This window comes from Parasaccharibacter sp. TMW 2.1888, assembly GCF_023167265.1.
Classification (GTDB): domain Bacteria; phylum Pseudomonadota; class Alphaproteobacteria; order Acetobacterales; family Acetobacteraceae; genus Bombella; species Bombella apis.
This window is the reverse complement of record NZ_CP030979.1, coordinates 471,376-527,409: the sequence shown is the minus strand read 5'-3', so window position 1 is coordinate 527,409 and position 56,034 is coordinate 471,376. Positions and strand designations below refer to the sequence as shown.

Annotated in this window: 52 protein-coding genes and 1 tRNA gene (2 of these 53 cut by a window edge); 34 read left to right on the top strand and 19 right to left on the bottom strand. The window is 60.1% G+C overall.

All coding sequences use genetic code 11. From position 1 onward, the window contains the following. A protein-coding gene (locus DTQ13_RS02430) for a MotE family protein (protein ID WP_081562775.1) crosses the window boundary here: on the top strand, positions 1 to 225 show its end. 573 nt of this gene lie to the left of the window's left edge; the window shows 225 of its 798 coding nt (coding positions 574-798); its start codon lies beyond the left edge, outside the window; it ends in the stop codon at positions 223 to 225. 44 nt (positions 226 to 269) lie between these two features. Here the strand turns inward: DTQ13_RS02430 and DTQ13_RS02425 are convergent, their stop codons facing one another. Further along, the gene (locus tag DTQ13_RS02425) at positions 270 to 923 is read right to left on the bottom strand and encodes a hypothetical protein (RefSeq protein WP_248461028.1); all 654 of its coding nucleotides are present in this window, start codon (positions 921 to 923) and stop codon (positions 270 to 272) included. A 439-nt stretch (positions 924 to 1,362) separates the two neighbouring features. Here DTQ13_RS02425 and DTQ13_RS02420 point away from each other — a divergent pair, with 439 nt between their 5' ends. From DTQ13_RS02420 to DTQ13_RS02360, 13 genes are all read left to right on the top strand, one after another. Continuing rightward, entirely contained in the window at positions 1,363 to 2,889 is a 1,527-nt protein-coding gene (locus DTQ13_RS02420; protein WP_043558218.1) for a methyl-accepting chemotaxis protein, read from the top strand. After that, positions 2,889 to 3,191: a hypothetical protein gene (locus DTQ13_RS02415; protein ID WP_086431288.1), complete on the top strand. Its 303-nt coding sequence runs from the start codon at positions 2,889 to 2,891 to the stop codon at positions 3,189 to 3,191. The genes DTQ13_RS02420 and DTQ13_RS02415 overlap by 1 nt, the downstream gene beginning before the upstream one ends. Then, positions 3,181 to 3,564, top strand: coding sequence for a response regulator (locus DTQ13_RS02410; RefSeq protein ID WP_043558224.1), 384 nt, complete (start codon positions 3,181 to 3,183; stop codon positions 3,562 to 3,564). The genes DTQ13_RS02415 and DTQ13_RS02410 overlap by 11 nt, the downstream gene beginning before the upstream one ends. Before the next feature lie 12 nt (positions 3,565 to 3,576). Continuing rightward, on the top strand, positions 3,577 to 4,032 hold the full coding sequence (locus DTQ13_RS02405) for an Hpt domain-containing protein (protein ID WP_248461027.1): 456 nt from the start codon (positions 3,577 to 3,579) through the stop codon (positions 4,030 to 4,032). Beyond that, positions 4,029 to 5,792: a chemotaxis protein CheA gene (locus DTQ13_RS02400; protein ID WP_248461026.1), complete on the top strand. Its 1,764-nt coding sequence runs from the start codon at positions 4,029 to 4,031 to the stop codon at positions 5,790 to 5,792. Before DTQ13_RS02405 ends, DTQ13_RS02400 begins: the two co-directional genes overlap by 4 nt. A gap of 23 nt (positions 5,793 to 5,815) precedes the next feature. Continuing rightward, a complete protein-coding gene (locus DTQ13_RS02395; RefSeq protein ID WP_227431512.1) occupies positions 5,816 to 6,343 on the top strand; it encodes a chemotaxis protein CheW in 528 nt (175 codons plus the stop codon). Positions 6,344 to 6,353: 10 nt separating this feature from the next. Next, positions 6,354 to 7,196 carry a protein-glutamate O-methyltransferase CheR gene (locus tag DTQ13_RS02390; RefSeq protein WP_103765237.1) on the top strand — a complete coding sequence of 281 codons (843 nt, stop codon included), beginning with the start codon at positions 6,354 to 6,356 and terminating at the stop codon, positions 7,194 to 7,196. A gap of 4 nt (positions 7,197 to 7,200) precedes the next feature. Then, complete coding sequence (locus DTQ13_RS02385) at positions 7,201 to 8,244, top strand: chemotaxis response regulator protein-glutamate methylesterase (protein ID WP_043558228.1); 1,044 nt, start codon at positions 7,201 to 7,203, stop codon at positions 8,242 to 8,244. Positions 8,245 to 8,327: 83 nt separating this feature from the next. After that, positions 8,328 to 8,717 (top strand): response regulator, encoded by a 390-nt coding sequence (locus DTQ13_RS02380; protein ID WP_043558231.1) that lies wholly within the window; start codon positions 8,328 to 8,330, stop codon positions 8,715 to 8,717. After that, on the top strand, positions 8,714 to 9,175 hold the full coding sequence (locus tag DTQ13_RS02375) for a chemotaxis protein CheD (protein ID WP_043558235.1): 462 nt from the start codon (positions 8,714 to 8,716) through the stop codon (positions 9,173 to 9,175). The genes DTQ13_RS02380 and DTQ13_RS02375 overlap by 4 nt, the downstream gene beginning before the upstream one ends. A 48-nt stretch (positions 9,176 to 9,223) precedes the next feature. Further along, a complete protein-coding gene (locus DTQ13_RS02370) occupies positions 9,224 to 9,613 on the top strand; it encodes a hypothetical protein (RefSeq protein WP_043558238.1) in 390 nt (129 codons plus the stop codon). A gap of 95 nt (positions 9,614 to 9,708) precedes the next feature. Then, on the top strand, positions 9,709 to 10,554 hold the full coding sequence (locus DTQ13_RS02365) for a hypothetical protein (RefSeq protein WP_043558241.1): 846 nt from the start codon (positions 9,709 to 9,711) through the stop codon (positions 10,552 to 10,554). A 99-nt stretch (positions 10,555 to 10,653) separates the two neighbouring features. Then, positions 10,654 to 12,498: a carbohydrate porin gene (locus DTQ13_RS02360; RefSeq protein WP_248461025.1), complete on the top strand. Its 1,845-nt coding sequence runs from the start codon at positions 10,654 to 10,656 to the stop codon at positions 12,496 to 12,498. Positions 12,499 to 12,586: 88 nt separating this feature from the next. On the opposite strand, the gene DTQ13_RS02355 is transcribed toward DTQ13_RS02360, so the two are convergent. The 4 genes from DTQ13_RS02355 to DTQ13_RS02340 form a co-directional block, all read right to left on the bottom strand. After that, positions 12,587 to 13,069, bottom strand: coding sequence for a phosphate-starvation-inducible PsiE family protein (locus DTQ13_RS02355; protein WP_248461024.1), 483 nt, complete (start codon positions 13,067 to 13,069; stop codon positions 12,587 to 12,589). A 251-nt stretch (positions 13,070 to 13,320) separates the two neighbouring features. Continuing rightward, positions 13,321 to 13,395, bottom strand: a tRNA-Thr gene (locus DTQ13_RS02350). Positions 13,396 to 13,488: 93 nt separating this feature from the next. Beyond that, entirely contained in the window at positions 13,489 to 13,695 is a 207-nt protein-coding gene (locus DTQ13_RS02345) for a hypothetical protein (RefSeq protein ID WP_248461023.1), read from the bottom strand. Positions 13,696 to 13,737: 42 nt separating this feature from the next. Next, complete coding sequence (locus DTQ13_RS02340) at positions 13,738 to 14,856, bottom strand: Mrp/NBP35 family ATP-binding protein (RefSeq protein ID WP_086431284.1); 1,119 nt, start codon at positions 14,854 to 14,856, stop codon at positions 13,738 to 13,740. A gap of 113 nt (positions 14,857 to 14,969) precedes the next feature. Here DTQ13_RS02340 and DTQ13_RS02335 point away from each other — a divergent pair, with 113 nt between their 5' ends. After that, complete coding sequence (locus DTQ13_RS02335) at positions 14,970 to 16,592, top strand: Do family serine endopeptidase (protein ID WP_248461022.1); 1,623 nt, start codon at positions 14,970 to 14,972, stop codon at positions 16,590 to 16,592. A 15-nt stretch (positions 16,593 to 16,607) separates the two neighbouring features. Here DTQ13_RS02335 and DTQ13_RS02330 read toward each other — a convergent pair whose 3' ends face one another. Beyond that, positions 16,608 to 17,441: a TerB family tellurite resistance protein gene (locus DTQ13_RS02330; RefSeq protein WP_043558249.1), complete on the bottom strand. Its 834-nt coding sequence runs from the start codon at positions 17,439 to 17,441 to the stop codon at positions 16,608 to 16,610. A gap of 87 nt (positions 17,442 to 17,528) precedes the next feature. Further along, entirely contained in the window at positions 17,529 to 17,783 is a 255-nt protein-coding gene (locus DTQ13_RS02325; protein ID WP_043558252.1) for a ribbon-helix-helix domain-containing protein, read from the bottom strand. Between the two features lie 78 nt (positions 17,784 to 17,861). Here DTQ13_RS02325 and DTQ13_RS02320 point away from each other — a divergent pair, with 78 nt between their 5' ends. Both DTQ13_RS02320 and DTQ13_RS02315 read left to right on the top strand, forming a co-directional pair. Beyond that, positions 17,862 to 19,436, top strand: a complete 1,575-nt coding sequence (locus DTQ13_RS02320) for an adenosine deaminase (RefSeq protein WP_248461021.1) — start codon at positions 17,862 to 17,864, stop codon at positions 19,434 to 19,436. A 38-nt stretch (positions 19,437 to 19,474) separates the two neighbouring features. Beyond that, a complete protein-coding gene (locus DTQ13_RS02315) occupies positions 19,475 to 20,566 on the top strand; it encodes a purine nucleoside permease (protein ID WP_248461020.1) in 1,092 nt (363 codons plus the stop codon). A 9-nt stretch (positions 20,567 to 20,575) separates the two neighbouring features. Here DTQ13_RS02315 and tgt read toward each other — a convergent pair whose 3' ends face one another. From tgt to DTQ13_RS02295, 4 genes are all read right to left on the bottom strand, one after another. Continuing rightward, positions 20,576 to 21,724, bottom strand: coding sequence for a tRNA guanosine(34) transglycosylase Tgt (gene tgt / locus DTQ13_RS02310; RefSeq protein WP_248461213.1), 1,149 nt, complete (start codon positions 21,722 to 21,724; stop codon positions 20,576 to 20,578). Between the two features lie 41 nt (positions 21,725 to 21,765). Beyond that, entirely contained in the window at positions 21,766 to 22,830 is a 1,065-nt protein-coding gene (gene queA / locus DTQ13_RS02305; RefSeq protein WP_192848428.1) for a tRNA preQ1(34) S-adenosylmethionine ribosyltransferase-isomerase QueA, read from the bottom strand. An 89-nt stretch (positions 22,831 to 22,919) separates the two neighbouring features. After that, entirely contained in the window at positions 22,920 to 23,525 is a 606-nt protein-coding gene (locus DTQ13_RS02300) for a phospholipid-binding protein MlaC (protein WP_232086371.1), read from the bottom strand. Between the two features lie 47 nt (positions 23,526 to 23,572). Beyond that, positions 23,573 to 24,370 carry a VacJ family lipoprotein gene (locus DTQ13_RS02295; protein ID WP_248461019.1) on the bottom strand — a complete coding sequence of 266 codons (798 nt, stop codon included), beginning with the start codon at positions 24,368 to 24,370 and terminating at the stop codon, positions 23,573 to 23,575. Between the two features lie 350 nt (positions 24,371 to 24,720). On the opposite strand from DTQ13_RS02295, the gene DTQ13_RS02290 reads away from it, so the two are divergent. Next, the gene (locus tag DTQ13_RS02290) at positions 24,721 to 25,884 is read left to right on the top strand and encodes an aldose epimerase family protein (RefSeq protein WP_086431281.1); all 1,164 of its coding nucleotides are present in this window, start codon (positions 24,721 to 24,723) and stop codon (positions 25,882 to 25,884) included. Between the two features lie 253 nt (positions 25,885 to 26,137). Here the strand turns inward: DTQ13_RS02290 and cysE are convergent, their stop codons facing one another. After that, on the bottom strand, positions 26,138 to 26,872 hold the full coding sequence (cysE, locus tag DTQ13_RS02285) for a serine O-acetyltransferase (RefSeq protein ID WP_227449693.1): 735 nt from the start codon (positions 26,870 to 26,872) through the stop codon (positions 26,138 to 26,140). 82 nt (positions 26,873 to 26,954) lie between these two features. Further along, positions 26,955 to 28,175 carry an FAD-dependent monooxygenase gene (locus DTQ13_RS02280; protein WP_248461018.1) on the bottom strand — a complete coding sequence of 407 codons (1,221 nt, stop codon included), beginning with the start codon at positions 28,173 to 28,175 and terminating at the stop codon, positions 26,955 to 26,957. Between the two features lie 188 nt (positions 28,176 to 28,363). On the opposite strand from DTQ13_RS02280, the gene DTQ13_RS02275 reads away from it, so the two are divergent. The 3 genes from DTQ13_RS02275 (at position 28,364) to DTQ13_RS02265 (ending at position 30,624) form a co-directional block, all read left to right on the top strand. After that, a complete protein-coding gene (locus DTQ13_RS02275) occupies positions 28,364 to 28,702 on the top strand; it encodes a P-II family nitrogen regulator (RefSeq protein ID WP_043558265.1) in 339 nt (112 codons plus the stop codon). Then, entirely contained in the window at positions 28,702 to 29,973 is a 1,272-nt protein-coding gene (locus DTQ13_RS02270) for an ammonium transporter (RefSeq protein ID WP_248461017.1), read from the top strand. Before DTQ13_RS02275 ends, DTQ13_RS02270 begins: the two co-directional genes overlap by 1 nt. Before the next feature lie 153 nt (positions 29,974 to 30,126). After that, positions 30,127 to 30,624, top strand: a complete 498-nt coding sequence (locus tag DTQ13_RS02265; RefSeq protein ID WP_081562712.1) for a hypothetical protein — start codon at positions 30,127 to 30,129, stop codon at positions 30,622 to 30,624. 89 nt (positions 30,625 to 30,713) lie between these two features. Here the strand turns inward: DTQ13_RS02265 and DTQ13_RS02260 are convergent, their stop codons facing one another. Continuing rightward, positions 30,714 to 31,610 (bottom strand): 4-(cytidine 5'-diphospho)-2-C-methyl-D-erythritol kinase, encoded by an 897-nt coding sequence (locus DTQ13_RS02260; RefSeq protein WP_043558269.1) that lies wholly within the window; start codon positions 31,608 to 31,610, stop codon positions 30,714 to 30,716. Between the two features lie 182 nt (positions 31,611 to 31,792). Here DTQ13_RS02260 and DTQ13_RS02255 point away from each other — a divergent pair, with 182 nt between their 5' ends. From DTQ13_RS02255 to DTQ13_RS02205, 11 genes are all read left to right on the top strand, one after another. Then, positions 31,793 to 32,617, top strand: coding sequence for a uracil-DNA glycosylase (locus tag DTQ13_RS02255; RefSeq protein ID WP_181005177.1), 825 nt, complete (start codon positions 31,793 to 31,795; stop codon positions 32,615 to 32,617). A 402-nt stretch (positions 32,618 to 33,019) separates the two neighbouring features. Beyond that, entirely contained in the window at positions 33,020 to 34,786 is a 1,767-nt protein-coding gene (locus tag DTQ13_RS02250; RefSeq protein WP_248461016.1) for a transglycosylase SLT domain-containing protein, read from the top strand. 328 nt (positions 34,787 to 35,114) lie between these two features. Next, on the top strand, positions 35,115 to 36,983 hold the full coding sequence (edd, locus tag DTQ13_RS02245; protein WP_248461015.1) for a phosphogluconate dehydratase: 1,869 nt from the start codon (positions 35,115 to 35,117) through the stop codon (positions 36,981 to 36,983). Further along, positions 36,980 to 37,600 (top strand): bifunctional 4-hydroxy-2-oxoglutarate aldolase/2-dehydro-3-deoxy-phosphogluconate aldolase, encoded by a 621-nt coding sequence (eda, locus tag DTQ13_RS02240; protein ID WP_043558277.1) that lies wholly within the window; start codon positions 36,980 to 36,982, stop codon positions 37,598 to 37,600. The genes edd and eda overlap by 4 nt, the downstream gene beginning before the upstream one ends. Positions 37,601 to 37,848: 248 nt before the next feature. After that, positions 37,849 to 39,447, top strand: coding sequence for an MFS transporter (locus tag DTQ13_RS02235; protein ID WP_081562705.1), 1,599 nt, complete (start codon positions 37,849 to 37,851; stop codon positions 39,445 to 39,447). 52 nt (positions 39,448 to 39,499) lie between these two features. Next, a complete protein-coding gene (locus tag DTQ13_RS02230; RefSeq protein WP_248461014.1) occupies positions 39,500 to 40,666 on the top strand; it encodes an HlyD family secretion protein in 1,167 nt (388 codons plus the stop codon). Between the two features lie 2 nt (positions 40,667 to 40,668). Continuing rightward, positions 40,669 to 42,204, top strand: coding sequence for an efflux transporter outer membrane subunit (locus DTQ13_RS02225; RefSeq protein ID WP_248461013.1), 1,536 nt, complete (start codon positions 40,669 to 40,671; stop codon positions 42,202 to 42,204). Between the two features lie 88 nt (positions 42,205 to 42,292). Beyond that, positions 42,293 to 43,882, top strand: coding sequence for a bifunctional phosphoribosylaminoimidazolecarboxamide formyltransferase/IMP cyclohydrolase (gene purH / locus DTQ13_RS02220; protein ID WP_248461012.1), 1,590 nt, complete (start codon positions 42,293 to 42,295; stop codon positions 43,880 to 43,882). Positions 43,883 to 43,888: 6 nt separating this feature from the next. Continuing rightward, positions 43,889 to 44,278, top strand: a complete 390-nt coding sequence (locus DTQ13_RS02215; protein WP_081562697.1) for a hypothetical protein — start codon at positions 43,889 to 43,891, stop codon at positions 44,276 to 44,278. An 8-nt stretch (positions 44,279 to 44,286) separates the two neighbouring features. Next, a complete protein-coding gene (locus DTQ13_RS02210; protein ID WP_086431276.1) occupies positions 44,287 to 45,045 on the top strand; it encodes an NAD kinase in 759 nt (252 codons plus the stop codon). 127 nt (positions 45,046 to 45,172) lie between these two features. After that, entirely contained in the window at positions 45,173 to 45,646 is a 474-nt protein-coding gene (locus DTQ13_RS02205) for a TM2 domain-containing protein (protein ID WP_043558287.1), read from the top strand. A 79-nt stretch (positions 45,647 to 45,725) separates the two neighbouring features. On the opposite strand, the gene DTQ13_RS02200 is transcribed toward DTQ13_RS02205, so the two are convergent. The 5 genes from DTQ13_RS02200 to DTQ13_RS02180 form a co-directional block, all read right to left on the bottom strand. Next, positions 45,726 to 46,673, bottom strand: coding sequence for a 2-hydroxyacid dehydrogenase (locus DTQ13_RS02200; protein WP_248461005.1), 948 nt, complete (start codon positions 46,671 to 46,673; stop codon positions 45,726 to 45,728). A gap of 58 nt (positions 46,674 to 46,731) precedes the next feature. Further along, the gene (locus DTQ13_RS02195; protein ID WP_156878812.1) at positions 46,732 to 47,223 is read right to left on the bottom strand and encodes a low molecular weight protein-tyrosine-phosphatase; all 492 of its coding nucleotides are present in this window, start codon (positions 47,221 to 47,223) and stop codon (positions 46,732 to 46,734) included. Next, positions 47,220 to 48,206: an AEC family transporter gene (locus tag DTQ13_RS02190; RefSeq protein WP_248461003.1), complete on the bottom strand. Its 987-nt coding sequence runs from the start codon at positions 48,204 to 48,206 to the stop codon at positions 47,220 to 47,222. Before DTQ13_RS02190 ends, DTQ13_RS02195 begins: the two co-directional genes overlap by 4 nt. Before the next feature lie 90 nt (positions 48,207 to 48,296). After that, positions 48,297 to 52,127, bottom strand: coding sequence for a Hint domain-containing protein (locus tag DTQ13_RS02185; RefSeq protein WP_248461002.1), 3,831 nt, complete (start codon positions 52,125 to 52,127; stop codon positions 48,297 to 48,299). A 64-nt stretch (positions 52,128 to 52,191) separates the two neighbouring features. After that, the gene (locus DTQ13_RS02180; RefSeq protein ID WP_248461000.1) at positions 52,192 to 52,755 is read right to left on the bottom strand and encodes a hypothetical protein; all 564 of its coding nucleotides are present in this window, start codon (positions 52,753 to 52,755) and stop codon (positions 52,192 to 52,194) included. Between the two features lie 542 nt (positions 52,756 to 53,297). Here DTQ13_RS02180 and DTQ13_RS02175 point away from each other — a divergent pair. Together DTQ13_RS02175 and leuS are read left to right on the top strand one after the other, a co-directional pair. After that, entirely contained in the window at positions 53,298 to 53,837 is a 540-nt protein-coding gene (locus DTQ13_RS02175) for a DUF3576 domain-containing protein (protein WP_043558583.1), read from the top strand. A gap of 9 nt (positions 53,838 to 53,846) precedes the next feature. Then, on the top strand, positions 53,847 to 56,034 hold the 5' portion of the coding sequence (leuS, locus tag DTQ13_RS02170) for a leucine--tRNA ligase (RefSeq protein ID WP_248460997.1). It continues 428 nt past the right edge of the window; only the first 2,188 of its 2,616 coding nucleotides appear in the window; its start codon is at positions 53,847 to 53,849; the stop codon falls past the right edge of the window.

Sequence of the window (56,034 nt, the reverse complement as noted above, 5' to 3'; positions counted from 1 at the left end):
CAGATGCCTCCACGTGATGCGGCGGCCATGTTCAATATTCTGGATATGCGGGTGCTGGTCCCTGTGGCCCAGCACATGATTCCCCGCCGGATTTCGGATGTTATTGGCAACATGCAGCCCGACCGTGCCAACATTCTTTCCCAGTATCTGGCGGGCATCCGCAAGCTCAGTCCCGATACGATCAACCGTATGAACAGTCCGATCGATTCCAACATCGCACCGTGAGGTTCGCTCCCTCCGTGATCATTGGGAGGGAGCTGTGATGTGTCTTACTGGCCCTGCATGCAGCCATCGGGTGCTGTGCCGGGGGGGAGAGGCTGTTTGAGGAAGGAGGCCAGAGCTACCGTGCTGTTGCAGTATCCGCCCATGGGCAGGGTAGCGATTTCCTCGAAGTAGTTATTTCCCGGCGTGGCCCCGTCTGTGTCATGGGGAGCCAGCCTGAAGAGGCTGACATGGGCTGTTGTTTCCGTTTTTGCGTAGGTTGAATCCCCCAGAGGCCGTTCCATACGGATCATGAACAGGTTCCATCGTCCCTGGGCGCTCTGCACTGTGTAGAAACCAACGGTGGTCAGGGCATCTTCACCGTCATGTGGTGCATCTCTCAGGCTGTACTCCTTTCCCTGCGTGTCCCGGAAAGGCACGGCACAGAGAAGGGCTGCTTCGCGGGGACAGGGTTCAAAGGCGAGATATTCGTTCCATGACCACGCATTGGCATTGTCGTGATAGAGCTTGAGAAGTTTCAGGACTTCCCCTTTCTGGATGGGAACCTGCGCTTCCGTGTCCAGCTTGATGGGAATGACCCGGACCGTATCACGGACATCCTGAATTGTGGACCCTGCACGGCCTGCGCCGGGCTGGAGCAGCAGCGCAAGGGCCAGAATGGTGCAGAGGGGTTTGGGGAGGCACTTTTTCTGTTTTTTCATGCTGGTCTCAAAAGATGGATTGGTGAAAGGCTGATCCCATATCGTAAAATTCTGGACAACATCAGGTCATAAAGCAGTTGTGATGGTGTTCTGCAGAAAATACGTCCGCACGATTTTACAGTTCCTCGGGGAGGTGTGCCAATTCAGCAATCTGAAGCTGTGGGATCATGACCGGAGTCATGTGATCTTACAGCTGTCGATAGTAAATAAAATACATATTTATCCTTAAAACAGGTTAAGTTTTGATAGTTTATTCATTGTTTTCAAAAAAATGTCTTTTATTCCGTTAAAAATTTCATCATGTTTTGGGCATAATCAAGTCTAAACCATGCATTTGTATGGTCTTTTTTAGAATTCATGTCTTGAGTCTCTGTCATCAGCCAAGCCTTTGGTCATGTTGACGGAAGGAATGAAATTTCTAGAGGGATGGGACGTTTTCATGTTCAACTGGTTGTATAAGTCAGCCCCGTTCCGCGTGCAGGTACGGGTGGCAATGCTGGCCATCGAGCTCTATCTCGCCGTGCAGCTTCTCGTGGAGGGTGTCGGTTATGTTCAGAGTGGCATCTTCAGCCGTGTTTCCATCATCAATATGGCAACACTTCTCTTTGGGATGGTGCTTGTCTGGACCGTATGGTTTTTCCTTACCAAGGCCCTGACCGAACCCATTGAAAAGCTGACGGCAATGGGTATGGGCCTGAGCCGTGGTGAAAGTCCTGATCTCAGCCTGTATGAGAACAGGACAAACTGTGTTGGACGCGTTGGCCGGATGCTGGCCTCTTTCGCCCTGAGCCTCCAGGAGCAGAAGGCAGCAGAAAAGGCGCACAGCGAGGCTGTGAACAAGGCGCTGGAAACGACGGAAAAGCTCAAGGAGCGTGAGGCCCGCACACATGCCGTCGTGGAAGAGCTGAACCGTGTCATGCAGCTTCTGGCACAGGGCAATCTGTCCATCCGCATTACCAGTGCCCTGTTTGATGGTGAATTCGGTCCCGTGCGGGAGGCTTTCAATGAATCCCTGACAGGCCTTGGCGGCGCTTTGTCCGTCGTGGCGGAAAGCTCCAACATGATCGCCAACGGGGCCAGTGAAATCTCCACGGCATCAGATGATCTGGCAAAGCGTACGGAGCGTCAGGCCGCAAGCCTTGGCCAGGTAACGGCTTCTGTCAAATCGATCGCTTCCGGCTTCAAGGTCACGGCCAGCAACTGTTCCCATGCCAGCAGCGAGACCAAGGCAACGCTGGAAAAGGTCAAGACGGCCTCTAACGGGATGGAACAGACCAGCGTGGCGATGAACTCCATCAAGACCTCGTCTGATGATATCGTGCAGATCACACGCTCTGTCAGTGACATTGCGTTCAAGACCAACGTGCTGGCACTCAATGCCAGTGTGGAGGCGGCCCGTGCCGGTGAAGCCGGACGTGGTTTTGCCGTGGTCGCCAAGGAGGTCCAGTCCCTGGCAGAGCAGTCCGCCAAGGCGGCTGACATGATCCGTGACGTGCTGGAAACCGCCACAGCCCATGTGCAGGAGGGTGTCCGCCTTGTGGCCCGGACCAGCGGTCTGCTCAAGGATGTGGAAGAAGGGACGGAAGCCCTGGCGGATCGGGTGGAGGTTGTCTCCAAGGCGACTGAGGAACAGGCCCGCAGCCTGGCAGAAGTCTCCGATGCTGTGAGCAGCATGGATGGCATGACCCAGCAGAATGCGGCGATGGTCGAAGAATCCACGGCAGCCAGCCATAACCTGACCACTCAGACCGTCAAGCTGCGTCAGACACTGGCAACTTTCACCATTGGTTCCAGCCAGAGCCTGAAGCTTTCTCATGAGCGTCCGGCCCTTCCCAATGAGACAGCTGCCCAGACACAGCCGAAGAGCAGCACGCCAATGCTGAGCAGCCAGCGTGGTGAGATCCAGCAGGATGGCAAGATATTGCCGACCCACTCTGATGATGAAGCAGGCTGGGATCATTTCTGATGGCGGCGGCAGTACAGGAGGGAATCCCCCTCATTTCTCTGCCGCAGCGTCTGGATACCGGTGCGGCGGCAGGGCTGAAGGCTCTTCTGCTGGAGGAGATCGGAGCGGCAGACGGGACGACGCCACTGCTGGATGCTTCCGGGGTCGATTATGTCGGGGGGCTGTGCCTTCAGCTCCTTCTGGCCAGCGGGCTGAAAGTTGGCCCGTGTTCTGACAAGGCAGCGGAAGCCTTCACGCTGTTTGGTGTCCAGCAGCAGCTTCTGGAATCGATGGATGAGAAGGAGAGCCGCCATGACGGATGAACCGAAGGTGAGAGTCCTGACGGTTGATGACTCCCGCACCATGCAGGGTGTCCTGCGCAAGGCCCTCAGTGAGGCCGGTTATGATGTCATCCAGGGGGGTGATGGTGTTGAAGGGCTGGAGGTGCTGCAGCAGGCGGACCCCATGCCGCAGGCCATCATCACGGACATCAACATGCCCCGGATGGACGGTTTCCAGTTCATCGAGGCGGTGCGGAAACTGGAGGCTTTCTCCAGTATTCCCATCATCTGCCTGACGACCGAAACGGATGAGGAGAAGAAGAACCGGGCCAGATCCCTCGGGGCTACGGGGTGGATAGCCAAGCCCTTCAATGCCGAGAAGCTCGTATGGGCCATCCGGCGAGTTACAGCGTAAGGGAGCGTGGATATGGGCGACGTCATGGATGATATTCTCAAGATATTCTTTGAGGAATGTGATGAGCTGCTCCCCGAGCTGGAAAGCGGGCTGGGTGAACTTTCTGCGGAGGAGTCCAGTCAGGAAACCATCAATGCCATTTTCCGGGCGGTACATTCCATCAAGGGTGGAGCGGCGTCCTTCGGTCTGGACCGTCTCGTCCGCTTTGCCCATGTCTATGAAAGTGCGTTGGATGGTCTGCGGTCCGGTCAGGTGGAGCCGGACCCGGCCATCATCAAGACGTTCTTTCTGGCGATGGACCTTCTCAGTGATCTGGTGGCCGAGGCGAAACAGGCCGGGGATGAGGTTGATGGCGGGCGGATAGACGAGACTGTCCGCAAGCTGGAGGCGATCATCGGTCAAGGGGGGATGCCCCCGCTGCTTCTGACGTGGGGGAAACCCCTGTTCCGGAAGATTTTACCCCCGTGACGGTAGATCTGGGTGGCTTCGATTTTGATGAGCCAGCCGAAGAGGGCGGTGAATCTTCCCGGCCGAAGCTGGTCGTGACCTTCCGGCCACAGGCTGAACTGTACAGCCGTGGCGATGACGCCCGGAATCTTCTGCTGGGCCTGAAGGAGCTGCTGCCGGCCGAAGATGCCGGGGCCATGGATGTAACCTGCAACACGCAGGACCTGCCCGTGCTGTCAGAGCTGGTGCCTGAGGAGGCTTGCCTGGGCTGGACGGTCCGTCTGCCGGAACCCCCGGGCGGCACGGCCGAGGATGATATCCAGGCCGTCTTCGACTGGGTTGGTGATGTCTGCGATTTTCAGATTGCCCGTGAGGAGCAGACTGACGATACGGTCGAGGCGGATGCTGTGGAAAGTCCGGCTGTCCAGGAGATGGCTCCGGCGGTTCCCGTGCCTGCCGAGACCGTGGAAAGTGAGGCACAGGCCGCCGCTCCTGCTGCTCCGGCAAAATCGGGGCGCAAGCGGGAGCAGAACGCTTCCATCCGTGTTGATATCGGGCGGATCGGCATGTTGATGGACATGGTCGGGGAGATGGTCATTGGCCAGGCCTCTCTTGAATCAGCCCTGACACGGGAGGGAGCCTTGTATGACCCGGAACTGCTCAAGCGGCTGGCTGTCATCAAGACACTGACACGGGATATTCAGGAAGCCGTCATGGCGATCCGTGCACAGCCTGTCCGCAACGTGTTCCAGCGGATGCAGCGTGTAGTGCGGGAGGCCAGCAGCCTGGCGGACAAGGATGTGGCGCTCGTGCTGGAAGGGGAGGAGACAGAGGTTGACCGGACCCTTATCGAAAACCTGACGGATCCGCTGACCCATATGCTGCGCAATGCGGTGGACCACGGGATTGAGACCCCGCAGGCCCGTCTTGCGGCAGGGAAACCGGCTCAGGGTACGATATGGCTCTCCGCCCGTCACCGTTCCGGGCGCATTCTCATCGAGATCAGGGATGATGGCGGTGGGATCAATACCCAGCGTGTCCTTCAGACAGCCATCAAACGGGGGATTGTCCCCTCCGGGGCATCGCTCGGGGAAAATGAGATCAACGAGCTGATCTTCGCTCCGGGCTTTTCCACCGCTGAAACCGTATCCGACCTTTCGGGGCGGGGTGTCGGGATGGATGTGGTCAAGCAGGCCATCCAGAATCTTGGTGGGCGTGTGAACATCAAGAGCACGCAGGGCAAGGGGACACTCTTCACCCTCAGCCTGCCGCTGACCCTCGCCGTGCTGGATGGGATGCTCATCGAGTGCCGTGGGTCCACCATGGTTGTGCCGGTATCATCCGTTGTGGAACTTGTCACGGTGCAGCTGAAGGATGATGTGTACACCATTCCGGATGGCAGTCATGTCGTTTCCGTGCGGGGGCGCTGCATCCCGCTGATCTATCTGGGAGACGAGCTGACCCTCCCGGAGGTTGAGAGTGTGCAGGAAGAGACCCATCACATGGGTCGCGCCGGGGAAGAGGGGCAGCTGATTGTCCTTGTCGTGGAGAACGAGGCTGGTGCCCGGGCAGCGCTGGTGGTGGATGGTGTCCGCGACCAGGCTCAGGTTGTCATCAAAAGCATCGAGAAGAATTACCGCCAGATCAAGGGTGTTTCGGCTGCAACCATTCTTGGGGATGGCAGCGTGTCTCTCATTCTTGATGTTTCAACACTGATTGTTTCCGCAACGAAACGTGTTGATACCCGCGCGCTGGAAGCCATCGCAGAGCGGGCAGCATAACAGGCAGGTCAGGAAAGAAAGTCATGGATCTTATGTCTCTGGAAGAAAAGAAACAGACAGACGGACAGGTGAACGGGGCTTCGGCCCTTCCCTCCGGGGGACGGGAGCAGATGATCATCTTCACCGTGGGGGACCAGCGATACTGCATTCCCATCCTGAGCATCAAGGAAATCAGGGAGTTCGAAGACCCGACCTACCTGCCGCATTGCCCTGCCTATGTGGAAGGGGCCATCAATATCCGCGGCAATATCGTAACGGTCGTCAATCTTGCCAACTATCTGGGGGCCGTGCCGGAGGCCGACAATGAGCGGCGTGTGGTCATCATCATTGAGGATGGCCAGAACCGTGCTACATGCGGGCTGCTTGTGGACAGTGTGATCGGCATTACGGAGATTGCCCTGGATGAGATACAGCCCATTTCCGTTGATGGTGGTGCAGCTGAGCTGAGTGGTCTTGTCAGCATTGGGGAGCGTGTCATCCGCATCCTGCGGCTGGATACTGTTCTGACCCGCCTGCTGGGAGATGGGGCCGTCGGTACGGCCGCAGGATGAGGGCAGGCCGATGATAAACATGGAGCCACAGGGCGGTTTCTCCTACTCGGAGGCTGATTTCCGGCGTGTGCAGGAGATCGCCCGGCAGGAAGCAGGAATCAGTCTGCCCATCTCCAAGCGCAGTCTCGTGTTTTCCCGTGTGTCCCGGCGCATCCGTGCTACCGGGCGGGCGTCCTTCCGTGATTATCTGGATTACGTCAGCATGAGGGAGGGGCAGGAGGAGCTGAAGGAGCTCATCTGTGTTCTGACAACCAATGTGACGCAGTTCTTCCGGGAGAAAAGTCATTTTGAACATCTGGAGACGCATGTCCTGCCCCAGCTGGGGCAGAAACTGCGTGCCGGAGGGCGGGGGCGTTTCTGGTCGGCAGCCTGTTCGACAGGGCAGGAGCCATGGAGCATGGCCATGTCCATCATGGCGGAGCTGCCGGATGCCTTGCGGATGGATCTCAAGATTCTGGCAACGGACATCAACCACGCAGTGGTGGAGACAGGGCGCATTGGTCAGTACCCCGGTGAGGAGGTGCAGAGTGTGCCGCAGCGCTGGCGGGATGCTTACATGGAACCCGTGGAGATGGCGCAGTTCAGCATGGCACGGGAGATACGGCGCCTTGTCACGTTCCGGCAGCTCAACCTGAATCGGGACTGGCCTTTCAAAGGTCAGTTTGATGTCATTTTCTGCCGGAATGTCGTGATCTATTTCGATGACGAAACCCGCAATGCCTTGTGGAAGCGGCTTGCCGAACGGCTGGTGCCGGGCGGATTTCTCTATGTGGGTCATTCCGAGCGGGTGGACTGCATCAGGGAGTGCCATCTCGAGGCTGTGGCGCCGACAATCTACATGAAAAAGGGTTGAGGCCATGAAAGAACGGGTCAAGGTTCTTGTAGTGGATGATTCAAGAACCGCCAGAGAGCTGATAAGGCGCTCTTTTCTCAAATATCCCGAGATTGATGTCATTGGCATGGCATCGAACCCCATCGAGGCACGGGACCTCATCATCGCCGACCAGCCTGATGTCATCACGCTGGATATCGAGATGCCGGGCATGAACGGGCTCCAGTTTCTGGAAAAGATCATGCGGCTGCGGCCGATCCCGGTGGTGATGGTGTCCAGCATGACCACACGGGGGGCCAATACGGCCATCACGGCTCTCCAGATGGGAGCTTTTGAATGTTTTCCCAAGCAGGGCGGGGCCGGGGAAGCCTTTGCCGGGTTGGGGCAGATCGTGCTGGAAGCCGCCCGCTATCAGCCCGGCCACCGGCAGGCGACCCCGGGCCCCCGGCCTGTACGGACAGAGCCTGTCGCAGGCAGCGGTACGGCGTCGTGGCGGACACCGTTCGATGTGGTGGGGATTGGCTCTTCCACCGGTGGGGTGGAAGCTGTTGAAGAGGTGATAAAAGACTTCCCGGCCAAGAGTCCGCCCATCGTCATATGCCAGCATATGCCTTCGCTTTATACGTCCAGTTTTGCTGCCCGTCTGGATAGCCTGATCCCGCAGCTTTCCGTTGCCGAGGCGCAGGATGGGGAGATGCTGGCTCCCGGCATGGTCCGTATTGCTCCCGGTGGGGAGGCCCATCTCGTGCTGGAGGGACATGCCCCACGGCTTTTCACAAGGTTGCGGTCTGGGGAGCCTGTTGGTGGTCATCGGCCATCGGTGGACAGGCTCTTCCATTCCATTGCCCAGACGGCAGGCAGGACCTCACTGGGGATCATCCTGACAGGCATGGGGCAGGATGGTGCAGAAGGGTTGCTGGCCATGCGGCGGGCCGGGGCACGGACCATAGGGCAGGACAGGGCCTCCTCGGTCGTCTATGGTATGCCTCGTGTCGCTGCCGAGCTGGGAGCTGTGGAAAAGGTTGGCTCCCTGATGGACATTCCCGGCCTGGCCATGGGCCTGCACTAGGAAAGATGAACGCCTGGCGTGGCGTTCCTGATGTCAGGCCATCCTGACAAAGAGTGATTATCAGAAGGCAGAAAGGTTCATAAATGCCGTCCGCATCTCAGATTCGCGCTTTAATTGTAGATGATCAGGCCTCCATCCGGCAGGTTCTGGCCAGCCACATGGCGGCGCTCGGCTTCAAAGGGGTCGTGCAGCGTAAGGATGGGAAGGAGGCTCTGGAATATCTGGAGGCCAACCCCATCCATCTCGTGATTTCAGATTTCAACATGCCGGGCATGGATGGGCTGGCCCTGCTGGAGGCCGTGCGCTCCAACCCGAAGACAGCCAAACTGGCGTTCATCATTCTGACAGGTGAGGCAAATGCCGGGCTGGTGCAGAAGGCCGTTGCGGCGGGGGTCAACAATTTTCTGGCCAAGCCCTATACGGTCGCCAAGCTGAAGGAAACCCTGGAGAAAGTTTTCGGGCCTATCAGGTGACGGACCTGCTGAAGATCACGACTGTTATCCAGGGCGAAATCGCCATTTCGGATGACCCCGGCGTGGTGTTCGGCACGTTGCTGGGGTCGTGCATTTCAGTCTGCATGTATGATCTTCAGGCAGGGGTAGGGGGTATGAACCATTTCCTTCTGCCCGGAGAGGACTGCATGGGGAGCATGGATGCAGCTGCCTATCTGTACGGGGTAAACGCCATGAAAGGGCTGGAAACCGGGCTCATGAAGGCAGGGGGCGTGCGGGAGCGTTTCCAGTGCAAGGCGTTTGGTGGAGCGGCCGTGCTGTCCATTGCCAGTGACATTGGTCAGGAGAATGTCGGTTTTCTTCTGGATTATTTCCGGCGGGAGGAGATCCGCTGTGTGTCTTACAGTTTTGGTGGCAACCAGGTGCGGCGTATCCGTTTCTGGCCAACGACAGGAAAAGTTCTTCAGAACCTGTGCTGACCGGCGACCGGTCGTGATGATGGGAGAGGCCGGTATGGAGAGAGAAAGATGATGCCCAAAGATACAGGAACCCAGCCTGTCGGGGAGGCAGACAGCATAAGGGCCTCGGTGCTGATGAAGAGGCTGGGGGCCATTCTGGATGATGTCTGTGGTCGGCTCTCGGATGTTCAGGATGTCGTTTCAGATTATGTCGGCACGGGAGAGCTGGATGCCGGGCAGATGGAACGGCTCCAGAGTCTTGATGCCCTGACACAGGAGGTTGAAGCCGTCCGTACCGTGCTGGAGCAGGTGGAACAGGCGGCTCCGGAGATCGGCAATCCCCGTTATGGGATGGGTACCGTTCTGGCGGGTGTAAAGCTTTCGCAGATAAGGGATATGCTGCGGTATGGCCAGACGGCGGACCTGAAAGAAGACAGGGGCAATTTTACCTTGTTCTGACCCTGACCTATGTTCTATGTGCCAAGTAGGGCAAGGTTATCCGGTGTGGTACCGCAAGCTGTGGCTGGCCGCATCGGAGCATCTGGAGAGAGCTGATGGCAGGGAGGGAACAGGGGGCGAATCTTATTGGCGTCATTGCCGAAACCGCCCGGGGTGCCGTTTTTCAGCCGCATGGCCACGTTGCGGGGCCGGCCAGACGTTTTCTGGCCGGGTATCATGAATCCGCAGGGCTTGTAGGGATGGGTGTACAGATGCTCCCTGTCCTTCTCGAGGGGCAATGGCCATTTCCCGGCACGGGCGGACTGGGGCAGGAGAAACGGTGTCTTGTCGGCCAGGGAGATGGCAGCGGCAATGACAGTGTCTATGATTCGATCCTGCGTCATCACCCTCCCTTGGTGCGGGAGGTGGATGAGATTGTCATTTCTTTCATCCCTGCCAGCATGTTCCAGCGTTGTTCCATAGGAGAAGCGTTGAACATCGGGCGGCTGGCAGCCTGTTTTGACCTTGCTTCATGGTTTGTGGATACCTTGCCCGGTCAGACCAGCAGCGGCTTTTATGAGCTGACGAAGCTGGATGTCAAAGCGCTTTCCCTGGGTGTCTGGGTCAATGTTCTGGTGACGTGGCTGTACGGAATGGACGTCCTGTCAGCCCGGGCGTTGCAGAAGATGCGTCTGGCCATCTGTGGCATCGTCATGGAAAATCTGGCACTGCTGAAGCTTGGCCCTTCAGCCCCGGCCTGTAGCAGTACGGCGGTTCTGCCAAAGAAATGTCTGGTGGAGGCCTATATGGGGCTGTACCCTGGCATGATGGGCAGGGTGGCGCGCATGCTTGCCTTCTGTCCGGAGGAACATATCCTCAAGACAGCCGGCTGTCCCGAGCGGGTGTGCCGTGATGTGCTCAGCAGGTCACTTGATTTCTTTCAGAGCAAGCAGGCTGTATGAGCTACTTTTTTTCGTCAGATTTTCCCTATAAGAAGTGACGGGGCCACTTTTGCGGTGTGTTTTGTGCAATCGGGCCAGTTGTTGGGGAGAAGTGGGAATATGGCAGCGTTTTCCATGCTGACTATTCTGCGTATTTTTTTAAACAGGTCCCGTGTGGGGGCCTGCTCTGTTCTGCTGCCATCCGTGGCGGCAATGTCTTTTGGGGCTTCGCCTTCGATGGCCGCTGATGGCAGCCGGGTAGGTCAGCCTCTGCTCTATTCGGCCCAGGGTGCCCTGTCTCATGCCATGCAGACGCCTGCCGTCGTAAAGCAGACAGAGAAAGCACCAGAGCGACAGGTCATCCTTACACGGGACGGAAAACCTGTCCAGCAGGTATCCGTGGTGCAGAAACCGAAGGTAGTGGATGCCGAGAAGACGGCGGCCCATTATATCCATGACATGGGGTTGCGGCGTCGGCCATATTCCAATTATCCGACGGAAGAATTCGGTGTGTTCGGTGAGAACGGGCGTGAGCTGCTCGAGCGCGTGAACATTCCTTTGCATGAAGGGGATCCGACCAATAATGATGGGCCGCCGCTGCCCCGGCCAGAAGCACTCTTCCAGAAAATGCGTTGGAATGAGTGGCTGCGGGACCGTGGTGTGGTCGTCCTGCTGGACAACACCAACGAATTTTCTGGTGCCATCACCTCTCCGAGGAAAGGGCTGGGGTTGAGGCAGGGGTCCTCCAATACGGGGCAGTATGGTTTCGAGAATGACATTGACTGGTACAAGCTGGCCGGGATCCCCGGGTTCCAGACCCATGTCATTGGCGTAGGCCGTTACGGTATTCCAGCCAGCAGGATGTTTGGCGACAATGTGAACCCCAGCCAGGAAATCTATGGTGGTGGTGGTAACGTGGCGTTCCATCTCGTCTATTTCTACGGGGAAGAGACTCTCTGGGGTGGACGGCTGAACATCGCAGCAGGCCGCATGTCCATGGATTCGGACTTCGCCATCAGCCCGATCTACTGTAACTTCATGAACAACGCTTTCTGCGGAAACCCCAAGGCCGTTACGGATACGTACACACGGTCATCCTATCCGGGGTCAAGCTGGGGGGCCCGTATTCGTGGCCGTCCTACAGACAGTACCTACATCCAGGTCGGTGTCTATTTCCCCGAGCGCGGTATTTATGGCGTGCAGCAGAATCGCAGCGGGTTCAAGTTCAATGGCGGGACCATCAGCGGGGTCGTGACCCCGATCGAGGTTGGCTGGGAGCCTGAGTTTGGTAAACAGCAGCTGCCGGGTCACTACAAATTTGGGTTCTCCCCGGATACGTCCGACCATTATCTTGGTGTGTATAGTCCTCCCAATCGGCGCAATGCATGGCGGACCCGGATGACCATTCCCAACTGCCCGACCTGTCAGGGGGTGGGCGATGAGGTTCCCGGTACGGGTATCCGTCGCAATTTCAACTGGAGCATGTGGTTCCTCGCGGACCAGATGATCATGAAGAACAAGACACAGGACACGCCAGAAGGGGGACTGGTGGCCTTCTTTGATGCATACTGGAACAAGCCAGCCACAGCCATGCGTGGCAAGATGTATGCATTCGGTCTTGTGGATACGGGCTTCTGGCCAGCCCGCCCGCTGGATACGGTGGGTGTTTCCTTCTCCTATACCGGTTCCAGCAGCTATACCCGTGCTGCGCAGCGGTTCCAGGTGGATCATGGGATGGCTCCGGAGGGGGCGACCGCCTATTATGCGAGTGGCGGGGCGCCGCTCCTGTGGGGGTCTTATGGTGTGCAGCGCTGGGGCAGCACGCTGGAGGCCACCTACCGCATCCATGTCATGCGGGGTGTGACCTTTGCGCCGGATTTCCAGTATTACTTCCATCCGGGGATGCAGCGTGTCCTGAAGGATGCCGCCATGCTGGGCTTCAAGTCCCACATCCAGCTCTTCTGATGACGCTTCCTGCTTCCCGATGCAAAGGGGAAGCAGGAGGCTCGGGCCCCTTTCCAGCCACAGGCCGGAAAGGGGTTTTTTTATGGGCTTACTGGTTGGATGGAGAAGGCTGAGGCGTAGGGTCCGTGCGGGTCATGGCTTTGCCACGGACGAGCCAGTAAGCGGCGGAGAGTGACAGAACAGCGGCTGAAAGCGCCAGAAGTTCACGGACATTCACGCCATTCAGGTCCAGCACGATGAACTTGCGTACGGCTGCCATCATGCCGATGAGCAGGACGGACCTCATGCGGATCATTCCCTGTGATTCCGAACCGGGAAGAACGAGGATGGAGTGACGGAATTCCAAGGCGATCAGGACGGTGAAGAACAGCCCGAAGACTTCCTGCAATATGGCAGGCTCCGTGGGGCTGAGGCCGGCATGGATGATGAGCTTTGCCACTGCCACCACGACATGCAGCAGCCCCAGGCAGGCCACCAGCGTGATGCAGATGGACAGGACCAGCATGGCCGCTCCTTCAAACATGTCGAACAGGCGGGACAGTGTGACGAAGCCGGGCAGGGTGCTTTTCATGGAGTAGGGGATGCCTTTGATGTGGGGATGGATAATGTTGTGCTGCTTTTACTTCATTCTGATGGGAGGGAGAAAGGTAGGTGCAGCAGGACGCTTCCGCCTCCTCTGGCATGATTATGCCGACGGGGCGTCTGCCTGTGCGTCGCGGGGGGCCCGGTTTCGTGTCGGGTAGGGGACGGAAAGCAGCGTCTTACATACTACATGCGTCAGGCATGAAGCACTGGGGAACGGCCTATTTTCAGGGAAAATCGTGGTGCCGGATGAGAGATTCGAACTCCCGGCCTTCGGTTTACAAAACCGCTGCACTACCACTGTGCTAATCCGGCAACGGGGCCGTACATCTCATTTTTCCCTCCAGAAATCAAGTGGAAAATCAGGGGAGTGGGGAAAAAATCCCGGCCAGGAAACAGCCGGGCAGGTCAGCGGCCCGTGGTGGCGGGCTTCTGGTGCTGCATGAGATGGGTTGGGGGCGCAAGGACAGGGCCATCCTGTACAAAGCCATAGCCATCAGAAGAAAGGCCACGATGGCCGATGGCCTGGTTGGGTCTGTTACAGCCCCCCATGCTGAGCAGGGAGAGCACAAGGCCTGTCAGGAGGAAGAAACGGGGATGGCAGAAAGTCGGCATGGGCTTCCGTGGGTTGGTCAAAGAGGTGGGCAGGATCGCCGGTCAGCACGAAGAGGGAAACAGTCTATCCTTCAGGGTGCGGGCAATGGCTCTGTAAGCCTGTGATGCAGGATGATCCGGGTCACGCAGGACAAGAGGGGTCCCTTCATCAGCACTGCATCTTATATCCCGCAGCAGGGGAATTTCCCCAAGGAAAGGAATGTTGAGGGCCTCTGCTTCCTTGCGGGCCCCACCATGGCCGAAGAGGTCAGTCCGTTCCTGACAGTGCGGGCAGCAGAAATAGGACATGTTCTCGATCAGCCCCAGCACGGGCGTTTCGGTCTTCTCAAACAGCGTGACACCCCGGCGGGCATCAAGCAGGGCAATGTCCTGCGGGGTGGAGACGATGACGGCCCCACCGGCCTTCAGCTTGTCCGAAAGCTTGCGGGTCAGGGTCAGCTGGGCATCTCCGGTGCCGGGTGGCAGATCGACCACCAGTACATCCAGCGCCCCCCAGGACACATCACTCATGAGCTGGGTCAGGGCGCCCATGACCATGGGACCACGCCAGATCATGGCCTGTTCCTTGTCAACCAGATAGCCGATGGACATCGTCTCCATGCCCCAGCGTTCCAGTGGGCGCAGCCTGCCATTCTCGACAACAGGTTTCTGGGTTTCACCCAGCATGTGGGGAAGAGAGGGGCCGTAAATGTCAGCATCCAGCAGGCCGGTCCGAAGGTCCAGCCGGGCCAGGCTGCATGCCAGATTGACGGCTGTGGTGGACTTCCCCACGCCTCCCTTGCCGGACGCCACGGCAATGACGGCCCGCACATCGGGCAAGCAGGCTTCCGGGGGGGCGGAGCGGCCTGTGGGTCGCTTTCCGAGGGCCAGAGGCCGGTGCCCGCTTTCTGCACCGGCCTTGCGGGGGGCGGGGCCTGCCGGGCGATGAGCTGTGAGGGACAGGGTCAGACTGCTGACAGCGGGGTGCTGCCTGAGCCTGTCCTCCAGTGTCGTCTGAGCGTCCTGGAGGAACGCCGCCCCTTTAGCTGTTGTCCGCAGAATGAGGTGGAGATGGCCATCTTCCAGTGTCAGGGCTTCTATGCTGGTCTGATGTGCAGGCTCTTCTGCTGTGAGAAAGTCGGAGATGAGGTCTTTCAGGGAAGAGATGTCGGTGGCTGTCATGGGGCAGGACCTCTCATGCAACGCCCCTCATGAGGCAAAAAAACACAAACTTGCAGGCTGGAAGGATGACGTCCGGTCCGCCGTGGAGTAGATTCTACAGCATGAGCCGATTCATGTCTTCTTCTCTTCTGTCTTCCTCCCGCATGAGGGTGGCCCGCTGGCTGTCCTGTTTCGTGCTTTCTGGTATTCTTGGCCAGTCCGGTGGAGCCTGGGCGCAGGATGATGTGCCGATGCCGACCCTGCCGGGGGAAGAGCTGCCGCAGGGGGGGAGCGTGACAACCCGTGCTGCGCATGAGGCGGCCATGATGCCCGGTTTTGCGGCACTGGTGGAGCGGCTCCTGCCTGCTGTGGTGAATATTTCCGTCTCCAGCGTGATCCACCCTGATGAACAGCAGCCGGATGGGCCGGATGGCAGTACACCGTCCGGGCCGCAATCATCACCTTTCCCGCCAGGGTCACCGCTCGAGAAGTTTTTCCATGATTATCTCCACCGCCGTCATGCCGATGGGCACCCTGCCCGTCAGGTACAGGCGCTGGGGTCCGGCTTCATCATCGATCCTTCTGGCGTGGTGGTGACGAACAATCACGTCATTGACAATGCCCAGCAGGTGAGCGTGACCCTGTCGGATGGGACGGAATATCCGGCACGGATTGTCGGGCGGGACAGCAAGGAGGACCTTGCCGTCCTTCAGGTGAAGGCAGACCGGCCCCTGCCGTCCGTCCCGCTGGGGCATAGTGACGATGCCCGCATCGGAGACTGGGTGCTGGCCATCGGTAATCCGTTCGGTCTGAGTGGCACGGTGACAGCTGGCATCATTTCGTCCCGCAAGCGGAATGTCGATCACGGTTTGTATGACGACTTCATCCAGACGGACGCAGCCATCAATCACGGTAATTCAGGTGGCCCGCTCTTCAATCTGAAGGGTGAGGTCATCGGGATCAATACGTTGATTTATGGCGGGTCTGGTGGGGATTCCATCGGCATCGGCTTTGCCATTCCTTCGGATGATGCCCGAGGCATCATCAACCAGTTGCGGCAGACAGGCCATGTCCGGCGTGGCTGGTTGGGTGTGCGCTATCAGGATGTCACCCGCAACATGGCAGAAGACCTTGATTTCTGGAAAGCGGATGTGCCCGGAAAAGAACGGGGAACGGGGGCCATCGTTGCCGAGGTCAGCAAGGATGGGCCGGCCCGGAAGGCAGGTTTGCAGGTTGGGGACATTCTGACAGCCCTGAATGGTCAGCCGGTGACAGGCCAGACCCTGCCCCGGCTCGTGGCGGGGTATCAACCGGGAGAGACGGTGCATTTCACCTTTTGGCGGCGTGGCAGCTATCAGACGCTGGATCTGACCCTGGGGCGCAACCCCGATGAGAAGGATCCCCTTCCTTCCGACACGCACCCGCCGGAACATCCGGTAAAGACCCTGAAAGAACTGGGGGTGAAGCTGGGCGTGGTCGATGAAGCGGCCCGGACGCAGTATGGCCTGACTGACAGCCAGAGGGGTGTGCTGGTGATGCGTGTCTATGAGGGTAGCCCCGCTGCCAGCCGTGGGTTGACGGAAGGGAATCTGGTGCTTCAGGTCGGGCAGCAGGAGGTCAATACACCGGAGGCCCTGCAGGCTGCGCTGGACCGTGCCCGTGAGCTGAAGCGGACGGATATTCTTCTGTTGGTGCAGGATGGTGAGGGGCTGCGCTGGGTGGCTGTGCCATTGGGGGGACAGCAACTACAGCCGTGATGGGGCAGACCCGCCTTACAGGCCGCGGTCCCGCTTTATTTGGTCCCATGCGGCATTGATGCGGGCCACACGCTCCTGTGCTGCTTTCCGTTGAGCATCGCTCATGGGGCGCTGGGCAAGACGGTCCGGGTGATGTTCACGGATCAGCACACGCCAGCGTGTCCGGACTTCGCCATCCGTTGCCGTTGCACTGATGCCCAGCACACGATAGCACTCTGCCGTTGATGATGTGGAGGCAGCCCGGGGCTGGCCGTCCTCGGCCCGCTCCCAGGCCCGTTCTGAAAGGCGGAAGGCTTTGTGCGTCCGGCGGAGATAGTCCATTTCTGCCGGATGCAGCGGGGCCCCGGCAGGCAGGTCTGCCCTGGCAATGCGGAAGAGGACGCTGAGCAGTGTTTCCAGCGGCTCCGGCTTGTCGGCAAAGGCACGCCCCAGCTCACGGGCATAAAGTTCGAAATCGTCCGTCCGGTTCCGGGCCCGATCAAAAAGCAGGCCAACCTCTTTCTGGTTGTCTTCAGGGAACCGGAAGGCCGTCTTGAAGGCTTCAATCTCGGCCCGGTTCACGGGGCCATCGATTTTGGCCAGCTTGGCGGAGAGCGTGACGACACCAAGGCCGTAGAGCTGATCCGTCTTTCCCAGCAGGGCAGAGAGTTTTGCGGCGGTGAAGAAGGCAGCATTATGCGGGTCGGGCTGCCCCCGTGCGGGGAAACGGTCGCCCCATGTGCCGGAGAGCGGGGTCAACAGTCTGTCCGTATCGCTCATATGGCCCAGAATGGCCCCGAGAAGACCGCCGACCGGCCCCCCGGCGGCAAAACCGGCAATACCACCAAACATTTTCCCCCAGAAAGCCATCGATGCCCTCCCTGTTCACATGGTTGTAAACTCTATCACGGGGACAGGGGAGGGCGGAACAGGAATATGCGGTCTTTCCAAGACGGGTCACACGGGGGCTGACGGGGCCTGGTTCAGGGCAAAGCGTAGTGCCGTGAGGCGAAGCAGGGAGGCCAGCGTCTGTTCCGGGGGGCGATGCCTGTCCAGCCGGGCGATGAAGGCTGCCAGGGCAAGCTGTTCGGCACGGGCCATGGTCTCCAGAACCTGCCAGAATTCGGCTTCCAGAGCGATGGAGGTTCTGTGCCCGTACAGGCTGAGGCTGCGCTTCTGCAACTGTGGTGGGGGTGGAGGAGGAGCGTGCATGGGGGAAGTGTGGCAGCTGGCATTGTGTGTGGAAAGGGATTTTCTTGTCAGCTCCGGCGCAGGCCGCCATCATGAGGCATGAGATTCTTTTGTCCTGCTGTTTTTGCCCTTTTTGTCTTTCTTGCTGGCCAGACAGGTCGGGTGTCTGCTGACCCGGTGGCGGCCCCGCCTTCCGTGGCGACCCTGTTCGAAAGGGTGAAGACCGACCCTGTCCGGCTGGAGCTGTTCCTTAGGGCCTTCCCCAAGGGAGCGGACCTGCATAACCATCTTTCCGGGGCGGTCTATGCCGAGAGTTTCCTCAAATGGGCAGCGGGGGATGGCCTCTGCGTTTCGCTGAAGGAGCGGACCATTCTGGCCAGTCATTGCCCAAAGCCGGGGGAGGGGCAGGTTCCGGCAGATGGTCTGCTAGGGAATGAAACCGGCTGGAATGAGATGGTCAATGCGTTGTCCATGCGCAATTTCATTCCTACGGAACATGACCGCTCCGGCCATGATCATTTCTTTGCGACCTTTCTGCGGTTCATGGTGGTGGAGCCAAGGCATCAGGGGGACATGCTGGCCGAGGCTGCCGAGCGGGCTGCCCGTGACAATGTGCAGTATCTGGAATTGCAGATCGCTCCCATTACCTTTGATGCATTGGGGGAGATGATGAAGGCTGCTGCCCTGCCTCCCTTGAGGACGGAAGCTGATTTCAGTCGGGCTTATGAGGCTCTGAAGCCCGCCCTGGGGCGGATGGCAGCCCTGTCCCATGTGGCCATTGATGAGATGGAGGCCCGTGCCCGAACCATCATGAAGTGCGGCACAGCGCAGGCTTCCGCAGGGTGTGGGGTGACGGTGCGCTATCAGTATTCCGCCCTGCGGACATTTCCGGCACCGTTTGTCTGGGTACAGCTCGTGGCGGCGTATGAGAGTGCCCGCCAGGATACCCGGCTGGTCGGCGTCAACATCGTGGCGCCGGAAGATGATCCGGTGGCCCTGCGGGACTATGACCTGCACATGCAGATGTTCCGTACTCTGAACCGGCTGTATCCGGGGACGAATCTGAGCCTTCATGCGGGGGAGGTGACACCGTCTCTCGTGCCGCTGGGCGATCTGGACCATCATATCCGGGCGGCGATTGACGTGGCGGGGGCCAAGCGGATCGGCCATGGTGTGGATGTTCTGTGGGAGCATGACCCGGCTTCTCTGCTGGAAGAGATGGCACGGCGCTCCATTCTGGTGGAGATCAATCTGACCAGCAATGATGAGATTCTGGGTATCCGGGATGGGCGGCATCCTTTTTCGCTTTACAGGCAGGCCGGTGTGCCCGTGGCGCTCTCGACAGATGATGAAGGTGTGTCCCGTAGCGATCTGACGCAGGAATACATGCGGGCCGTATTGGCCTACCATTTGGATTATCCGACACTTGTCCAGCTGTCCCGTACGGGGCTGGAATATGGGTTCATGCCGGGGCAGAGCCTCTGGGCCGGGCATCATCTGGGGCAGGCTGTGTCGGCCTGTTCGGGCATGGTGCCGGGTGGAAGCGCCGCTCCAGCCTGTGAACGGTTTCTGAAGGACAATATGAAGGCACGGCTGCAATGGCAGCTGGAGGCCCGTTTTCAGGCTTTCGGGCAGGATGTGATGAAGAATCCCCTGCTGCGGTCCGTGCCCTGAGACAGGCCGGAGAGAACGATGGGAAGGAAAGGCATGTGATGAGACAGGCAGTGAAGGCGGGCTGGATGTATGGTCTTGGTCTTCTGGTCGGGCTGGTGGCAGCGGGGGCGGGGTCTGCCCGTCCGGCACAGGCTGTCCCGCTGGAGGTACACGTCGTGGTGGTGACAACCTTCGAGCTGGGGCAGGATAGTGGCGACATGCCGGGAGAGTTCCAGCACTGGGTAGAACAGTACCCGCTGGAACAAACACTGCCTGCACCGGGGACGGAGCACGGTGTCCTTCGCTATAATGCGAAAGACCATGTGCTTGGGCTGGTCAGTGGTGAGGGACCGGGCCATATGGCAGCGGCCATTACCGCTCTGGCGCTGGACCCCCGGTTTGACCTCCGCCATGCCTATTTCGTTCTGGCAGGGATTGCCGGTGTGAATCCCAATAAGGGCAGCATCGGGTCTGCCGCCTGGGCGCTGCATGTCGTGAATGGCGGGGCAGCCCATCTGATTGATTCACGTGAAATTCCGTCCGATTGGCCGGATGGTTTTACGCCGTTGCAGGGCCATGTACCGGATGAGCAGCCACGGCCACCGCTCCATTCCATCGCTGGGGACATGGCCTATACGTTGCGACCTTCCCTTGTGCGCTGGGCTTATGAAAGGACACGCCATATCGCTCTGCCGGACAATGAAAAACTTCAGGCCCATCGCCGGGCCTATCAGGGTTTCCCCGAGGCACTGAAGCCGCCGCATGTGATGATGGGTGATACGATCTCCGGTGAGACATACTGGCTTGGAGCACTCATGAACCGGTGGGCGGAACGCTGGGTCGCTTACTGGACGGACCATCAGGGCGAGATGGTCACGACGGCAGAGGAGGACATTGGCCTCTGTCAGGCACTGGCGTTGCAGGCCAGAGCAGGACGTGTGGATGACCGGCGCCTCCTCATCCTGCGGACGACCAGCAATTTCGACATGCCGCCCAACGGCGTGGCACCGGCCACCATGCTGGCCAATGCAGCGCATGAGGAAAGCCTGCCGGGCCTTTATGCCTCCACCAGTGCGGCCTATCAGGTGGCCAGCCCAATCGTGCGGGAGCTGGCCACCCATTGGGGGAGCTATGAAGGACAGGTGCCCTGAAGGAACGACCTAGCCCTGCTGGTAGCGGGGCATGGGCCATTCATCCTCGCTCCAGTCGCCCCTGGCCCAGTTCTGGCGGAGCTGGGTGGCGGTCTGTTCCAGCGTTCCTGCCACGATGGCGGCCCGTATCTGGCGCATGAGCCGCTGATAATAGGCGAGATTGTGGAGGGTCAGGAGCATCGGCCCGAGCATCTCGTTGGCCCGGAAGAGGTGGTGCAGATAGGCCCGGCTGTACCGGCCTGCCATCGGGCTGTCATCTTCGGGGGAGATGGGGCGGGTGTCCTCGGCGAAGCGGGCATTGCGGAGATTCAGCGTGCCCCGCTCCGTATAGGCCCGGGCAGTACGGCCTGCACGGGACGGCATGACGCAGTCGAACATGTCGCAGCCCCGCATGACGGCACCCAGCAGGTCATCTGGCGTGCCGACGCCCATCAGATAGCGGGGCTGGTCCTCGGGCAGCATGGGAGTCGTGTAATCCAGCGTGGAGAACATCAGCTCCTGCCCTTCGCCTACGGCAAGCCCCCCGATGGCGTAGCCCTCGAAGCCGATCTCCCGCAGGGCAAGGGCGGAGCGTTCCCGCAGGTCCTGTTCCGTGCCGCCCTGCACGATGCCGAACTGCCCATAGCCGGGGCGGGCGATGAAGGCTTCACGGGAGCGGGCGGCCCATCGCATGGACCGCTCCATGGAGGCTTCCAGCACGTCCTTCGTGGCGGGCAGGGCCGGACATTCATCAAAGGCCATGGTGATGGTGGCATCCAGTTTGTACTGGATGTCCGTCGAGTTTTCAGGCGTCAGACGGTGGGAGCTGCCATCAATGTGGGAACGGAAGGTGACGCCATCCTCATCCATCTTCCGCAGCGGCCCCAGAGACATGACCTGGAATCCGCCGGAATCTGTCAGGATGGGGCCGGGCCAGTCCATCATGCGGTGCAGCCCGCCGAGACGCTGGACCCGCTCTGCCGTGGGGCGCAGCATGAGGTGATAGGTGTTGCCCAGCACGATGCCCGCCCCGGTGGCCCGCACATTGTCCATCGTGATGCCCTTGACGGTCCCGACGGTTCCGACCGGCATGAAGGTCGGTGTCGGTACGCTGCCATGACGGGTATGCAGCCAGCCTGCCCGGGCCCGCCCACACTGGGCGTCTTTCTGCCAGTGCATGCGGTCGGATGGGGTAAGGTTGGGGCGGGTGGAGTCGGTCGTCATGGGGCACGTTCCAGAAGGCAGGCATCACCGTAGGAATAGAAGCGCAGCCCTTCGGCAATGGCGTGATGATAGGCATGGCGCATGGTCTCCGTACCGGCAAAGGCACAGACCAGCATGAAAAGGGTGGAGCGGGGCAGGTGGAAGTTGGTCAGCAGGGCGTCCACCGCCCGGAAGCGGTAACCCGGCCGGATGAAGATGGAGGTTTCGCCTGTCCATGGATGAACGATACCCTGTTCATCCGCCGCACTTTCCAGCAGGCGCAGGCTGGTGGTGCCTACGGCGACGACACGGCCGCCATTGGCACGGGTCCCGTTGATGAGACGGGCCGTTTCCTCATCAATATGGCCCCATTCCGCATGCATTTTATGTTCGGCAATGGTGCTGCGGACGGGCAGGAACGTCCCGGCTCCGACATGCAGGGTGAGGGTCTGTTTTTGTATGCCTTTGGCCGCAAGGGCCTCCAGCAGTTCTTTCGTGAAATGCAGTCCCGCTGTCGGTGCTGCCACGGCCCCACGAAAGCGGGAGAAAATGGTGCGGTAGTCGCTGTTGTCGGCTTCAGTCGGACCATTGGGGCGGGCAATGTAAGGCGGCAGGGCCAGGGCGGCCCGGCGTTCCAGAAAGTCATCGAACTCATCGCCTTCGACCGAGAAGCGGAGGGTCACGGCCCCATCGCCCTCATTGGTCAGGACGTCCGCCGTGACGGGATCATCCTCGAAGTGGAGCCGGTCACCGGGGCGGAGCTTGCGGGCATTGCGGGCGAGGGCATGCCACTGCCCTTCCGGCAGGATGCGGTCCAGCGTGATGCCGATTTTTGCGTCACCCCGTCGGGCCTCCATTTTTGCCCGGATGACTTCCGTATCATTGGCGACGAGCAGGTCGCCTTCCTTCAGCAGTTCGGGAAGATTGCGGATGCGATGGAGGGAGAGGGTTGCATCATCAGTTCCTGCAAGGGCCGGTGGGACGACATGCAGGAGCTGTGCCATGTCACGGGGGCGGGCAGGTTCCGTGGCGATATGGTCACGAGGGAGCGTGAAATCGAAGAGGGAGAGGTCGTCAGTCATTCCGGGGACATGGTTGGAGAAACAGGCCAGTCAGCGAAAAGGGGGCTTATGGCCCCCTCCACGTTGCTGATCCGTTGTGAATGGAGAGATCAGTGACGACCCAGCTGATGCTTGAGGGCGTCGATCAATGTCTGCACCTGCCCGCCATGGCGGGTGAGGTAGGTCGTGTAGTCGCTGCGCTGTGTCAGGCGCATGCTGGCACCCTCACCATACAGGTCCACCACCTTGGGCGGTTCGCCATCAATGACGGCCGTCATCAGGATGGGGGGCTGATGCGGACGGGAAATCTGAAGGGTCACCTTCTGGCCTGCCGGGGAGGGCACACTGTCCACCAGGCGGACGGAAATGTTCTGATATTCCCCCACGCGGGCCGTGACAGCATTCAGCAGTACGTCCTGAAACAGCTCAAGATAAAGCTTCTGCTGTTCCGGCGTGGCGATCCGCCAGTAGCGGCCCAGGCAGTAGCGGCCGATTCCTGGTACGTCCACATTGGCCCGCAGGAGGGGCAGAAGGGTTTCGCGCTTTTTGTCCAGCGAAGTGTCGCTGTTCAGGACGGCCACCAGTTTCCCGCCAAAATCATTGACAAACGCCTTTGCTTCATCACTGGAGGGAGTGGCGAAGGCCAGCGTGGGAATGAGAGCGAACAGGCTGGCAGCTCCCAGAATGGTGCGGCGTGTAAGCTGACGGAGCATCATGTTTAGGGATCCTTCCAATAAAGGCTGTCCTCATGGGGACGGAATGGTCAGTACCAGTCGGGGGTGGTGGCGCGGTGATCAGCCTTGAGGGCATCGATCTGGCTCTGACGCTGCTGCTGCCATGCACTTCGCATGAAAGCATAAGGGTCGAGACTTTGGTGTTCCAGCTGGTCCAGCTGGTCTGTACTGTCTGCAAAGGTATTGAAGGTGCCGAGAATGTTGTAGCCCCAGTTGAAGCTGATGAGGCCATACCCTCTGGGCACGTAGTTGATGGGTGTCAGCCCCTGGCCGATGGCATAGCCTGCGGCATCACGGAAATTGGTAGGACCAAGCCCGGGCAGGAAAATGTAAGGCCCGGATTTGACCCCCCACAGCGCCATGACCATGCCAGGGTCTGTCTCATGCTGCTTGTAGCCAAGATGCTGGGCAACGTCATAGAAGCCAGCCGTCGTCATGTTTAGCAGGAAACGCATGAAGGAATCCCCCGCACGCCGCGGACGCCCTGCCCCCACATCGGAGAAGAAGACGGCGGGTTGGCGCCATGTCTCGTTCAGCGTGGCGACAGAGGTGCGGATGGGCTGGGGAATGTTGTTCTTCCAGAACCGCCCTACCGGCCGCAGGGCCTTGTGATAGACCCACATGTTGAGGCTGAACATCTTGCGGTTGAAAGGCTCGTAAGGGTCGTTGACCGCCTTGTAATCCGCCAGATCGTCCGGGTCGGTCGGCGTTTTAGCGTGGAAGGAACCACACCCGCCGAGCGACAGCAGGGCCAGGCAGCCGACCAGTGCGGAAAGTGCAGTGAGTCTGCCTCGATGATGCTGTTCTGTGCTGCCTGTGCACGCCATGCTGCTGCCGCTCCTGTTTTTTCTTTCTTCAAGGCCCGGCTATGCGGCTTGCCACGTCATCCACCAGGAGATGGCAGCGGCGTACCTGTAACGGGAACGGGCCGTAACATACGTCTGATTCCACATGCGCAAGTCATGAAGACCAGTGAACTCAAGCATATGGTACTTGCTCCATGCTGCCTACCCCTTTCGAATATCAGGCATGTTAAGAAAAAGAAGTATTGCATTTTTGCATCGTTAGGTTTTCTGATGGACACCAGCCCTGAAGGGGACGTGTTCCGGCCCCTCCCGGGAGGAGCGCAGCCCGTCGTCTTGGCGGGTCCTGTATTTCGTGGAGTGCGAGAGATTTTATGTCTTTTCTGAAGAGTCGCAGCTGGCTTCTGTCTGCCAGCGCTTTGGTTGCCAGTGTGGCCCTGTCTGGCATGGCTGCCGCAGCGCCAACGGTCCAGACAAAGGACTGGGGTCGTCTTTCCACTGGCAAGAAGGTGCAGGCAATCACCCTGACCAATGATCATGGGGTGAAGGTTGTCGTGCTGACCTATGGCGCCATCATCCATGAGATGGACGTGCCGGACCGCAATGGCCGCCTGGGGAACGTTGTTCTGGGCTTTCCGAACATTGCCGGATACGAAAACCATAACTCCGACCCGCACTTCGGTGCCGTGCTGGGGCGTGTGGCCAACCGTATTTCCGGTGGTGTCTTCACTCTGGAAGGTGAGAAGTATCATACGAGCGTCAATGAGGGGCCGAACACCCTCCATGGCGGTGCTGAGAGCTTTGACCGCAAACTCTGGAAGATCGTTCGCAAGGGCGTGGACTCCCAGGGGGCCTATGTTGTGCTGAAGATGGTCAGCCCCGATGGTGATCAGGGCTTCCCGGGTGAGCTGAAGACGCAGGTTACCTATCGTCTGAGCGGCAACGACACGCTGAGCCTGAAGTTCAATGCGACGACCAAGGCCCCGACGGTCGTGAACCTGTCCACGCACAACTACTGGAACCTCAATGGCGAGGGTTCCGGGAGCATTGCTCCGGAAGTGGTGCAGATTTATGCCGACCGTTTCCTGAGGACAGACGAGCACTCCATTCCGACGGGTGAGCTGGCCTCTGTTGAGGGGACACCGTTCGATTTCCGTCAGCCCCGCACGGTGGGTGAAGGTCTGGGCAGTGCAGACCCGCAGATGGCTCCGCAGGGTGGCTATGACAAGTGCATGGTTCTCATCGGCCCATCCCAGCCGGGCAATACGGAGCGTGTCGTGGCCCGTGTGACGGATCCCCGTTCCGGCCGTGTGATGGAAGTTGCCACCAACATGCCGGGGATGCAGTTCTATTCCGGCAACCATCTGTATGGCAATTATCAGGGGCCGTCTGGCCGCCCCTATGGCAAATGGGAAGCTCTGGCTTTCGAGCCTGAATTCTTCCCGAACAGCCCGAACATGCCGAACTTCCCGAGCATCGAGCTGAAGCCGGGTCAGACCTATGATTACGGGATGAGCTTCCATTTTTCCCGCCAGTAAGGGCTGAGGCTTTCAGGAGCTGAATCCTGGGAAAGGAGCCGGGCCGGTGCAGTCATGCATCGGTCCGGCTTTTTCATTGGTGGGTATTCCGGCTTTGTGGTGAGCTGAAAAGAGGGCCGGAACAGATCATCAACAGTAGAGGAGGGCGGTTTTCTCAGGAGTCGCCTGATTCCATCCACATTCTTCCCGTCCCGGCACACAGGATGATGCCCCAACCTGTCCCCTGAACTGGGGATAAGTCGGGGCGTGCCGGTCATATCTGATAATTCGTGAAGTCCTGGTCCATGTCGCCAAAACGGACGATACGGGCGGGGTTGCCCACGGCGGTGGAACGGGGCGGGACATTGCCCAGCACGACAGAAGCGGCTCCGACACGGGCATGGGCACCGATTTCCAGATGGCCCAGTATTTTGGCACCAGCGCCAATCATGCAGCCCTGCCGGATGACAGGATGGCGCTGCCCGCTGTTTTTGCCGGTTCCCCCGAGCGTGACCCCCTGAAAGAGGGAGACGTCATCCTCAATGATGGTGGTTTCCCCGATGACGATACCTGTGCCGTGATCGATTGTGATGCGCTGGCCGATGCGGGCGGCAGGGTGGATGTCGATACCGAATTTCTCGTTCACACGGCTCTGGAAGTGATAGGCCAGTGGTCTGCGGCCAGCCAGCCAGAGATGATGGGCAATACGGTAGGATTGCAGGGCATGAAACCCCTTGAAGAACAGGAACGGCGTAGCAAGGTCCGGGCAGGCGGGGTCCCGCTGGAAGGTCGCCACGATATCTGATGCTGCAGCCCGGACGATGTCGGGACTGGCCTCCAGCGTGGAGGCGACAAGGTGCATCAGGGCGGCTTCCGACATGGCCCGGTCTGTCAGCTTGGCGCTGATCAGTGATGTCAGGGCAGAGGCAAAATCCGCATGGTTGCAGATATTCACTGCAAAAAGCCCCTGGATCAGAGCATCGGAACAGCCGCAGGCCTGTGCCCGCATGGTGGTCCAGAATTCTTCCAGAAATCCGGGCTCTGATGAGGAGTGTGGAAACCTGTCGAGAAAAGTGGCCATAGCTGTTTTCTTATAGCCCCATGGCACGTTGGACAAAACCATGACGCAGGGATGGCAGGCGCTTCAGGGCCATGAGTCCCGCATGGCGAGCATGACGGATGAGGGGCATGTCGGTGCTGAAGAGCCGCTCCATCATGTCGCAGCCTGCCAGCATGGCGAGATTGCCCGGACGGCTGAGATGCTGATAGCGTCGCAGCAGTGCAGGGTCTCCTAGATCCTGTCCCTGCGCATGGGCGTCTCCCAGAAGGTCATTCAGGGTGCGGACATCACGGAAGCCGAGATTCATGCCCTGACCCGCCACGGGGTGCAGCCCGTGCGCTGCATCCCCGGCCAGAAGCAGCCGTGTGGCGCAATAGCGATGGGCATATTGCGATGCCAGAGGGTACGTCCAGTGGGTGCCCGCCTGCTCCAGCGCACCAAGGTCTTCCCCACAGAGACGGTCCTGAACCAGCCGGGCAAAGCTGCGGGCATCAAGCCGGGTGAAATGGTCGATGCGCTCGGGCCGGTCTGTCCAGACGATGGCGGAGCGGTGAGGGTGGGCTTCGGTGGCAGGAAGAGGGAGCCGGGCGAAAGGCCCCTGCGGCAGGAAGTTTTCCAGAGCACTGCCGTGATGGGGTTTCTCATGGGCCAGAACGCTGACCAGGGCAACCTTGTGATAGGGAATGCGGGTCAGCCCGATGCCGGCCTGCTCGCGGAGGAGGGAGCGTCGCCCGTCTGCGGCAATGACAAGGGAGGCCGTAACGGTGTCCCCCGTATCCAGGGTGATCCGGGCGCTGTCGGGCGAGAAGGTGAAGCGGCCCGTTGCTGGTGCCCGGACATCCAGCCCCGGCTGGGCCATCAGGGTACGGGCGATGGCTGCCAGAAGGTTGTGGGCTTCCACCATCCAGCCGAAGGGGCGGCCTTCTGGGGCATCATCACCGGTAAAGCTCAGCCCGTCTGCAATGCTGCTGCGGGATGCCGAGGGAATGCGCCCCTGACTATCGGTGACATGGATGGTGGTGATGGGTTGGGGAGACAGGGGCAGGGCCTGCCAGATTCCCGCTTCTTCCAGCAGGGGGCGGACGCCTTCAGCAAGGGCATACGCCCGGCCATCGGGATTCTGCGCTGGGGTGGGAGAGAGGGGAGCCCGCTCCAGAAGGAGGATGCGCAGCCCTTTCTGCGCAAGCAGGCAGGCCAGTGTCGCCCCGATGGGGCCACCACCATTTATGCAGAGGTCGTAATCCGTGCCCATGGCAGATGTTCCTTCCGGCCCGGTGAATGGCAGGATGCTCCCGTCATGGCGGTACTTTCCGTCAAAGGAGCAGGTCTATCGTGTCTAGCCCTATCCTTGCGGAAAAGAAAGTCTTGCAGAAATCGTTATGAAGGTGGCACGATTTTGTCTTCATGCAGCAGAAGAGCCATGGGAGAGGGCCGCAAGGGATGAAACTTGTAACGGCGATCATCAAACCGTTCAAACTGGACGATGTGCGGGAAGCTCTTGCCGAGCTTGGCGTGCATGGCCTGACAGTGACGGAGGTGCGGGGCTTTGGGCGCCAGAAAGGCCAGACGGAAATTTACCGTGGGGCGGAATATACGGTCAGCTTCATTGCCAAGATCAGGGTGGAGACAGTCGTGGCGGATGAGCGCGTGCCAGACATCATCCAGGCCATCACGGAGACGGCCCGGACAGGCCGCATCGGCGATGGGAAGATCATGGTTACCAATGTGGAACAGATGGTGCGCATCCGTACTGGGGAAACCGGCGAGGGAGCTCTGTGATGCGTGCGATTGATACGGGTGATACCGCCTGGATGCTGGTCAGCACGGTGCTGGTCCTGTTGATGACCATTCCTGGTCTGGCTCTTTTCTATGCCGGGATGGTGCGGCGCAAAAACGTGTTGTCCACCATGATCCAGTCTTTTGGCATATGCTGTATTGTCAGCATTGTCTGGATGGTGCTGGGCTACAGTCTGGCCTTCACGACGGGCACACCCTGGATTGGTGATCTGTCCCGTTTCTTCTTGGGGGGTGTGGCAGAGCATATCCATCAGGGTGCGGACGGAGCCTTCACGCTGGGCGCCGGGACTTCGGCTGAAACCCCCATGACCATCCCGGAAAGTGTCTATCTGATGTATCAGATGACCTTCGCCATCATCACGCCAGCCCTGCTGACAGGCGCTTTTGCCGGGCGAATCCGCTTTGCGGCACTTTGCGTGTTCACGATCCTCTGGTCCCTGCTGGTCTATTCTCCCATTGCCCATTGGGTCTGGAGTCCGCTGGGCTGGGTGGCTGGTCTTGGTGCCGTGGATTTTGCGGGTGGAACGGTCGTGCATATCAATTCCGGGGTGGCTGGTCTTGTCTGTGCCATCATGATCGGCCGTCGGTATGGGCTGAAGCGGGATGATATGTCCCCGCACAATCTGGCCTATGCCATCATCGGGGCTTCCCTGCTCTGGGTGGGCTGGTTCGGCTTCAATGCCGGGTCGGCACTCGGTGCGAATGGCCGTGCCGGCATGGCCATGCTGACAACGCAGATCGCCGCTGCTGGTGGTGGTGTTGGCTGGATGGTGGTGGAATGGTGGCGGCATGGCAAGCCGACGGCGCTGGGCATCATCTCCGGTGCGGTGGCGGGCCTTGTGGCTGTGACCCCGGCTGCTGGCTATGTGCTGCCCGGTGGGGCTCTGGCCATCGGGCTGATAGCCGGTGGCGTCTGCTTCTACAGCGCTGCCGTGCTGAAGAACAGGCTAGGCTATGATGACAGTCTGGATGCCTTTGGTGTGCATGGTGTTGGTGGCATTGTCGGAGCCCTTTTGACAGGTGTGTTTGCTTATGGGCCGCTTTCAGCGACGGCAGCCAGTCCTGCCGGTGTGAGCGGCGGATGGAGCCAGCTTCTCCGGCAGGCTGAGGCTGTCGGTGTCACGATTGTCTGGTCTGTCGTGCTGACGGCCCTCATTTTCTGGGTTGTGGACAGGCTGATCGGTATGCGTGTCTCTGCCGAGGAAGAGCAGATGGGTCTGGACCTGACCCAGCATGGCGAGCGACTGAACTGAGGCACTGGCAGGGCTGTTTTGTCTCTTGCCGGAGGCAGGGCAGCCCTATAAGGCTGGTAGGCAGTACGGTGAGGCCGGGCTATCCGCCCGGCTGACTGTGGCGTTCTGCCCCTGTGGCTGCGCTATCACGAACGATGAAAAAGGGGTGAGACTATGAAACTGTTGCGTCTGTGCCTGCCCATGGTGGCCTGTTCCGTACTGGGTGTTCAGGGCGCTCTGGCTGCTCCGTCTCCAGCGGGCAAGATGTCTGCGGCGGCCTGTCGTCAGGCTTTCAGCGATGCGAAGAAGGCCGGTACGCTGAATGGTCAGAAGTATGCCGATTTCAAGCTGGACCATTGCACGGGCAGCGCTGCGGCAGCTCAGTCCCAGTCTCCTGCTGCCTCCACGCCGGTCGCTTCTGCCCCGGCTGAGACAGGCAAGCCGGCTGCGCCAGCCGCAGCTGCTCCGGTTGCCAGTGGGAATGTCCTGTTCCCGGCTCGTGTTTCGCCGGAGTTTGCGTCTCTCTCACCGGGCAAGGCGCGTATGAAGACCTGCCTGGCACAGTATAATGCCAATAAAAGCAGCGGGCGTAATGGCAGCCTGAAATGGATCCAGAAGGGTGGCGGTTATTACTCCGAATGCAACACCCGGCTGAAGAGTGCAGCACAGTAAGCTGGTTCTGGTTGTTCCTGATATGGAAAAAGGCCCGCTCTTCCGCAGCGGGCCTTTTCTGTTGCAGGGCATTCTGAATGCCGGTGGGTTCAGGGCAGGACCGGTCCTGCCCAGTGCCACCATGCCTGGGCTATGTCCCTGTCCATCAGATGGTCTGCGGCCCTGATGGCTTGGTCAGCTGTCTCGAACAGGGCGAAACAGGTCGCTCCTGACCCACTCATGCGATGGAACCGCACCTGCGGTAGGGTTGCTAGAGTTTCCAGTACGGTCGCAATGACGGGCGCCTGAGCGATGGCATGGGGTTGGAGGTCGTTTTCCGTCTGCGCCAGAAAGGCGATGAGAGCGTCCAGCGTGGGCCAGCCTGCTTCCGGGAAGGCAAGTGGCGGGCGGGGGGTGATGCCGCCTGTTTCTGCCAGACGTCGGAAAATGCTCGGGGTGGAGACACCGACCCCCGGATTGACCAGAAGCATCCCCATCTCTGGCAGGGGTGGGGCTGCTGTCAGGATGTCACCAATCCCTTCCATGCGTGTGGCTTTTTGTGCCAGACAGACTGGGACATCCGCCCCCAGTGTTGGGGCGACATGGGCGGCCGCTTCCATTGGGAGGCTCCAGTAACGGGTCAGCAGGCGCAGGGCGCAGGCGGCATCGGCAGAGCCCCCGCCAATGCCGGATGCCACCGGTAGCCGTTTTTCCAGCGTGAGGGCAGCGGCGGGCTGTCTGGCTGCTTCCTCCCCCCGGGTCTGGCGCAGGGCCCGGGCGGCCTTCAGGACAAGGTTGTTTTCATCCGCTTCCAGCCCTTTTGCGAAAGGACCCTGTAGCGTGAGGCTGTCTGCCTGACCCTGTGGTCCGGTGGAGAGGTGGAGATGGTCACCCGCTCCAGCAAAGACAGCCAGACTGTCCAGCAGGTGGTATCCGTCTTCACGGCGCCCGGTGACGTGGAGGAACAGATTGATCTTGGCGTGAGCCATATCCTGATGCAGCGCCATGGCAGGGCATCCTTGCAGAAGAGGCCGGGCAAGGCGGGAGACTGATCTGCTCTGGCACCATGTCCGGGGGAGGGGTGTTCATTTCCGATGAGGCTATGTAACAAATTGAAAGCTCAAAGACCATGAGGGGGTGCAGCCGCCCCTTCATCCCGTGGAACTGTAGAGAAGAGATCTCGCTCATCATGGCATCTTTCCCGGCCTGCTCTGCTCAGGATGCTCTTGCTGCCCTCCGTCTGCATCAGGAATGGGGTGTGGATGCTGTCATGGAGGACATGCCGTGGGATGTCTGGGGTGAGAGCCCTGTTCTGCCGGATCGTGTGCGGGCCCGCCAGAAGGCTGCTGCTCCAGTGGAGAAACCTTCCGCGTCCCGTCGTGTTGTCAGGGGGCGGGACGAGGTGTTGGCTGATATCGCTGCGGCCCGGGATGTTGCCGCCCTGCTGAAGGCCAGCCAGCAGCTGCCGGGCGTTGGCCTGATGCGGACGGCCAAGCATCATCTGGCACCTGTCATCGTGGAGGGAGCCCCATTTCTGCTGGTGGGGGATGTGCCAAATGAGGATGAGGACCGGCATGGAACTCTTTTCGCTGGTCCCATGGGGGCCCTGTTGGACAGGATATTGGCCTCCATAGGGTTGAAGCGGTCCCAGCTTTCCATGGCGCCGGCCATCCCCTGGCGCCCGCCGGGAGGGCAGCGTGCCTCACAGCGTGATGTGGAAGCCTGCCTGCCCATTCTGCACAGGGCAGTGGCACTGGCACGACCTCGCCGGATTGTGACGATGGGCAGTACGCCCGCTGCCATGCTCTTACAGAATACCTCCCGGCTGAGTCAGTTGCGGGGGCGCTGGCATGAGGCTCATGTGCCGGGGCTGGAGGGGGGTGTGCCTCTGTTACCTCTCTGGCACCCGGCCCAGCTGGGGGAAACGGCGGGACGACGGAAGGCGCTGTGGGCTGACATGCTCCTGCTGGATGCGACTCTCTCACAGGAAGCAGCGCAGGCTGCCGATTCGTAGTCGGGAACAGGTGTTGATGCAGGAGGCTGAGGGCCGCAATGGGAGTGAATTTCATAATTTCTTAATTCTATCGCTGACCAGATACAGAAAAAAAGCTAACAGCGTGTAAAATCAGAAGAATATTCTGGATTCCTGGCTAGGGAGCCGTTACTATGAAAGGCACACTGGAATTGTCTGGCTTGACGTCAAGGGTTGCCAGAAAAATAAAAGCGGGTTACGTCCCTCGGCATTATGCGATGGATATTGCCATGTGGGTCTCCCGCAGTGTGGCGTGGTGCCGTTCTCGGTGCTGCCATTCTGGCGGGAAACACTGTTTTTCCGGCGCAGGGGCAGGCTCTTTCTTTTCCGTCCCACGTGCCGGAGTATTCAGACGGTGAGGGCCACGATGCACCACCTTCTTCCATGGTGGGGGTTTCCCTGCCTCATCCTTTGCCGGCCACGGTGGCCGGACACTACAGGGCGCTTTTTGCGGCAGTCCGCTCAGGTGATGCGGCCCGTCTCGGGGAATTGACCCATGGCCCGGGGACGGATGGCACGGCGGGACAGCTCCTGCTGCCGGATTATCTGGCCGAGCGGTACCTGAGTATATATTTCACTCCTTCCGAGTCCGAGCTGGACAGCTGGCTCCGTCGTTATCCGGCTCTTCCTGATGCCCCGCTGCTCAGGCAGAAGCAGGAAGAGCTGCGTCGGGGGGTGTCTGCTGCTGCCCCGTCTGCCGGGTACCGGAATGTTGCGGATATCCAGCAGTCCGACCGGGCGACGCCCTTTTCCCAGACACTGGTCCGCAATGGTTTTCTGGAGCGGGACCTCATGGACAAGGCCTCCTCCGGGGAGGAAGGTGTCCGCAGGGCACTGGCCCAGCTGCGTGTCACACCGGGGATGTCTCCGGCTTATGCTGCCCAGCTGTATGGCGAGATTGCCATGCAGGCTCTGAGCCAGGGTGATACACGGACAGCGCTGCGTGTTGGTTCTGCCGGACTGGAGAAAGGGCAGTACCGGGTTGGGCTTCCTGCTTTTGCAGCTGGTCTGGCTGCCTGGCGGGAGGGCCAGCTTGATGCGGCCTACAGCCTGTTCGAAACGGCGGCCAATGCCGAGCAGACAGATGGTGACGTGCAGGCTGCGGCGTCTTTCTGGGCCGGACGTGTGGCGGAGCGGCACGGCAAGACAGCCCTGTATCGTACATGGCTGCGCCGGACATCCGTGCAGAGTGAGAGTTTCTATGGCCTGCTGGCCGGGCGCCTGCTGCATTCCGAGAAATCACAGGCCGCTGCCGTTTCCGGCGCCCTTTCCACGATCGGGCGGGCTGGTGCGAAGCAGGCATCCCTGAGTGAGGTGGACATTAATGTCGTGGCCTCCATGGGAGAGGGGGAGCATCTTTTCGCCCTGATCCAGCTCGGTGAGCAGGGGCGTGCCGAGATGCTGGCCCGCCAGATGTGGCAGGATGCGCTGGCTGACCCTGTTCGGGCACATTCGCTCCAGCTCGTCGTCAGAAAGGCCGGGATGCGTGCTCTGGCTGACCAGATGGAGCAGGCGCTGGCAAAACTGGATCATAAAGAAGAGTTCAAGGATGCTCTGGGGCCATTGCCCGACCTGCGGCCCCATCATGGTTTCCGTCTGTCGTCGGCGCTCGTTTATGCGGTGGCCCGGATGGAATCCAATTTTGACGCCACGGCATCATCGGCTGCCGGGGCGTACGGGATGATGCAGGTGAGGCCGACGACGGCCAGCTTCGTAAGTGAGCAGTACCACCTGCCTCAGACGGTTGCAGCGGCCTCCAGTGATGATTTCAATCAGGAAATGCAGCGCCGCCTGCGGGAGCCGGGCTATAATCTGGAGGTCGGGCAGCTCTATATGCTTTATCTGGCCCACAGCCTTGCCCAGGGGGAACAGAGTGATGGGGCGTCGCTGCTGAAAGTTCTGGCCTCCTACAATGCGGGACCGCAGGCCATTCTCCGATGGGAAAGCGGCCAGAAGGGTCTTCAGGACCCGCTGATGTTCATAGAGTGCCTGCCCAGCCCGGAAACGCGCCAGTATGTACGCAATGTTCTGACCAATGACTGGGTATATGGCCGCCGTCTCCATGTGGCCACGCCGTCTCTCGTTTCTCTGGCTGATGGCCAGTGGCCGAGCTTCCGTGAGGAGGAGCAGGGGCGTGACTCGCCCAGCTGAGCTCTGATCCGGCATGCCGAGGGGTTCGTTTCACAAAGCCCAGACTGGAGTTTCATGCATGGCAGCATGAGGCTCCAGCTGGGTTTTTCTTTAAAAACCCACCGGAAACTGCCCTTTTTCGTAAAATGGACTTGCCGTAGGCGAGATGATGATGACTGAGATGTGCATGGGTGGCCCGCTTGCCCGGTGAGACGTCTTTCCCTAAAAAAGGCGATGCATGCTTTCCTCGATGAGAGTGGAAAGCGAGCGATGATAATATGATGCCGTGTCTCTCAGGGGGAATTATCCGTCTGTCTGTGGGGTGTCCAGCCGAACAGCGAGTGCTTCAATGTCTCTGAATTCCGTTGTTGAGAGTGTAACGTCCAGAATTATTGAGCGGTCCAAGACGTCCCGCCGTCGTTACCTCACTCTTATGGAGCGTAATCGTGAAAAAGGTGCAGACAGGTCCCGGCTGACCTGTGGCAACCTGGCTCACGCCGTCGCTGCCTCCAGCGCTGCTGACAAGCAGGAGCTGGTGTTTGAGCAGCGTCCCAATCTGGGGATCATTACGACCTATAATGACATGCTCTCCGCACACGAGCCCTATGGCCGTTATCCAGAGCAGATGAAGGTTTTTGCGCGTGAGGTTGGTGCTACGGCTCAGGTTGCTGGTGGGGCTCCGGCCATGTGTGACGGCGTTACGCAGGGGCAGGAGGGGATGGACCTCTCCCTGTTCTCCCGTGATGTGATCGCCCAGTCCACGGCTGTCGGTCTCAGCCATGCCATGTATGATGGTGTTGCTCTGCTTGGCATCTGCGACAAGATCGTGCCGGGCCTGCTGATGGGTGCGCTGCGCTTCGGCCACCTGCCGGGTATGCTGATCCCCTCCGGCCCGATGACCTCCGGCCTGCCGAACAAGGAAAAGGTCCGTGTCCGTCAGCTCTATGTGCAGGGCAAGATCGGCAAGGATGAGCTGATGAAAGCCGAAATGGCTTCCTATCACAGCGAAGGGACCTGTACTTTCTATGGTACGGCCAATACCAACCAGATGATGGCGGAGTTCCTTGGGCTGATGATGCCGGATTCCTCCTTCATTCCGGTTGATACGCCACTGCGTCAGGCCATGACACGTGCCAGTGTGCATCGTCTGGTCGAGATCAGCAACAAGGGCAAGGATCCCCGCCCGATGGCGGAAGTTGTCAATGAGAAGGCCATCGTCAATGCGATTGTCGGCCTGATGGCAACAGGTGGTTCCACGAACCATACCATCCATATCCCGGCCGTGGCCCGTGCTGCTGGCATCATCGTGAACTGGGAAGATTTCTCCGATCTCTCCGCCGTCGTGCCGACACTCTGCAAGGTCTATCCGAGCGGTCCGTCCGATGTGAACAAGTTCAACGAGGTTGGTGGCCTGCCGACGGTCATCGCCGAGCTGTCCGATGCAGGTCTGCTGCACCGTGATGCTCCGACCATCTCCGAAAACGGCCTTGAGGACTACGCCAAGCGTGCCCTGATGGGGAATGACAAGAACGTCGTCTACACGCCGGCCAAGCCTTCCAGCGATCCGGAAATCCTGCGTGGTGCGAAGGAGCCGTTCCACCCGGTGGGGGGCATCCAGCTGCTTCAGGGCAATCTGGGCCGTGGCGTGTACAAGTCCAGCGCCGTGGCAGACAACCTGCTGACCATCGAGGCTCCGGCCCGTGTTTTCCAGTCCCAGACCGCCGTGAAGGAAGCCCAGAAGGCTGGCGAGCTGCATCGTGATGTCGTTGTGGTCGTCATCGGCCAGGGGCCCCGTGGCAACGGGATGCCCGAGCTGCACAACCTGATCCCGTCCCTCGGCGTCGAGCTGGACCAGGGTTTCAAGGTGGCTCTGGTGACGGATGGCCGTCTCTCCGGTGCCAGCGGCAAGGTTCCGGCCGTGGTGCATGTTGGTCCAGAAGCCCAGGTGGGCGGACCGCTCGCCAAGGTGCGTGATGGCGATGTCATCCGTGTCTGTGCCCGCACCGGCAAGCTGGAAGCTCTGGTGGATGAGAAGGAATGGGCCGCCCGCACGCCGACCAAGCCGCACCGTGCGACAGCCGGTACGGGGCGTGAACTGTTCGCCCTCATGCGTGAGGTGGCTCCGTCCGCCGAAGAGGGTGCTTCACCGATGCTGTTCATGATGGATCGTGAACTTGAAGAAATCGGTGACGATGTTGAGAAAGGAACCGAGGTATGAGCTACATCGAGAGACTGGATGCGGTGATGGACCGCAGCCCGATTATGCCTGTTCTGGTGGTTGAGGATGTGGCCAAGGCCCGTCCGATCGCCGAGGCTCTGGTCGCTGGTGGCATCTCCACTCTGGAAGTGACACTGCGTACACCGGCTGCTCTGGATGTCATCTCTGAGATGTCCAAGGTTGAGGGAGCTCTGGTCGGTGCCGGTACGGTGCTGAATACCGAGCAGATGGACAAGGCCATCAAGGCCGGTGCGAAGTTCATCGTCAGTCCCGGCATCACGCCGGCTCTGGCCAAGGGTGCGCTGGAGCGTGACATTCCGTTCCTGCCCGGCACGGCCAATGCTAGCGACATCATGATGGGTCTGGACCTGGGGCTGCGCCGCTTCAAGTTCTTCCCGGCCATGACCAACGGTGGCATCCCGGCCCTCAAGGGTCTGTCCGCCGTGTTTGGTAACCTTGGCGTGCGTTTCTGCCCGACAGGCGGCATCACTGAGGCTACCTACAAGGACTGGCTGGCCCTGCCGACCGTTGGCTGTGTCGGTGGTTCCTGGCTGACAGCTGGCGATGCGTCTCCTGAGGAAGTCGCCAAGCGGACCAAGGCTCTGGGCCTGCGCTAAGACTGGCGCTGCATGAACCGGGGGAGTTCCCCCGGTCTGAAAGATGGCGGGCTGTACGGCATGGCTGTACCCCGCCATTTTTGTATCTCGCTACAGGAAAGAGTGTGGACGGGGTGCCTGTTGTATTCAGGTAACAGACTGGTCGGATAATCATGAAAAAGTGATCTTTCAGTTAAAATGTATCCCGTTCCCTGATACAACTCTGACCAGTCAGTCAGGAGGGATTGTTGCAGGCTGTTCGTGCTCATATGACGTCAATCATCGGCCTGTCCGGTGTGCTGCTGACGGCCATCATGACGACACTGAACGAACAGGTCTCGGCGCAGGGTCTCAATGACATCATGGGCGGGATGGGGCTGAGCCATGATCCGTCCCGCTGGTTTGTCAGTCTCTATACGTCAGCACAGGTCATCGGGGCCGGACTTTCGCCGTGGATGGCCATTACTTTCAGCCTGCGGCGGTGGGCCTTTTTCGTGCTGGGACTGGCGGTGTGCAGCATCGTGCCCACGGCGTTCTGCCAGACGCCGCTCCTGCTTTACATCCTGCGGAGTGTGCAGGGGCTGGCCGGTGGTTTCGCCATCCCGCTGCTCATGTTTTCCATTCTCAAGATACTGCCCTTCAACCTCCGGGCCTATGGCCTGGTGGCCTACACGCTGGTTTCCACCTGTTTCCCCTATCTTGGGACAATGCTTGCCGGATTATGGACGGACCTGCTCAGCTGGCAGTGGATCTTCCTTCAGGCCATTCCGCTGGGAGCATTGGCAGGGCTGCTCATCTGGTACGGGATGCCCGTCATGGAGCCACAGCATCACCGGCTCCAGATTTTCAACGGGTATGGCCTTCTGTTCTTTGCCGTGGCGGCCTGGTGCCTGACGACCGTCCTCTCCCTTGGGGACTGGCTGGACTGGTTCAATTCACCGCTGGTCTGTGTGCTGGGCGCCATCGGGCTGGCAGCTGTGCCACTGCTGATCTGGAATGAATGGAAGCATCCTTTGCCGTTTTTCCGTTTTCAGCTGCTCAGCCGGAACAATTACATTTACGGGGTCGGGGGGATCAGCCTGTTCGTGGTGGTGTCCCTTTCGGCCTCCGCCGTGCCCTTGCAGTTCCTGACGAAGGTTGTGGGGTACCGGCCCGAGCAGAGCTATCTCGTGACGCTGGAAGTCGCCGCCGTGGAGATCGCCATAGCCCCGCTGGTGGGTTACCTGCTCAACCGGCGGGATGTGGATTGCCGGATTGTCGGCTTCTTCGGCATGGTCTGCATGTTCATCGCCTGTTGTGGAGATTCACTGGTCACTTCCGTGTGGCAGAGGCCGGAATTCTATCTCTGGCAGTTTCTTCAGGGGATTGGCGGTGTGATGGTGCTGTCCTCCCTTCTGCTGATGTCTACCAATGCTGTGGTGGCGGAAGAATCGCCCTTTGCCGTGGCTCTGGTGAACATGCCACGGGCCTTCATGATGGTTGGTGGTACATGGCTGATGGAGCTTGTGGGCCGCTGGCGGGGCGGGCTTCATTCGGACAGGTTGGCGGATCATCTGGGGCAGTATCGTTATGCGCTGGTGCAGGGCAGCAGCCCGCTCATCCAGAGTCCGACACCGCTCCTGCCGGATGGACGGCCCCGCTATCGGGGAAGCATGGGGTACCTCAAGGAGCAGTTCCATCATCAGACAGCCGTTCTGACCCTGTCGGACCTGTTCTGCGTTCTGGCCGCCCTGCTGGGGGTATTGATGGTTTTCATCCTGCTTGTCCCCGTGCGGACCTATCCGCCATGGGTCGTGTTCGCTCCCCGTGGAGCAAGGAAATCCCCTGACCATCCGGCAGCTCATCACAAGGAGACAATCAGGGCATGAGGGAAGAGCAGAGACACGGGATGATGGGCATGACAAGGCGGGGGAGATGGGGATGACGCAGAAATCAGACAAACAGGCCGGAGATGCCCGCCCGCAGGCCAGTGTCACCAGAACGGTTCCGAGTGACGGGGCTGCTCTGGCACGGGAAAGACGGCGACGCTGGCCGTTCCTGCTGGCCGGGGGGATCATCCTTGCCTTCATCATCAGCGTGCTGGTCATTGTTTTTGTGCCCGCAGCGCATGTCTGGACGAATGATGCCTACGTGACGGCCCATTACAGCGTCATTGCTCCCCGTGTGCCGGGGCAGGTCGTGTCCGTCCCGGTGGATGACAACCAGACCGTCCATGCCGGGGACATTCTGGTGCAGCTGGACCCACGGGACTATCAGACGGCCCTGGACCAGGCCCGGGCGGTGGAAGCCCATGACCGTGCCCTCGTGATGGATGCCGCTGCCAGCGTGGCCCGCCAGCCCGCCATCATTGCCGAGGCAAAGGCACGGGTGGCCCAGCTTTCCGCCCAGCTCCTGTTCGCACGGCAGAATGCCAGCCGCTATGCCCATCTGGCCCTCAATGGTGCAGGCAGCCGGGAAGAGGGTGAGCGGACCCGGGCCAGTCTGGATGATCTGACGGCGTCCCTTCAGGCAGCGGAGGCCCAGAGGGATGCCGCCGAGGCGCAGCTCCGTGTGCTGGAGGCCCGGCAGGATTCCAGCCGCCGTCAGGTGGACGTGGACCGGGCACGGGTGCATCAGGCCGAGCTGAACCTGTCCTATACGGCCATCCGTGCGCCCTCTGATGGCATGGTCGGGGAGCGCACGGTGCAGAGCGGCAACTATGTGCCTGATGGCGCAGCCCTGATGGTGGTCGTGCCGATGGACCAGCTCTGGATCGAGGCGAACTATCGGGAGCTGGCCCTCCAGCACATGCGCCCCGGCCAGAAGGCCCACATCCATGTGGATGCGTACGACATCGACCTTGATGGTGTTGTGGACAGCGTGCCTCCGGCCTCCGGTGCGGCCTTTGCGCCTCTGGCCCCGGAGAATGCGACCGGCAACTTCACCAAGATCGTCCAGCGTCTGCCCGTCAAGATCACGCTGGTGCCGGGGCAGCCTCTGGCCCGCCTGCTGCGGATGGGTTTCTCTGTCGAGACGACCGTGGATACGGGGCTGAGTTCCGTGGTCAGGGCGCAGACCCGGACGGACCGGGCGGTGACGGACAAATGAGCATGAAGGGTCTGTCTGTCTGCGGTCGGGGGAAAGTGGCCAGATGGGCCATGCTGGGGCTGGTCTCTCTGGGTGGATGTGTGCGGATGGGGCCGGACTATCATACTCCGAAGGAGAACGATCAGCCTGCCGCCTGGCAGAAGGCGGCGGATGTGCGGGAGAGGCGGAGCCGTGGTTTCACCAGTCCGGCCACGGTGGATGTCAGCTGGTGGCAGCAATGGCATGACCCGGTCCTGAACCGGCTTGTGGAGCGGCTCTCCCGGGAGAATCTGGATATCCGGCAGGCCGCCACCCGTGTGCTTCAGGCCCGGGGGCAGCTGAAGGTCGTGGCGGCGGAAGGTGTTCCCAGCCTGAACTGGGCCGGGTCCTATACATGGACACAGCAGAGCCGGAAGGGCTTCCTGACGCTCGCCCAGCCAGCTCCGGGCTCCAACCTGCAATATGAGCAGTATGCCAATATCGGCTCGGCCTCGTGGGACATGGATGTGTTTGGCCGCATCCGTCGCCTTGTGGAAGCCGGAAAGGCCCGTGTGGACGAGCAGCAGGCCTATGCCCGTGGCATTGCGCTGGCCCGTCTGGCCGATTTCGTGGAGGCCTATCTGCGCCTGCGGGCGGTTCAGGCCCAGATAGGCCTGACAGAACGGCATCAGGCCCTCGTGCGGCATGATCTGGCCCTCGTGCTGGCCCGCCAGAAGGAGGGGGCGGCCAATGATCTGGAAGTGGCGCAGGCCCGTGGGCAGGTGGAGCAGACGGACAGTGCCCTGCCGCCCCTGCGGGACATGCAGGCCGCCCTGATCAACACGATGGGGGTCATGCTGGACCTTCCGCCCCGTGCGCTGGAGGAGGACCTTCTGCCGTTCCAGCCCCAGCTGGATGTGCCCGTTTCTGTCGGGGTGGATGTGCCCTCCAGTCTGGCGCAGCGCAGGCCGGACATCATGGTGGCGGATGCCCGCCTCCATGCGGCCACGGCGGAGGTCGGGGCGGCGAAGGCGGCCTTCTATCCGGATATCAATCTGGCGGGCAATCTGGGGACGCAGAGCCTTTCGGCCGGGGACTTCTTCATGCCTGCGGCCAAGTATTTTACGCTTGGCCCGACCGTGAACGTGCCGATCTTTGAGGGGGGGCGCCTGCGGGGCACGCTGTCCCTGAAGAAGGCCGAGCAGCAGGAAGCTGCTCTGGCGTATCGGCAGACGGTCCTGAATGCGTGGCGGGATGTGGATGATGCCATCACGAGGCTGGCCCAGATTCAGCTCCGCTATCAGCATGTCACGGAACTTGTGGCGCAGAACCGGAAGGCTTACCGGGCTGCCCGCCTGCAATATGAGGATGGGGCCGTACCTTTTCTGGAAGTGGACCGGGCGGAGTCCATGTTGCTCTCCAGTCAGGTGACGTTGGCGGATCTGCGGATGGAGACGACACTGGCCGCTGTCAGTCTTTATCGGGCACTGGGTGGGGGCTGGCAGCCCGTGCTGGCTGCCACCGAGCAGCGCATGACGGCAGAGGCTGGAGGAAGGAGCGGGGAAAGATCGGTCCGGTAGGGCTGGGGAGACAGAAACGTGGCTTTTTTGCGAGGTCGTGATGTGAATCTGTCTTGCACAGCCGGAAGGTGAGGGATATGCCACAAGCATGACTGATACACGCTTTTCTCCCCGTCGTGCCCTTCTGTCCGTTTCCGACAAGACAGGGCTGGTTGATCTGGCCCGTGCCCTCGTGGCCCGGAATGTTGAAATCCTCTCCACGGGTGGATCGGCCCGCACGCTGCGTGAGGCTGGCCTGCCGGTAAAGGAAGTCTCCGAGCATACGGGCTTCCCCGAGATTCTGGATGGCCGGGTCAAGACGCTGGTACCGTGGATTCATGGCGGTATCCTTGGGCGGCGGGACAAGGAAGAGCATAAGGCGCAGATGCAGGAACATGGCATTGCGCCGATCGATCTGGTCTGCGTCAATCTGTATCCTTTTGCGGCCACGGTGGCATCCGGTGCGGATGCAGAGCAGTGCGTGGAGAATATCGATATTGGTGGTCCGGCCATGGTGCGGGCTGCCGCCAAGAATTTTGCCTCCGTGGCCATCCTGACAAGCCCGGCCCAGTATGCGGGCTTTCTGGCGGCTCTGGAGCAGGGCGGCACGACGCTGGCCGAACGCCGGGACTGGGCCGCTGCGGCCTACACCCATACGGCAGCCTATGATGGCATGATCTCCGCTTGGTTTACCCGCCAGGGTAATGAAGAGGGCAAGGTCGCCCTGCCGCCGGTCCTGACACTCTCCGGCCAGCGTGACGAGCTGCTGCGCTATGGTGAGAATCCCCATCAGGCAGCGGCCTTCTATCGGGATGGCAGTGCCCGGCCCGGTCTGGCCACGGCAAGGCAGATTCAGGGCAAGGCTCTGAGCTACAACAACCTGAATGACACGGATGCTGCCTTCGAGGCTGTGGCCGAGTTTGACGAGCCGACGGTGGTGATCGTCAAACATGCCAATCCGTGTGGTGTGGCTTCTGCCGCCACGCTGGTTGAGGCATGGAAGGCTGCGCTGCGCTGCGATCCGGTTTCAGCCTTTGGTGGAATCGTGGCCCTGAACCGCACGCTGGATGAGGCTACGGCGGAGCAGATCAGTGCGATCTTTACCGAGGTGATCGTGGCTCCTGATGCTGATGAGGGGGCGAAAACCATTCTGGCGAAGAAGAAGAACCTGCGCCTGCTGCTGACCGGTGGCGTGCCGGATGCACAGGCTCCGGGCCTGTCCTTCCGGTCCGTTTCTGGCGGGTTCCTTGCCCAGGGCCGGGATAACGGGCATGTCACGGAGGACATGCTGAAGGTCGTGACCAAACGCAAGCCGACAGCGCAGGAAATGGCGGATCTTCTCTTCTCCTTCCGTGTTGCCAAACATGTGAAATCCAACGCCGTGATCTATGTGAAGAATCAGGCTACGGTGGGTATCGGTGCCGGGCAGATGTCCCGTGTGGACAGTGCCCGGATCGCCGCCCGCAAGAGTGAGGATGCCGCGCATGCAGCCGGGGAGTCCGAGGCTCTGACAAAAGGGTCCGTTGCTGCTTCCGATGCGTTCTTCCCCTTTGCGGACGGGCTGGAGAGTGTGGTTGCCGCAGGGGCCACGGCTGTCATCCAGCCCGGCGGGTCCATCCGGGACCAGGAAGTGATTGACGCAGCCGATGCTGCCGGGATTGCCATGGTCTTCACGGGGATGCGCCACTTCAGACATTGAGGTTCCATGATGATCACCCGATTTTCTGCTCTTTTCGTCCTGATGGGGAGCCTGCTGGGCGGGCTTCCTGTGGTGGCTCAGGCAGCCGACTGCCAGTATGACGTGAAGCCCGTTCCGGTCTTCACCGGTACGGTCAGTCGCATTACGGGTGATGGGGTCCTGTTCGCTGATGGGCGGGATGTTGTCATGCCGGAATCCCTGCTGCCGTTCGTGCGTCTGGCCAATGAGGTGAAGGTGCACGGGCTGGTCAGCCTCGATGGGCGGAAAATCTGGGTACTGGCCCTGTACGACAAGGACAGGCTGGTCTGTCCTTCGGTCCTGGATGTCCGCAAAGGGGCCTACCCCGGTTCAGCTGCCTATGATGTGATCGAGCATCAGGGTGGCGGGTCTCCCTGAGTCGTTCCATGAACATTGCCTTTGTTGCTGCTTCCACCGAGGCTGCACAGGAAGCCTTGGAGCGTTTTACTGAGCGTTATGGCAATGTCCCGCTGGACCAGGCCGAGGTTCTGGTGTGTCTGGGGGGGGATGGCTTCATGCTGGAGACGCTGCTGCATATCTGTGGCAGTGATATTCCTGTCTTTGGCATGAATTATGGGACAATCGGTTTCCTCATGAACAGCCCGGCGGAGGATCACCTGCCCCAGCGGCTGGCTTATGCCCAGCATACGGAGATTGCTCCCCTGCACATGTGGGCCCGGACAAAGTCTGGCGAGCTGCATGAGGGTGTTGGTTTCAATGACGTGTTTCTGTATCGGGAGACCCGTCAGACGGTTCATATAGGCATTGAGATTGATGGCCGGGTGCGGATGCCCCGTCTGATCTGTGATGGCATCATTCTGGCTACGCCGGCTGGTTCAACAGCGTATAACCGGTCGGCCCATGGGCCCATCATTCCCCTGGGGGCGGAGCTGCTGTCTCTCACGCCCATTTCTCCGTTCCAGCCCCGGCACTGGCGGGGGGCTCTCCTGCCTGCAGGCGTGACAGTCCGTTTTACGCTTTATGACACGGACAAGCGTCCCGCTTCGGCTGTGGCCGGGCCTGAGGAGATCCGTGACGTGAGTGAGGTCATCGTCAGGCTGGACGATGAAAAGAAGGTGACGCTTCTTTTCGATCCTGATCACAGCCTGTCCGAACGGATCATTGCGGAACAGTTTGCTGAATAAATCATTACTTTTTAAATGCCAGTGGAGCAATTTTCTGTCTGGGGAGGAATTCTGACAGAAATGTTCCTTTATGTCTGATCGAATTCATTTTAATGTTTTGGCCAATCAGTAAAGATGGAGACATGAGATGCGCGGGACGATCCTGAACTACGATATACGCAATGGTGAGGGCATCATTAGCGGGAACGATGAAAAACGTTACTCTTTCAAGGGGGCCAGCTTCGGCTCTGAAGGTGCCTTCCTGAAGAATGGTGCAGTTGTCGATTTTGATGTGCAGGGTGATGAGGCCCTGTCCATTTTCATCGTGCCCGGGTCTGGCCAGACGCCAGCAGGAAATCTCTTTGAAGAGGTGGGTGGCAAGTCCAAAACGGCTGCCGGGATTCTGGCCCTCTTTCTGGGTGGGCTGGGCATCCACAAATTTTATCTGGGATACACCCGGGCAGGTCTGATCATGCTGCTGGTGTCGGTTCTGGGGTGTATTCTGGTGCTCCCTCCCGTCATCATCGGGTTGATCGCCTTCATCGAGGGAGTGATTTACCTGACAAAATCTGATGAAGATTTTTATCGGATCTATGTACAGAACCGTAAGGAATGGTTCTGAGCCTGCCTGCTCCAGCAGGGTGAATTTTACAGCCCGGGTACCCGTCTGACGGGGCCCGGGCTGTAATGTTTCGTAGGGGTCAGCAGGCTGGTGTAAGCAGGGGTTTCCCGCTGAAGTGAGCCAGCAGGTTGTCGATGATGTTCTGCCCCATGGCCAGCCGTGTCTCGATGGTGGCGGAGGCCTGATGGGGCTGGAGCACGACATTGTCCAGCGTGGAAAAAGCCGGATTGATGGTCGGTTCATTCTGGAAGACATCCAGCCCCGCCCCGGCGATCGTCCTGTCCTTCAGGGCGGCCAGCAGGGCTTCTTCGTCAATCACGCTGCCCCGGGCTGTGTTGATCAACACACCATCCTTGCCAAGTGCTGCCAGTATGTCGGCATTGACGATATGTTTTGTGGCAGTAGTGGCAGGAAGGGTAATGACGAGCACATCCGCCCATGCGGCCAGTTTTTCAAGGCTGGGTTCAAAAGTCAGAGGGCTGCCTTCACGGGGGTGGGGGTTGAAGTAGGCGACCTCCATGTTGCTGGCCTGTGCCCGCCGGGCTACGGCCTGACCGATGCGACCGAAACCGGCGATTCCCAGTTTCCGACCATTGAGAGAATGAGCCAGAGGGGGCAGTTTCCCAGCCGCCCAGCTGCCATTCAGCAGGAACTGCTCATTGCTTCTGAGATTCCGCTTCAGGGCCAGCAGGAGGAGCATGGCCATGTCGGCCACGTCATTGGTGGAAATGTCCGTGGTGACGGTAACCCGGATATGCCGCCTCTTGGCTTCTGCAAGGTCAATCCTGTCCAGCCCGACGCCGTTGACGGCGATGATCTCCAGATGTGGGAGGGCGGCCATGACCTCCGGTGCCACACCATAGGACCCGCCCGTGGCAATGGCCCGGATTTCCGGTGCGATTTTTTTTAGCTCATCCATGGTGCTGAAATGATGGATGACGAAATGTTCCCCCAGTGTTGCCAGTGTGGGTTCCGGGAGCGGTTCCAGCAGGAGAAGATGCTGCTGTGTCTTTGGTGTTGCCGTCATGATGCGCACTTTCAAGAGGTGGGGAGCAGGCGGGGATCAGGTCCAACCCGACCGCTGCCTAGCAGGTGGAAGGTCTGTCCAGAAAGCGGGCAGCCAGAGCCTTGCAGCCCGCTTCAACATCCCGCCACGTAGTTTCAAAGCCTTCTTCAGGACCGTAATAGGGGTCGACCACATCATCCCCCTGCCGACCGGAAACATGGTCCAGCAGAAGGCTGACATGGGCCTTGCTACCAGCAGGCTGAAGCTTTTTCAGGGCAGCAAGGTGGGACCGGTCCAGTGCGATGATATGGTCGAAGCGGTCAAAATCCACGGTCCTGACCTGGCGGGCCCGGAGCTGGTTGCCATCCAGACCATGGCGCCGTGCCGTGGCACGGGCACGGGGGTCAGGCCGGTCGCCTTCATGCCAGTTTCCCGTGCCAGCGGAATCAATGTCGACCATCAGGCCGCGCTGTTCCGCCTCCCGGCGCATGGCCAGCTCTGCCAGAGGAGAACGGCAGATATTGCCGGTGCAGACAAAAAGAAATGAAGGAAAGGAGGATGAATCTGTCATGCGTCTGTCAGCCATATGAAGAATGCCAGAGTCAATATGGAGTTGATCGTACCGAAAAAAAGGACCGAGGCGATTTCACGCTCCATCATGTGATAGCGCATGGCGAGAATGACATTCATGGCAGCGCTGGGCATGGCCATGGCGAGGACACCTTCCTGCAAGGTCAGAGAGGGAAGGTGCCAGACAAAAGCCAGCATGCAGACACCAAGAGGGATAAGGACATTTCGGCCCAGCACCATGAGTCCTACAGGCAGGCTGAAGCGGACCTGCCGGGCGCAGAGGACAACCCCGGAGGCAAACAGCGCCGTGCCGCCCGTGGCGTGTCCCAGCAGCTGGAGTGAACTTTTGAGGGGGAGGGGCAGGTGAATATTGGCCAGAACCATCAGGAAGGCCAGCATCGGCGCCCAGACGACGGGTTCCCGGCAGGAATGGAGCAGATGGCCCCCCAGCTCTCGTAGCGTGGTCTGCCATGTGGGGTTTGTTTCGTCATCCTGTTGCTGCCGCTGTTGGCGCTGCTGGTCGTGATTCATCAGGATCAGTGTCAGCGGAATCTGGCAGAGATTCATGATGAGCGAAGCGACGGAAATGGGAACGGCGCTGGTTGGGCCAAAGAGCTGCCCAAGAACAGGAATCCCGATGAAGGGAACAGAAGGGCCTGTCACGGTCATGGTGATCAGGGCTGCTTCTCCCTGTCGGCGTCCCAGCCCCCAGCGCAGGATGGCAAAGAGGACGATATACACGCCCAGCATGGCAACAAGGATCAGTCCAGCCAGCGGGCCCGCAGAGAGGATCCGCTCCCGTGGAGTGCTGAGAATGGAGGCCAAGAGGGCCAGCGGCAGGGCATAAAGCATGACAAGGCGGATGAGGACACCCGCCTGATGGGAATCAAAATCCCGCCGCCATGCTGCCAGATACCCCAGCCCGAGCGTGACCAGTATGGGCAGGATGGCTTCTATGATTGTCAGGAAAAGGCCTGTTGTCATGGGCTGCCATCAGTCCTGCGTTGGAAAGCGATGAAACAGCCTATGACGTTTTGGAGCCCGGGGAAACCATCCTGCTTCCCCGGGGTGTGGTCAGACCTGCCGGTAGGGGCCGCCAGCCTGTACTTCAATGCTGAGCATGTTCTGGCCAACACTGGCAGCGGGGGCATCATGCAGGAGAAGTTCTGCTTCACCCTGCGTCCAGCGATGGGGACCGGCTTCAATGACATCCCAGCCTTTCAGGTTCTTTTCTGTCAGATGGCGGGTGATGATGTGCTCCTTCTCGCCAACCCAGAGGGAGACCTGTCCGACCAGAATACCGAGCTCACGTCGGTCATCCACGTGTGGGCCGATACTTTCGGAGGGCCGGAATGTCCGGGAGCCCAGCGTGACCTGGCGGGCATGTGCCGGGAGGGCAAAGAGGTAGCGCCCGGCTTCATGCCGCTGAGGCCGGATGGTCCGCCCGTCTGGCAGACGGATATAGGGAGCAGGATCGGCTGTCATGCCGTCATGCGGCGCACCGTGCGACGTCCCGGCTTCGGCAATGCCGAGTTCAACGGCCCGTGCGGCAAATCTGTCATGCAGCGGCTTTACGAAAGTCTGGGAGACATCCAGCGGCGCAGCGGCGTGGTCGTCCCAGTTGAGCTGATGACGCTCTGCCAGCTTCAGGGTATCTTCCGAGGAATCGTCTTCCGGTTTGTACAGATCTTCTTCATCCGTATCCAGCCAGCTTTCCGTCAGGACACCATTGGCCCAGATGACAGAGTGCGGTTCCGTCTGCACGTGGTAATAATCGTATTCAACCTGACTGTGGTCATACCGGATGGACGTGCCGTTGACGAGCATACGGGCAGGGACAAAGCGGCCCTCAAAGTAGAAGCAGTGCTCTGGCGTGACGGAAAGGTCCTTGTTGGGCAGCCCCTCACCAAAGGCATCCTTGGCGATGAGAACAGACCAGCCAGCCATGTCTTCAGGTCTGGATGTGTTGACACGGGCGCGACGCTGGATGACAGCCGTGATGTCACGGGTCTCTTCCCGGCCATCTACAAAGACATTGATCTGTTCGCCCTTGCGCAGGCGCTCCACGGCTTTTTCGCCTTTGGGGGTGCGGATCATGCTGCCTGCCAGGAAGCATTTCTGATAGGCGATGATGGTGTTGCCCTGTCCATCGTCATTCAGAACGAATCCGGTGGCGTCATAATTGCCTTGGAGACCGACCGCCCAGGTCTGCCCATTTTCTGTAACTGTCAGAGTACCATTCCTGATGGTCACCTTCCCGGAATTGCTGTATTTCAGCCCATCGACCTTGATGCGGGCGTTATAGCCCATGGACGTGTTGAGAAGCACCGCCCCGGAGGCCACAGTCAGTAGTCCCCCCAGATTGTTGCTGCTGATGGCCCCGGAAGCCCCGATAATGGAGGCCCCGGAGAGGGTCCCGCCGGATTGGACCATGGTGTAGGAGGCGCCAGAATGCTGCCCCGTACCGGCATCGAAGGTGACAAGTGTCTGAAGAGCTGTCCCGCCGGAGGAAACAGCCAGTTCACTGTTGTTGGCGATGCGGGCCCCGCTGACCCAGCCGCCATTGGCTACCTCGACATGCTGGACGGAAGCTCCCGAGTTCAGAACGCCAGAGGCGCCACTCATGATGGTCAGGCGGCTGATGAAGGCCCCGGAGGTGACAGTTGCATTACCGGATGAGAGGAAGACGCTGTCGATCCGGGCGCCGGAACTGATGATGCTCGTAGCCCCATTGAGGGCAGAAAGAAGCGTGATCCCTGCTCCGCCCTGAGGGACGGTGAGATTGGCGCCATTGAGCGTGACATTGGAGACGGACGCCCCACTGGCGAGGGCGAGGGATGCCCCCGGGCCAGCGCTGAGCGTGTTGACCAGCACGCCAGAACCAATGCTGTTGACACCGCCTGTGACGTTGAACGTATTGATGGAGGCCCCGGCGGCGAGATTGTTGGTCCCTCCTGTGGCCGTGAAACTGTCGACAGTTCCGCCGGAGATGGTGCTCAGCCCGCTTGTAGCCGCAAGAGACGTGACAGATGCCCCGCCTGTAATGGTGTCGGTCCCACCGCTGCCGATCGTGAAGGTACCGACAGTACCTCCGTTGATGGTGGCTGTGGCTTTGCTGCCAACGTCAATCTCCGTGAAATTGTAGCCGGAGTCGACATAAAGGGCGGCACCAAATGTTACTGTGTCGAGCGGTGCTCCAACCCATGTCCCCATGGGCACGGAAGTGCTGATGCCTGAAACCTGCAACGGCGTGGTGGTATCCATCTTGCCGCCGGAGAGGAACGAGCCCGTCCCCCCGAGGAGGCTGAGAGTACCACCAACTGTCCCGCCAGAGCCGAGAATGACAGCCCCACCCAGCTGGACCGTGGCAGCAGAGAGAACCCCTCCGTTGCTGACAGCGATGGTCCCGCGGCTGGCCAGGCTGCTGTTGGGGTTGAACCCGGCAAGGGCCGTCCCGATGGTGGCACCGGAGCCCGAAAGGAGGGTTGTACCACTACCGGTAGCGTACACGACCTCGTTGAGGATTGTGGCCCCGGGAGTGATGAGGGTCGTGCCATTGTTGGTCACGACATAGTCCGCTGTTGCCCCGGAAGGGACAACGACGCTGGTATCGGGGCTGGCATTGATGGTCGCCCCGTTGGAAATGACGGCACCAGAGGCAATGGTCAGGGTACCACCGCTATTTACGACAGGATGGCTGACTGAAGCGCCACCATCAATCTGGATGGTGCCGCCATTGCTGGCAGAGAATTCGGAGCCGATGCCCCCGGATGTGACCTCAACATAACCCTGGCTGATGTCCACGTTGGAGGCATAGCCCCCTGAAGAAACAAAAATGGAACCGTTATTGCTGACAGTTCCTGTGCTGAGGATACCACCGGAACTGACAGTTTCCGTTCCCCCGGCGATGTTGGCAGAGAGGGAGGTTCCTCCACCGAGGATGGTCCCGACCGCCCCGGAGGAAAGGACGGAGCGGTACACGGTTCCGTCACTGCCGACCACCTCCGTGCCACCGGAGGTGATGGTGTCGTCATAGGAGGTCCCCAGCCCGTAACCGCCAGTCACGCTCTGATAGCCTGCATTCAGCCAGGTGACGTAGGTTCCGCCCGTGATGCGTATCTGCCCGCCACTGCTGATCGTGGCACCGGATGTGGTCCCACCGGAATTGAGAAGCGTCCCGCCCATGATGGTCGCTTTGGAGGAAAGACCATTGCTGACAACTGTCTGCAAAGCATCGTTACCGACAAAGATCTGGTTTTGTGAGAGCCCGTTGGAGAAAACAGACTGAGTGCCGAAGATGGTGCCTCCGGTTCCCGTTCCCCCATTACCAATTCCGTAGAGGCTGCCAGGATTGAATGTCCCGCCAACCATGAGGCCACCCGATCCGTTGACCTGGAAGCCTTTGACGATGAAGTCGGCGGCCCCACCGCCTACGAGCGCATATCCACCAGAGCCGACGCTGGGATTGATGGCCGTGCCGGGTCCGTTGACGTAAGGCGCATTCGGGTCGTTGGGGCGGAGACTGACGGCCCCTGCGAAGATGCCCCCTGACGAGCCGACAATGCCATTCAGAACGGTTCCCTGCCCCACAGCTTCGATGGACGCTCCGGAAAGGGCTGTGGCGCCCGAGAGGATACCGAATTTTCCGACGGCAGCCAGAGAGCCGCCGTTTACGGCGATACCGTTTTTCAGGGTATTCTGATAGACATAGGCGAGGGAGTTTGAGATGTTGTTTCCAAGACTACTGGTCCCGGCTACGTAAATATTGTTGAGGTTGCTCTGTGCCTGTGTGGTGCTGGTCGTGTTGCCGCCCAGGATAAAGGTCCAGTTCCTTTTTCCAGTAACCTGGTCGGTTCCGATGGCTTTCAGATTGTCGTAGCTTGAGTTGTAGGAGTAGGTGGCCATGGTGGATAGTGCCCCTCAGCGTCTGTTGGCGGCGGGTAGTATTAACTAAGTATAAATCATTCCTTTATGGAATGCTAGAAGAATCAGGGTTCTTTTCCGTAATCATGTGCAGTTGCCGGATAGTGCTGGCCGTCTCTCCTTCTTTGTAAAAACTGAAGAGAAGGACAACACCATCTCCCTCGGGTGATGAAAACACGACCCGGCTGGGCGCACCGTTGGTCAGGGCAATGGTGCGTATGTCTGTGGATAGTGACAGGCATGGGTGTACCTGTTCCATCTGCGGGGCGTGGGTATCAGGCCCTGTCTGCTCCAGAAACCTGTCTGGCAGGTAGGCCCGGCCAGCCGGGTCTGGGAAACCCGGTACGGTGGAGGGATCACAGTCAAACGATCCACCAAGAAAGGACAGGAGGGCATATTGCCCCTCAGGGAAGGAGATGGCGTATCGCCTGCCTTGTGGAATGTAGCCCAGTTCAGCCTGATAGCCATTGCGCCGGTACAGGGTAATGGCGACCATTCCGTCTCTCTGGCAGGTGGGCTGATGAAGGGGAACACGCATCAGGCCCGGGCCGGCAAGAGAGACAAACCATTCCTGGAAAGTCCGCAGGGCCTCGAGGTCTCTCTGGGTCATGGGGTTTTCCCTGCTGTCATTCCATCGGCAGTACGGTTGTTATCGGTGCTGCGTGGTGTCCGCGGGGGGATTCGAACCCTCGACCCCAGGATTCATGCCACTTCGGCTTTCGCCGCCGGAACCCGTACCAGGGCCGTTCGTGGTCTGGACTGTCTCTTCACCACAGGCTTATGCCTGCCATGGTGTCGCCCGTACAGTCTCTACACCTTCCTGCCCGTATGGGCAGGCTTGGCTCGGGATTGGCCTGGCCTGATGAGGGCGTTAGCGTTCCCCGAATTTGAGCGAATTCACCGGGCGGTTTGCCATCCCGGTGCCCAATTATCTTAGGAATCCTGTGCTCTATCCTGCTGAGCTACGCGGACACGCAACGCTTAGCTAGCGCTTTTTTTACGGTTTCGCAAGCCTGTCATCGTACCATGTCCCTTGGCCTGTGAGGGTGAACACGATATGAAGGACCTGTTCTGACAGTTGATGCTTCCACCCCTGCCATGCTGGAAGCCTTGTTCAAGACCGGCCCTGGCACGGCCTTTGCAGGTTTGCCCATGTTCCTTTCATCATCCCGCCCAGTATCCCGTTCTTCCATTCTCCGGTGCAGCCTGCGCCGCCCCATGGTACTGTCGCTGCTGGCGGTGATGGCTGTCGGGGGGCTGGCGGGCTGTGGTGGCAAGCCAAGGGATCCGTCCTCGCTGACGCTGCCCCGCAACCATCTGCTGGGTGTGGACCGTGGCGCACAGGGTGGTGATGACCAGCTCCGTGGTGGGGTGAATGCCTATCTCTGGCGGGGGGCGATCGATACGCTTTCTTTCATGCCCATGGCCTCTGCCGATGCCCAGGGGGGTGTCATCCTGACAGACTGGTACCAGCCCCCGGGGACGCAGGATGAGCGTTTCAAGATTGCGGCCTATGTGCTGGACCGTCGCCTGCGGTCGGATGCCATCCGGCTGAGCGTCTTCCGCCAGACACGCATCAATGGGGGAGAGTGGCAGGATACCCCGGCTGCTCCCAATACGGCGGCGGATATCACGGCCCGTATTCTGGAGAGGGCCCGGCAGCTGCGTGCCGAAAACGGCGGTGGGAAATAACATAATCCGATGAGTGACATGACAGCCAGCAACGTTTCTGACTCCTCCAGTTTCGACTTCCACGCCCGTGAGCCTCACTGGCAGGCCCGGTGGGCGGAGGCCGACATCTTCCATGTGCCGGACGTGCCCCCGGCCGACAGACCGAAATATTACGTGCTGGAGATGTTCCCCTATCCGTCTGGGCAGCTGCATGTCGGGCATGTGCGCAATTACACGCTGGGCGATGTGGTGGCCCGGTACAAGCGTGCCCGTGGCTATGCCGTGCTGCACCCCATGGGCTGGGATGCTTTCGGCCTGCCGGCAGAAAATGCCGCACGGGAGCGGGGCGTTCATCCGGGCAAATGGACCCTCCAGAACATCGCCACCATGCGGGGGACGCTCCAGCGGCTCGGTTTCTCGCTGGACTGGAAGCGTGAGATTGCGACCTGTCTGCCAGACTATTACGGCCAGCAGCAGAAGCTGTTCCTCGACATGCTGGCTGCCGGGCTGGTGGAACGACGTGATTCGTCCGTCAACTGGGACCCGGTGGACCAGACCGTGCTGGCCAACGAGCAGGTGGTTGATGGCCGTGGCTGGCGGTCCGGTGCGCTGGTGGAGAAGAAGACGCTCTCCCAGTGGTTCCTCAAGATCACTGATTTTGCCGAGCCTCTGCTGGAGGGGCTGAAGGAGCTGGACAAGTGGCCGGAGCGTGTCCGCACCATGCAGGAGCGCTGGATTGGCCGTTCCGAGGGGGCCCGGGTCCGTTTCAGCCTGCATAACCCGCCGCAGGGTTATGACGTGGATGAGGATTCCATCGAGGTCTTCACCACACGGCCTGACACGCTGTTCGGTCTGAGCTTCATCGGTATTGCGGCGGATCACCCGCTGGCCCGCAGGATTGCGGCGGACAACCCGGAAGCGCAGGGCTTCATTGAAGAATGTCAGCGTGTTGGCACGTCTGAAGAAGCCCTGAGCACGATGGAGAAGCGTGGTTTCGATACCGGGCTGCGTGTGGTGAATCCGCTGAACCCGGAACAGACGGCTCCGGTCTGGATCGCCAATTTCGTGCTGACGGAATATGGCACGGGTGCAGTGTTCGGTTGCCCTTGTGGCGACCAGCGTGATCTGGACTTTGCCCGCAAATATGGACTGGACGTTCCTTCCGTCCTGCTGCCTGCAGGGGAAGAGGAAGCCAGCTTCAGCGTCGGCAAGAAGGCCGTTACGGGTGAGGCCACGCTCTACAATTCCGGCTTCCTGAGCGGGAAGAGTACGAAAGAGGCCATCCGGGCTGCCATCGAGCGGGTGGAAGAGTTGGGTGTTGGCCGTGGCGTGACCAACTGGCGCCTGCGGGACTGGGGCATTTCCCGTCAGCGGTATTGGGGCTGCCCGATTCCCATCATTTATTGCGAGTCCTGCGGTGCTGTCCCTGTGCCGGAAGATCAGTTGCCGGTGACGCTGCCGGAGGATGTCACGTTTGACAGGCCGGGCAATCCGCTCGACCACCATCCGACATGGAAGCACGTCTCCTGCCCGAAATGCGGTGCAGCTGCACGGCGTGAGACCGATACCTGCGACACGTTCGTGGACAGCTCATGGTATTTCGCCCGTTTCACGGCACCAAAGGCCGCAACGCCAACTGATCGCAAGGCGGCTGATGGCTGGTTGGCCGTGGACCAGTATATCGGCGGTATCGAGCACGCCATCCTCCATCTGCTTTATGCCCGGTTCTTCACCCGGGCGATGAAGAAGACGGGACATCTGGATGTCAGCGAGCCATTTGCCGGGCTGTTCACGCAGGGCATGGTCACGCATGAGAGCTACCGGGATGGTACCCAGTGGCTGTACCCGGATGAGGTCGAGCAGCGTGGGGATCAGGTGGTCCGCAAGGACAACGGCAATCCCGTGACGGTCGGACGTTCGGAGAAGATGTCCAAGTCCAAGCGCAACACGGTGTCTCCAGTGGAGATCATTGAACGTTACGGTGCCGACACGGCCCGCTGGTTTGTCCTGTCCGACAGCCCGCCGGAGCGTGACATGGAATGGACAGCAGCTGGTGTGGCAGCGTCCGGGCGCTTCATGCAGCGTCTCTACCGGCAGGTTCAGACCGTTGCGGCAAGGGATGGAGCGGATGCCGCCCACGGGGCTGCCGGGGAGGAGCTGCGGCAGGTGACGCACCGCACCATTGCCGCCGTGACGGAGGCTCTGGAAGGGTTCACGC

Bases quoted from the DNA above. Each gene is read 5' to 3' on its own strand.
- DTQ13_RS02225 (WP_248461013.1), top strand. From the start codon at position 40,669: ATGAAGGGTCTGTCTGTCTGCGGTCGGGGGAAAGTGGCCAGATGGGCC.
- DTQ13_RS02195 (WP_156878812.1), bottom strand. From the start codon at position 47,223: ATGACAGATTCATCCTCCTTTCCTTCATTTCTTTTTGTCTGCACCGGC.
- DTQ13_RS02325 (WP_043558252.1), bottom strand. From the start codon at position 17,783: ATGCACGCTCCTCCTCCACCCCCACCACAGTTGCAGAAGCGCAGCCTC.
- edd (WP_248461015.1), top strand. From the start codon at position 35,115: ATGTCTCTGAATTCCGTTGTTGAGAGTGTAACGTCCAGAATTATTGAG.
- purH (WP_248461012.1), top strand. From the start codon at position 42,293: ATGACTGATACACGCTTTTCTCCCCGTCGTGCCCTTCTGTCCGTTTCC.
- eda (WP_043558277.1), top strand. From the start codon at position 36,980: ATGAGCTACATCGAGAGACTGGATGCGGTGATGGACCGCAGCCCGATT.
- DTQ13_RS02300 (WP_232086371.1), bottom strand. From the start codon at position 23,525: ATGATGCTCCGTCAGCTTACACGCCGCACCATTCTGGGAGCTGCCAGC.
- DTQ13_RS02330 (WP_043558249.1), bottom strand. From the start codon at position 17,441: ATGGCTTTCTGGGGGAAAATGTTTGGTGGTATTGCCGGTTTTGCCGCC.
- DTQ13_RS02315 (WP_248461020.1), top strand. From the start codon at position 19,475: ATGAGACAGGCAGTGAAGGCGGGCTGGATGTATGGTCTTGGTCTTCTG.
- DTQ13_RS02235 (WP_081562705.1), top strand. From the start codon at position 37,849: ATGACGTCAATCATCGGCCTGTCCGGTGTGCTGCTGACGGCCATCATG.
- DTQ13_RS02280 (WP_248461018.1), bottom strand. From the start codon at position 28,175: ATGGGCACGGATTACGACCTCTGCATAAATGGTGGTGGCCCCATCGGG.
- DTQ13_RS02425 (WP_248461028.1), bottom strand. From the start codon at position 923: ATGAAAAAACAGAAAAAGTGCCTCCCCAAACCCCTCTGCACCATTCTG.
- DTQ13_RS02340 (WP_086431284.1), bottom strand. From the start codon at position 14,856: ATGACAGCCACCGACATCTCTTCCCTGAAAGACCTCATCTCCGACTTT.
- DTQ13_RS02185 (WP_248461002.1), bottom strand. From the start codon at position 52,127: ATGGCCACCTACTCCTACAACTCAAGCTACGACAATCTGAAAGCCATC.
- DTQ13_RS02420 (WP_043558218.1), top strand. From the start codon at position 1,363: ATGTTCAACTGGTTGTATAAGTCAGCCCCGTTCCGCGTGCAGGTACGG.
- DTQ13_RS02250 (WP_248461016.1), top strand. From the start codon at position 33,020: ATGGTGGGGGTTTCCCTGCCTCATCCTTTGCCGGCCACGGTGGCCGGA.
- DTQ13_RS02275 (WP_043558265.1), top strand. From the start codon at position 28,364: ATGAAACTTGTAACGGCGATCATCAAACCGTTCAAACTGGACGATGTG.
- DTQ13_RS02265 (WP_081562712.1), top strand. From the start codon at position 30,127: ATGAAACTGTTGCGTCTGTGCCTGCCCATGGTGGCCTGTTCCGTACTG.
- tgt (WP_248461213.1), bottom strand. From the start codon at position 21,724: ATGCACTGGCAGAAAGACGCCCAGTGTGGGCGGGCCCGGGCAGGCTGG.
- DTQ13_RS02210 (WP_086431276.1), top strand. From the start codon at position 44,287: ATGAACATTGCCTTTGTTGCTGCTTCCACCGAGGCTGCACAGGAAGCC.
- DTQ13_RS02380 (WP_043558231.1), top strand. From the start codon at position 8,328: ATGCCGTCCGCATCTCAGATTCGCGCTTTAATTGTAGATGATCAGGCC.
- DTQ13_RS02180 (WP_248461000.1), bottom strand. From the start codon at position 52,755: ATGACCCAGAGAGACCTCGAGGCCCTGCGGACTTTCCAGGAATGGTTT.
- DTQ13_RS02270 (WP_248461017.1), top strand. From the start codon at position 28,702: ATGCGTGCGATTGATACGGGTGATACCGCCTGGATGCTGGTCAGCACG.
- DTQ13_RS02230 (WP_248461014.1), top strand. From the start codon at position 39,500: ATGACGCAGAAATCAGACAAACAGGCCGGAGATGCCCGCCCGCAGGCC.
- DTQ13_RS02215 (WP_081562697.1), top strand. From the start codon at position 43,889: ATGATGATCACCCGATTTTCTGCTCTTTTCGTCCTGATGGGGAGCCTG.
- queA (WP_192848428.1), bottom strand. From the start codon at position 22,830: ATGACTGACGACCTCTCCCTCTTCGATTTCACGCTCCCTCGTGACCAT.
- cysE (WP_227449693.1), bottom strand. From the start codon at position 26,872: ATGCGGGCACAGGCCTGCGGCTGTTCCGATGCTCTGATCCAGGGGCTT.
- DTQ13_RS02190 (WP_248461003.1), bottom strand. From the start codon at position 48,206: ATGACAACAGGCCTTTTCCTGACAATCATAGAAGCCATCCTGCCCATA.
- DTQ13_RS02200 (WP_248461005.1), bottom strand. From the start codon at position 46,673: ATGACGGCAACACCAAAGACACAGCAGCATCTTCTCCTGCTGGAACCG.
- DTQ13_RS02355 (WP_248461024.1), bottom strand. From the start codon at position 13,069: ATGAAAAGCACCCTGCCCGGCTTCGTCACACTGTCCCGCCTGTTCGAC.
- DTQ13_RS02360 (WP_248461025.1), top strand. From the start codon at position 10,654: ATGGCAGCGTTTTCCATGCTGACTATTCTGCGTATTTTTTTAAACAGG.
- DTQ13_RS02290 (WP_086431281.1), top strand. From the start codon at position 24,721: ATGTCTTTTCTGAAGAGTCGCAGCTGGCTTCTGTCTGCCAGCGCTTTG.
- DTQ13_RS02255 (WP_181005177.1), top strand. From the start codon at position 31,793: ATGGCATCTTTCCCGGCCTGCTCTGCTCAGGATGCTCTTGCTGCCCTC.
- DTQ13_RS02175 (WP_043558583.1), top strand. From the start codon at position 53,298: ATGTTCCTTTCATCATCCCGCCCAGTATCCCGTTCTTCCATTCTCCGG.
- DTQ13_RS02395 (WP_227431512.1), top strand. From the start codon at position 5,816: ATGGATCTTATGTCTCTGGAAGAAAAGAAACAGACAGACGGACAGGTG.
- DTQ13_RS02345 (WP_248461023.1), bottom strand. From the start codon at position 13,695: ATGCCGACTTTCTGCCATCCCCGTTTCTTCCTCCTGACAGGCCTTGTG.
- DTQ13_RS02405 (WP_248461027.1), top strand. From the start codon at position 3,577: ATGGGCGACGTCATGGATGATATTCTCAAGATATTCTTTGAGGAATGT.
- DTQ13_RS02335 (WP_248461022.1), top strand. From the start codon at position 14,970: ATGTCTTCTTCTCTTCTGTCTTCCTCCCGCATGAGGGTGGCCCGCTGG.
- DTQ13_RS02365 (WP_043558241.1), top strand. From the start codon at position 9,709: ATGGCAGGGAGGGAACAGGGGGCGAATCTTATTGGCGTCATTGCCGAA.
- DTQ13_RS02390 (WP_103765237.1), top strand. From the start codon at position 6,354: ATGATAAACATGGAGCCACAGGGCGGTTTCTCCTACTCGGAGGCTGAT.
- DTQ13_RS02410 (WP_043558224.1), top strand. From the start codon at position 3,181: ATGACGGATGAACCGAAGGTGAGAGTCCTGACGGTTGATGACTCCCGC.
- DTQ13_RS02260 (WP_043558269.1), bottom strand. From the start codon at position 31,610: ATGGCGCTGCATCAGGATATGGCTCACGCCAAGATCAATCTGTTCCTC.
- DTQ13_RS02320 (WP_248461021.1), top strand. From the start codon at position 17,862: ATGAGATTCTTTTGTCCTGCTGTTTTTGCCCTTTTTGTCTTTCTTGCT.
- DTQ13_RS02385 (WP_043558228.1), top strand. From the start codon at position 7,201: ATGAAAGAACGGGTCAAGGTTCTTGTAGTGGATGATTCAAGAACCGCC.
- DTQ13_RS02415 (WP_086431288.1), top strand. From the start codon at position 2,889: ATGGCGGCGGCAGTACAGGAGGGAATCCCCCTCATTTCTCTGCCGCAG.
- DTQ13_RS02370 (WP_043558238.1), top strand. From the start codon at position 9,224: ATGATGCCCAAAGATACAGGAACCCAGCCTGTCGGGGAGGCAGACAGC.
- DTQ13_RS02205 (WP_043558287.1), top strand. From the start codon at position 45,173: ATGCGCGGGACGATCCTGAACTACGATATACGCAATGGTGAGGGCATC.
- DTQ13_RS02295 (WP_248461019.1), bottom strand. From the start codon at position 24,370: ATGGCGTGCACAGGCAGCACAGAACAGCATCATCGAGGCAGACTCACT.